The sequence below is a fragment of the Halomonas qinghailakensis genome (genome assembly GCF_025820815.1).
Taxonomy (GTDB): domain Bacteria; phylum Pseudomonadota; class Gammaproteobacteria; order Pseudomonadales; family Halomonadaceae; genus Vreelandella; species Vreelandella qaidamensis.
The window spans coordinates 1,492,563-1,549,975 of the sequence record NZ_CP096973.1 but is presented as its reverse complement, the minus strand read 5'-3'; the positions used below and the strand labels follow the sequence as shown (position 1 = coordinate 1,549,975).

The window sequence follows — 57,413 nt, the reverse complement described above, 5'->3', positions numbered from 1 at the left end:
TTACCAACCCGAGGCAAACTCCGAATACCGGCGAGTGCAAGCGTGGGAGACACACGGCGGGTGCTAACGTCCGTCGTGAAAAGGGAAACAACCCAGACCGTCAGCTAAGGTCCCGAAATCCTGGTTAAGTGGGAAACGATGTGGGAAGGCTCAGACAGCTAGGAGGTTGGCTTAGAAGCAGCCATCCTTTAAAGAAAGCGTAATAGCTCACTAGTCGAGTCGGCCTGCGCGGAAGATGTAACGGGGCTAAACCAGGTACCGAAGCTACGGGTTCATCCTCTGGATGAGCGGTAGAGGAGCGTCGTGTAAGCCAATGAAGGTGAATTGAGAAGTTCGCTGGAGGTATCACGAGTGCGAATGCTGACATGAGTAACGATAAAGGGAGTGAAAAACTCCCTCGCCGGAAGACCAAGGGTTTCTGTTCGACGCTAATCGGAGCAGAGTGAGTCGGCCCCTAAGGCGAGGCCGAAAGGCGTAGTCGATGGGAAACGGGTCAATATTCCCGTACCGGACATGATTGCGATGGGGGGACGGAGAAGGCTAGGTGAGCCAGGCGTTGGTTGTCCTGGTGAAAGTGAGTAGGCTGGTGTCCTAGGTAAATCCGGGATGCTCTAAGGCCGAGACACGAAACGAACTGACCACGGTCAGGAAGTCATTGATGCCACGCTTCCAGGAAAAGCCTCTAAGCTTCAGATCATGTGCGACCGTACCCCAAACCGACACAGGTGGTCAGGGTGAGAATCCCAAGGCGCTTGAGAGAACTCGGGTGAAGGAACTAGGCAAAATGGTGCCGTAACTTCGGGAGAAGGCACGCCGGCGTAGGGTGACGAGACTTGCTCTCCAAGCCCGAACCGGTCGAAGATACCAGGTGGCTGCAACTGTTTAGTAAAAACACAGCACTCTGCTAACGCGCAAGCGGACGTATAGGGTGTGACGCCTGCCCGGTGCCGGAAGGTTAAATGATGGTGTTAGCCGTAAGGCGAAGCTCTTGATTGAAGCCCCGGTAAACGGCGGCCGTAACTATAACGGTCCTAAGGTAGCGAAATTCCTTGTCGGGTAAGTTCCGACCTGCACGAATGGCGTAATGATGGCCACGCTGTCTCCACCCGAGACTCAGTGAAATTGAAATCGCCGTGAAGATGCGGTGTACCCGCGGCTAGACGGAAAGACCCCGTGAACCTTTACTATAGCTTCACACTGGACGCTGATGTTGCCTGTGTAGGATAGCTGGGAGGCTTTGAACCTCGGACGCCAGTTCGAGCGGAGCCAACCTTGAAATACCAGCCTGGCATCATTGGCGTTCTCACTCAGGTCCGTTATCCGGATCGAGGACAGTGTGTGGTGGGTAGTTTGACTGGGGCGGTCTCCTCCCAAAGAGTAACGGAGGAGCACGAAGGTACCCTCAGCACGGTCGGACATCGTGCAGTGAGTGCAAGAGCATAAGGGTGCTTGACTGCGAGACAGACACGTCGAGCAGGTGCGAAAGCAGGTTCTAGTGATCCGGTGGTTCTGTATGAAGGGCCATCGCTCAACGGATAAAAGGTACTCCGGGGATAACAGGCTGATACCGCCCAAGAGTTCACATCGACGGCGGTGTTTGGCACCTCGATGTCGGCTCATCACATCCTGGGGCTGAAGTCGGTCCCAAGGGTATGGCTGTTCGCCATTTAAAGTGGTACGCGAGCTGGGTTTAGAACGTCGTGAGACAGTTCGGTCCCTATCTGCCGTGGGCGTTGGATGTTTGAGAAGGGCTGCTCCTAGTACGAGAGGACCGGAGTGGACGCACCTCTGGTGTTCCGGTTGTCACGCCAGTGGCATTGCCGGGTAGCTATGTGCGGACGGGATAACCGCTGAAAGCATCTAAGCGGGAAGCCCCCTTCAAGATGAGACATCCCTGAGGCCTAGAGCCTCCTGAAGGGCCCAGCGAGACCAGCTGGTTGATAGGCACGGTGTGGAAGCGCTGCAAGGCGTTGAGCTAACGTGTACTAATGGCCCGTGAGGCTTGACCCTATAACACCCAAGGGGTCTGGTCGCAGTGATAACGAAACGAGTGTGACAACACTCAGAAAACCGGATACGCGGATTAAGCCCACCGTGATACACGACAGGCTTAAGACAAAAGAGACGACACAAAAAACACTGTCAGCATGATATGCATTACCTGTTACGCCTGACGACCATAGCGAGCGTGAACCACCTGATCCCATGCCGAACTCAGCAGTGAAACCGCTTAGCGCCGATGGTAGTGTGGGGTCTCCCCATGCGAGAGTAGGTCATCGTCAGGCACTTATTAAACAAAAAACCCAGCCAATCGGCTGGGTTTTTTGCGTTCAGAAAGAAAAAACACCCCTAGCCCTCTCTAACAACGTGGCCCCCTCCCGACGCGTGCACCGTACGTCATTGCCGAGTCACTGCACCGTCATTCCCGAGTGAGGTTATCGGGAATCCACCTTGACCTTGGCTTGCAGCAGCCCAAAACCCCAACTCAACATGGGTTCCCGCTAAGGGCCTGCGGGAATGACAAGAGCGGCTCGGAGGGCTGGGGCGAGTTATCGTCAGGCGCTTGTACGAAAATCCCCGTAAGGCTTGCGCCTTTGGGGAATTTTTTGCCTGAGATTTACCATTCGATGGGTTCGCCAGCCCAATCCCAAAAACTGCCAGTATCCTCTGGTGTGCGTTTGGAAATAACGGACAGAAGCTGCTGGGCAACGAAGTCTGGCGTAAATAACTTCTCGCTGGGTACCCGAGCTTGGAAAGGCTTCGAGAGCGATGTGTCCGTGGTGCCTGGGTGCAGACATAACACAATAGATTGCTTATTTGATCGTGTCAGCTCGATTGAGATGGTCTTCATTAACATGTTATGCGCTGCTTTACTGGCACGGTAACTGTACCAGCCGCCGTGACCGTTATCGCCAATGGATCCAACGCGTGCCGACAAGCTGGCAATGATAGATGGGTGTTTGCCTTGTAGTGATGATTTAAGTGCAGCAATTAGTAGGGCGGGAGTGGCTGCATTAACATGCATAACGTGAGCAAATGATGACTCATCTAGCTGCTCTAAACGCTTTTCAGGTTGCACATTACGCGTATCATCATGCAGTGTGCCAATAGCATTGAAGAGCAAGTGTACGGGGCGTTTGTTTAACTGTTCGCAAAGCGCTTTGCGTCCTGTTTCTGTAGTGATATCGGCATGAACTGTTTCTATGGAGTGTGGAATCGGCGAATCCTGAAAAGAAAGAGGCGAACGGCTTACCGCTACGACCTTTCCCACATGTGTATCAGTAAGTAATGTCCGAATAACAGCGTTGCCTATACCGCCATTAGCACCGATAACAACCGCAGTGAAGTTTTCTGGAAGGTGGGCTAGCATCAGTTCGGCTCCAAATGTGAATACTAATGTCCACATTGAAGCTTTTTGTATAAGTTTTGTCTATGAATGTTTGTAAATACTAAGAATAGATCTAACTATTAAGCGGATGCGTTGATGCGGCCTGGTTGGGCATTATTGCGCCCGTTTGGCTTATAAAGGGTTTTTTCAGCGATTTGTCGAATGTAGTTCAGCATCTCTTGGTTGTGCTTCATTCTTAGCGATAGCATTTGACCCGTAAGCGCATTCATTCGTGAGACACGTTCGCTTTTTTCGAGCAGGCTTTCCCATGTGCTTAAACAGCCTGCATCGTTAGCCGCTTGTCTGGCACCCTGGGTACCATCTGCATAGCCAAGCTTCGTTTGCACGCTGCGGCGCAGTGTTTCGATGCGCTCTAGCTCAACTAGCAGCGCCTGTTTTTTCAGAGCAATAGTATTGAGAGCATCACCGTCAATGCTGCCTTTAGTAAGCTCTGCTTGTTCATCAGAGAGCAATAGTACTAAGTCATCAAGACGTTGTAGCTGGTCTGAAAGCAGTCGTGTAAGGCCCATAATAGTCCGCTTATAACTCTTTTAAATTGGCAATTAAGCCATCAGCGATCCGGTCCGCACGAATGTCGAGTTTTCCTTCACGAATAGCTTCGCGAATTTCTTCGACCTTCGCTGTATCAATATCCTGCGAGCTATCAATATGCGCTTGGCTAAGATGCGTTGCTGAACGTGTAGCACTGTCCGCTTCAGTTGGCTTGCTGCCACTTATCTTTGGGGCTTCCTCACGTTGCTGCGCCTGATTAGAACGTAGCAACGGATTAATATTATCAATTTTCACGTTGTTTGCCTCATCGTCAACGTTGGTGCGGCATGCGCTATATAACTTATTATCGGCCCGAGTAGTAAGGACTTTAGTGTTTGAATCAAAAATCTATCACCAATGTACCTTGGCCAATGACGCGCGCAGTGACTAATTCCCGCGTATCAAAGCGCACGCGTATACGTTCGCCTTGTGCACCATCAGACAAGGCCTCTCCTTCGCGTGACACTCGAAAACCTGCGCCTTCTGCTATGACAGTGACACGCTGCCCTCGTTTCACCACTTGAGGCGCTTGAAGGTAATGGGACTGGAAAGTACTGCCGCTACGAATAGGACGCTGCGCGACCATGCCAACAATGTCGTTTTGGTCAGTAAGTGCTTGGGAAGCAAGATCTCCAAGATTGCCTTCTCGCAATGTCAGCATATCACCCGTAATAAGTGTGCCTCTATCAATATCCTGCCCAGCCACGGCGTAGCTACCGATAATATCAATCTGTGCCTGTATATACCGCACTTGACGCCGATTTTCGCCGCAGCGTACGCCAACTGACACGCGCCCGAGAGGGGGGTGATTGGCATTTGGAAAGAAGGGTTCGGGCGAAACACAAGTAGGTAAATGAGGAGAAGGAGGCGTGATGTCGATCATCACCTCTTGCCCAAGTGCTTGGGATTCTTGGTAAAGAAATTGTTGAACGGTATCCATTAGCAGGTCATTGCTGGCATGTGCCTGCAATGAAAGGCAAAGACTGAACAGCAATAATAAAAGTAGTTGCTTAAGTATCGCCAAGCAGTATTGCAGCGGATGGGGCATGGGTGAGTCGCTCAATCGAAAGGAGGCGGATGATAAGCATCAGCCGTGAAGTGTAGTGCAAAAGTAGTCTGTGCATCATATGAAATGCTGGTGTAAACGGCAGCTGTTCCATGCTTTAGGCTGACGAGTCGAAGCCTATTATTCATCATCAATAATATCCACTGTATGTTGCCTCTCAGCGAACGAGGACCGGCATGATTGATCAACTTGAATCTGCCTTTAATTATCACCAGCAGGCGCTGGGGCTGCGTCAAGCTCGTCACGATGTGCTGGCAGCCAATATTGCTAACGCTGATACGCCTAACTATAAAGCGCGCGATCTTGATTTTGCCAGTGAGCTAAAGAAGGCCGTAGCGGGTAGCCAGCCACAGCAGCAACAAAATGGCGCGCTAACGCTCGCACGAACCTCAGATCGTCATCTGCAAGGGGAAGGGCCTGCTTGGCGTGGCGCAGGCAGTGCAGAGTTGCTTTATCGTGTCCCTGATCAACCTAGCCTTGATGGTAATACGGTTGATATGGATCGTGAGCGGACACAGTTTGCAGACAATGCCGTTCGTTACCAAGCTGCGCTAACTATTATGAACCGCCGAATTCAGGGCCTGAAAAACGCGATGCAGCCGGAATAATTTAGCGGTAGGAGAAAAGTAATTTATGTCGATGTTTTCAGCCTTTGATATTGCTAGTTCGGCGATGAGCGCTCAAGCGCAGCGTATGAATGTTACTGCTAGCAATATGGCCAATGCCGACAGCGTTGCGGGACCTGATGGCGAGACCTATCGGGCCAAACACGTGATGTTTGAAACCCAGGCACATAATAATCGATATGGCGTCGGGGGCGTACGTGTCAATGAAGTGGTTGAAGATGACTCTCCGCTACGCTTGGAATATATGCCTAACCACCCTGCTGCCGACGAAGAAGGGTACGTCGCCAAGCCCAATGTTGAACCCGTGCATGAAATGGTCAATATGATCTCGGCATCACGCTCCTATCAAGCCAACGTAGAAGTGTTCAACACAACGAAGCAGATGATGGTGCAGACGCTATCGCTGGGAGAGGGATAGTCATGAGTACAATCGACCCGACAACACTTTCGACAATTAATGGCGGCGGCGGTGCCCAGTTAAAGCAAAGTGCATCAGATGAGCTGCGTAGTAGTTTTCTGACGCTACTGATTACCCAGTTGCAGAACCAAGATCCGCTGAATCCAATGGAAAATGCGGAAATGACTTCCCAGATCGCACAAATTAATACGGTGAGTGGGATTGAGCAGTTAAATACCACGTTGGAAAGCATTACTAGCCAAATGGATGCTAACCAAGCTCTGCAAGCAAGTGGCTTGATTGGCCAAGGCGTGATGGTGCCTGGTGACAAGGTCATGCTAGAGCAAGATAGTGAAGGAAAGCCCTATACGACGCCGTTTGGTATCGAGCTTGCTAAGCCAGCAGACCAGCTTACCGCGGTGATTGTTGGTCAAGGTGGTGAGGTGATCAGACGCTATAACTTGGGTGCGGTAGAGGCCGGCGTGCAGTCTTTCCAGTGGGACGGTAAAAACGAGCAGGGTGAAGCCGCTGCCAGTGGTCGTTATACAGTTCAGCTTGAGGCTCAAGATGCCGAAGGTGAAACGCTAGATTCAACGGCATTGAACTATGCGGTTGTTAATAGCGTGACGCCTAACGATGGTAACGGAAATGTTCGGCTGGATTTAGGCGCTATTTACGGACAGGTTCAGCTTGATCAGGTCAAACAGATTCTTTGAGCAACCTTCAAGTAGAACGACGTTTTTACAGTAAGAACGTCTCAATGAAAAAGACGTTTTGATGAGGAAAGTATTATGTCATTTACAACAGCTGTCGCTGGTCTTAACGCACAATCAGAGAAGCTAAACTCGGCGGGTAACAATATTGCCAACTCGCAAACGGTGGGCTACAAACGTTCTGACGTTTTGTTTGCCGATGTGTTTGCGGCCTCACGCGGCATTGGTGTTCAAGTATCAGATGTGCGCCAGAACTTTACCCAGGGCAGCATCGAAAGTACCGGCCGTAATTTGGACTTAGCGATTTCCGGTGAAGGTTTCTATCGTCTTGAGCGTTCTACTGGCGAAGTCGGTTATTCACGTAACGGTGAGTTCGGCATCACCGCTGCTGGCGATATCGTTAACGCCCAGGGCGATCGTTTGATGGGCTACGGTATGGATCGAGGCGTTACCGAAGATACTGACGATCAGCAGGCGTTCCCGTTCTCAAACGTATTGGTAGGTGGAGCCCCACAAGCATTAAATGTGCCCGTTGATGACATTCCGGCTAAAGCCACCACCGAAGTTGATGCACTACTAAACTTGGATGCTAGGGCAGTCAGTGGCCAAGATTTAAATACGCTTGAATTGGCAAATGGGGATGAATTGGATTACCACTTTTCCAATAACTTTACTGCCTATGACTCCTTGGGTAATACCGTTAATGTCTCTACCTATTTTGAAAGGGTAGGAAACAGTAACCAGTGGGATGTCACTGCCGTTACTAATGGGGTGGCTAGAGGCACCTTCACATTGGACTTTACGCAAAGCGGCAGATTGCAAACCGATGCGGATGGTGTTGTGACAGGCGTTAATGGCGGTAATGCTAGTGCCGTTATTGCTGGCATTCCCGGCGGTGTCGATGCAGAGCCCCTTAATCTTGAACTTAAATTCGATGGTACCACTCAGTTTGCCGCTGACTCGTTGCAAAAAGAGTTGAGCCAAGATGGGTATACCTCTGGTGCACTGGCTGGCATTACTGTTACTGACACTGGCGTTATTCAGCGTAATTTCACCAACGGTGAAACCCGTGCAGCCGGTCAGATTGCGCTAGCTAGCTTCCGCAATGAAGAAGGACTTCAACCACTGGGTAACAACCTGTGGGCGGCGACAAATACCTCCGGTCTAGAAAACCTAGGGGCACCCGGTACTGGTCGTCTGGGTCAGATCCAAGCAGAAGCGGTAGAAGCATCTAACGTTGACTTGGCTAGTGAGCTGGTAGATACCATTGTCGCTCAGCGCTCATACCAGGCTAACTCCAACACTATCAGCACCCAGGACGAGCTCCTGCAGACCATTATTAACCTGTAGTCATTCGTGATAATGGCGTAATGCTGCGCTAAGGAGTCAGTTGTGGATCGTATGCTATATACCGCCATGAGCGGTGCTAAACACACGATGGATCAGCAGGCAGTGATAAGTAACAATCTGTCGAACGTATCCACTGCGGGTTTTCGCGCTCAGCTACAAGCGGCACGCTCGGTGCCAGTGGAAGGCGCAGGGCTGCTTGATACGCGGGTATCGGCAGTGACCACTACCCCAGGCACTGACTTCTCGCAGGGCCCTATTGAACGCACAGGACGAATGCTTGATATCGCTATGCAGGATGATGCCTGGATGGCGGTACTCGCAGACGATGGCACCGAAGCATACACGCGGCGCGGCGACCTACAGCTGGACAGTGACGGCGTACTGCTCAGTGTTGGGCGCCCTGTGATGGGCGAAGGTGGGCCTATTGCATTACCACAAGGCGCAGAAGTATTCATTGGCGCGGATGGCACCATTAGCGCTATTCCACAGGGAGAGGGACCAGAGGCATTAGTAGATGTCGGCCGGATCAAGCTGGTAACACCTGAAGCGCAGGCATTAACGCGAGGTGAAGATGGCCTATTTCGTGGGCCACTGAATGAAGAAGGTTTTGCTGCGGTGCTGCCAGGTGATGAAGGCGCCCGAATTGTCAGTGGCGCACTAGAGGGCAGTAACGTCAGTGCCGTTGATGCCATGGTGTCTATGATTGACGCTTCACGGCGTTATGACATGCAAATGAAAATGCTTAGCACAGCGGACGAAAACGCTCAGCGAGCTAACAGTATTCTATCTATTCAGGGCTGATGGCAGTCTGTCAGTTGAGGGAACACGATAATGATTAAATCCTTGTGGACCGCTAAGACGGGGCTAGAGGCTCAGCAAACAAAGTTAGATGTACTCTCGAATAACCTAGCAAACGTAAGCACGAACGGCTTTAAACGCTCACGTCCGGTGTTTGAAGATCTGCTCTATCAAAATATGCGCCAGCCTGGCGCGCAAAATAATATTCAGGATCGTTTGCCTTCTGGTATGCAAATAGGCACCGGTGTGCGTGCGGTGGCTACGGAGCGCCTGCATACCCAAGGCGGCCTTGAGGAAACCGGGAATTCTCGCGATCTGGCGATTAATGGCGACGGCTTTTTTCAAGTGCTGCTACCTGATGGCACCGTGGGCTACACGCGGGATGGTAGTTTTCAGCTGAATGAAAACGGCCAAATGGTCACTGCTAATGGTTACCCACTTGAGCCTGCCATTTTTGTTCCCGCAAACGCGCTGTCGGTCTCCATTGGTGAAGACGGCACTGTTAGTGTGCGCCAACCAGGTATTGCGCAAGATGCCGATATTGGTCAGATCAACGTGGCGTCGTTTATCAATCCAGCAGGCCTAGAGAGTGTTGGCGGTAACTTGTACTTAGAAACCGGTGCATCGGGCGCGCCTAACCAAAATGCCCCCGGCAATAACGGTGCTGGCAGGTTATTCCAAGGTTATGTTGAAACCTCCAACGTGAACGTAGTTGAGGAGATGGTCAATATGATCCAAACCCAACGCGCCTACGAAATTAATAGTAAAGCGGTATCAACCAGCGACGAGATGTTAGCGCGTTTGAGCCAGCTCTAATGTTATTGATGAGCTATTGATGAATAGGGCTTACTAACAGGTCCCAATATGTTGGATTTACACGCTGCTTTACGTCTTTTTACGTTAGTTAGTCTTACTCTTTTTATCTTAGTAGCGGCCGGTTGTGCACAAATTCCGCGTGCCTCGGTAGTGGGTGAGCAAGAGCAGATTAGTATTGTCGATCGGCCGCCGCCGATTGCTAATGGCTCCATTTATCAAGCACGCCGGGGTTACCAGCCGCTATTTGAAGATCGCCGCCCGCGATCTATTGGCGATATTTTGACTATCGTACTTGATGAAGAGGTAAGCGCTAGCAAAAATGCTCAGTCCAACGCTAATCGTGCAGGCAATGCCAGCTTAGAGCTTGCGCAGTTGCCTGATGTGCTGGATACGTTGGCCGAGTATGGTTTCGATGTGTCGGGGGCAAGTGACTTTGCTGGTGGCGGCGGTTCCCAGGCCAATAATACCTTTACGGGCACCATCACCGTATCGGTATTAGAAGTGATGAATAACGGTAACTTACGGGTACGCGGTGAAAAACAGATAGCGATTAACCAGGGAACAGAATTCATTCGTTTCTCTGGGGTGGTTAATCCACGCACAATTACCGCGCAAAACACCGTGCCTTCGACCCAAGTGGCAGATGCAAGAATTGAGTATGTCGGCGATGGCTATATAAACGAAGCGCAGCACATGGGCTGGTTGCAACGCTTTTTCTTAAATGTATCGCCGTTTTAAGTGAGTTATTCGGCCCGCGAAAAGAGACCTAGCATGGTAAACCGTTATCGTGATGTTAAACGCTGGCTACGCTATGTGGCTGTAGTGACAACGAGTTGTTTACTGGCCATGCCAGCAGCGGCGGAACGAGTACGAGAATTATCAAGCTTTGCCGGGGTGCGCGACAACCAGCTGGTTGGATACGGTTTGGTCGTGGGGCTAGATAGCACTGGTGACCAAACTACCCAGGCACCGTTTACTAGCCAAAGTTTAACGAACATGCTCTCGCAGTTAGGCGTTACGGTGCCGGCTGGCACGAACTTGCAGCTTCGCAACGTTGCTGCTGTCATGGTCACTGCTGACTTACCGCCGTTTTCACGCCCAGGCCAGCGCTTGGATATCGTTGTATCTTCGATTGCCAATGCCCGTAGCTTACGTGGTGGAACGCTGTTGATGACCCCTCTAAAAGGTGCTGATGGCGATACCTATGCCATTGCCCAAGGCAATATGCTGGTGGGCGGTGCGGGTGCTCAAGCAGGCGGCAGTAGTGTGCAGATCAATCAGCAAGCATCCGGCCGTATTCCTAACGGCGCGTTGGTTGAGCGGGAAGTGCCTTTAAATCTCGGCGGTAACGGTGGACGGTTAGAATTACAGCTTAACGAGTCAGATTTTGGCACGGTCCAGCGTATGGTCACGGCGATTAATAATGAATTTGGTCAATCGGTAGCCTATGCGCGCAATGGACGGGTGATCGCACTTGATGGTCCTATGGATGACAATGCCCGCGTTAACTTTATGGCGCGGGTAGAAAATGTCCAGGTAACGCCGATGGATGCCCCCGCGCGCGTGGTGCTCAATGCCCGTACCGGCTCCGTAGTGATGAATAGCGCGGTGACCCTACGCCAAGCAGCGGTCGCCCACGGTAATCTATCTATTATGATTGACACCCAGTTCGGGGTTAGCCAGCCAGCTCCTTTTGGTGAAGGCGAAACAGTAGTGGTACCTGATACAGATATTGAAATTGAGCAGCAGGAAGCCTTTCTACAAATTGTAGAAGGCGCCCAGTTGAACGAAGTGGTTAATGCGCTCAATGCCTTAGGAGCCACCCCCCAAGATTTAATGTCGATTCTTGAAGCGTTGAAGGCCTCCGGATCGCTTCGCGCAGAGCTTGAGGTTATTTAATGAGCATTGGCGATATGACCAGCCAATTTGCGCTGGATATGAATGGCTTCCAGCGCTTGCAGCATAACGCTCGGATGAACCCTGATGCCGGTGTTCATGGTGCTGCGCAGCAGTTTGAAGCGCTCTTTGTGCAGATGATGATGAAAAGCATGCGCGATGCCACTCCCTCTTCTGGTTTGTTGAGTAGTTCAACCACCGATACCTATCAGCAGATGCTGGATCAACAGTGGTCGCAAGTCATCTCATCGAAAGGCATGGGGTTGGCGGATATGCTAGTAGAGCAGCTGCAGCGCCAGGGCGTCGTCAATAATAAGGTAGAGGGTGGCGATCAAGAACTACAGGCGTTAATTGCTGGGATACCCCGTGGTACTCCTAAAGTGTTGGATGATCCGCTGCAGCCGACTAATCATGGTTATGCCCCCGAGCCGGGTAATGGACGCTTCTTAGCTGAGCTAGACGCGATAAGCCAACGGTCAGCCGCTGAGGTGAGCAATACCAGGACGTCCTCTACAGCGCTCTCCTCTGCTACGTCTACGTCCGCCGCGACACCTGCTAGTTTCAGCCATGCGCCTGATCACGTTCAGCGCTTCTTAACGACATTAGCGGCTCCAGCTCAGGCGGCAAGTCATGCCACCGGCGTTCCGGCTGAGCTTATTTTGGCACAAGCAGCGCTGGAAACAGGCTGGGGACGCCATGAAATTGCCACCCAACACGGTGGTAATAGCCACAATTTGTTTGGTATTAAAGCGGGCAGCCACTGGCAAGGCAAGACGACCGATATCGTGACTCATGAATACATTAACGGCCGTCGAACTCAAATTGTGGACTCTTTCCGCGTGTATGATTCGTTTGAACATGCGTTTACCGACTATGCCAATTTGATTGGCAATAATCCTCGTTACGCGGGCGTAGTCCAGGCCGCTGATGCGCATCAAGCCGCTCACGAGTTACAACGAGGCGGTTATGCGACGGACCCCCAATACGCTGACAAACTGGTCGCCGTTATGAATACCATGGGGCCGATTGCACCAGGACGCGATTTTCTTGCAGATTCCCGCTAACGCACGATTCAAGTTTTTCTGCGCACTGCCGATAGACTTATTATCGGCCTAAGGAATTGACCATGAGCATGTTTTCAATCGGCTTAAGCGGCCTCAATGCGGCGCAGAATGCCCTCAGTACTACCAGCAACAATATCAGTAACGTTTATACGCCTGGGTATAACCGTGAGCTGGCTCAGCTTGGCCAAGGGCCGGTTGGGGGCGGCGTTAAAGTTGACAGTATCGAACGCCAATTCAATACCTATGTCTCGAACCAGCTTAACAACGCCAAAACGCAATCAAGTGCGTTGAACACTTACAATAACCAAGTGACCCAAATTGATAACTTGCTCGCGGATCGTGAAGCGGGTTTGTCGCCATTGATGCAGTCGTTTTTCTCATCGCTAGAAGATTTAGCCGGCGCACCATCGGACCCAGCGGCCCGCCAAGGGGTCGTAGGTAATGCCAATACACTTAGCGCTCAGTTCCGTTCCTTTGATGGTTACCTGCAAGACATGCAGAGCAACGTTAATAGTCAGATTAGGGACGAAATTACCCAGGTCAATAACACCGTAGAGCAAATTGCTGGACTAAATCGTGAGATTGCTCTGGCTCGTGCTCGCAGTGGAGAAGCCCCAAATAGCCTTTTAAACCAGCGCGATCATTTTATTTCTGAACTTAATGAGCGCATGGATATACGTTTAAATATCCAAGATGGAAAAAGCTACAATCTCAGCCTACCAAACGGTCAGCCGCTGGTGACAGGTACCAATGCGTTTAGGCTGGAAGCCATACCTTCTGAGGCTGATCCACAGCGAACGGTGGTGGGCTATCGCGATGGCCAAGGAAAAGTGACTCAGCTGGAAGAGTCAACGATTAAAGGCGGTGCGTTGGGTGGTTTAATGACGTTTCGCTCAGAAACTCTGGATAAAACGCAGAATCAAATTGGCCAACTGGCAGTGTCACTTTCTGTGGCGTTTAATGAGCAGCACAAGCAGGGTGTCGACCTGAATGGTGAGCAAGGGGGAGACTTCTTCACTGTACGATCACCTCAGACGATCAGCCATGATGATAACAGCGGTGTTGCCATCGTTGAGTCTGCTGAGTTTGATATCGACACGCTAGATCAGCTTCGCGCAACAGATTATACCGTTCGTTTTGAAGGCAATACGCCAACGGTAACGCGCAACGATAACGGCGAGACGGTAGACGATGTTGACTGGAATGCGGGAACCGGCGCGCTGACGTTTGGTGGAGTCGCTCTCACGTTTAGCAACACACCTGCCAATGGCGACCGGTTTGAAGTGCAACCAGTACGCCGTGGTGCTAGCGATATGAATGTGGCGGTCAATGACCTAGACCGTATCGCAGCGGGTAAGCCATCAAACCCTGAAGACAATCCTGAGGATTGGGTAACGGCGGGCGCTGGTGATAACCGCAATGCCTTGGCGTTACAGGACCTACAGCAAAAACCCATTGTGGGAGGTAGCGCATCGGTGAGTGGCGCGTATGGCGTGATTGTCAGCGATGTGGGTAACCGTACTAATATTACGCAGGTGAACTTAGATGCACGCCAAGGGTTAACCGATCAATTGAAAGCCGTTCAGCAATCTGAGTCGGGCGTTAACCTTGATGAAGAAGCAGCTAACCTGATTCGCTACCAACAGTATTACCAAGCGAATGCGCGTGTGATTGATACCGCAGGCGCGATGATGGACACCATTTTGAACCTGCGGAATTAATAAGGAGCTTAGGCGATGCGTATCAGCACGGTCACCATGTTTGAGCAGAGCACGGCTTCTATTAACCGTCAGCAAAGTGATTTCTTAAAAGTTAGTCAACAGATTGCCAGCGGTCGTCGCGTGGTTAATCCTTCTGATGACCCCCAAGCTGCGTCGCGTGCCGTGGGCGTTGATCAATCCAAAGCGATGACCCAACAGTTTGCCGATGCTCGGGTGACGGCACGCAATTCGCTATCGCAGACAGAGAGCATTCTGAACAGCGTCAGTGATGCGGTTACTAGTGCAAAAACACTATTAATCCAAGCCTCGAGCGATACGCTTAGTGATGTGGACCGTGAGTCCATTGCCAGTGAGCTAAAAGGTATCTACGAAACCATGTTGGGGCAGGCGAATGCCACCGATGGTAATGGTCGCTACCTGTTCGGTGGTTACAAAGATAATGCGCCGCCATTTGTAAAATCCGCGGAAGGCGGCGTGGAGTATAACGGTGACAGTAGTGTGCGCCAGCAGCGTGTTGATGCCTCCCGCTTGATGCCAGTTGCTGAAAATGGTGTCACCGTTTTTCAGGGCGTACCCAGTGGCGCCGGCTATATCGCTGAAGCCAATGCAGAGAACCAAGGAAGCGTTACTTTCAGCGGCCCCCAGCTGACGGACGTTAACGCTTCCGGCTATGGCGATAGCTACCGTGTCGTGTTCAAAGAAGATACGTCGCTGGACAGCGGCATCAGCTATCACGTACAGCGCTTTAGTGGAGGTGCGTGGCAAGAGGATGCGGCGAGCGCAGTGGCCAGTGGCGAATATGTCGGCGACGGTCAGCAGCTTAGCTTTGGTGGTATTAATGTCACGCTAACCGGCAACGCTGAGCCTGATGATGAAATTCTGATCGCCCAAGCGGGCAGTGAACAGCGCGGTGCTGACCTGTTTCGCACCATGGAAGCGGCTATTAGCGTACTAGAAACGCCAGCTCAAAGTGCGACGGATAAAGCCGCCTTGCGTAATACACTAAACACGTCAATGCGCGACCTTGATAACGCCCTTGATAACGTACTGACCGTTCGTGCATCGGCGGGTGCCCGGCTGAATGAACTAGATGTGGTTGATGCGGTAGGCGGCAACCGAATGCTTAACTATGAGCAAACGCTGTCTGACTTAGTCGATTTGGATTATGCCGACGCGATTTCTGAATATAGCCTGCGGCAAGTAGGACTACAGGCCGCTCAGAAAGCGTTCGTCGATATTCGCGGCATGTCGCTATTCGATTATATGTAGTGGTTTATGACTTAGCCCAAGGGAGCCATCGTTTCGATCAAGCTCTGCATAAAGGCGAGCCCTTGGCTAAAAAGGTGCTGTAAAAAACGGCCAATATCGGTCATTAGCACCATCAACAGAATTAGTCCCACGGTTAATGAGGCAGGGAAGCCGATATTGAATACCGTCAACTGTGGTGCTGAACGGTTGAGGATGCCGAGCGCTAAGTTAATGATTAACAGTGAGCCGACCAGCGGTAGCGCGAGTAACATACCGGAAGCAAAAATAGTTCCCGCATAGCGTGCCAGCAGCTCAAACGCATTCGGGTTTAAGGCACCAATGCCGATAGGTAGTGTTTCAAAGCTCATTATTAATGTTTCTAACACCATCAGGTGGCCATTCAAGGCAAGAAACATCAACAGCGTAATCATATAAAGAATACGTGACAGCACCATAATGTTGGTGCCACTCGACATATCGAAAAAGCTGGCAAACGCCAACCCCATCTGTAAGCCGATAAACTCGCCGGCAGCTTGAACCACGGCGAAAATAATATGCATGACTAAGCCAATAGCAACGCCTATCAACAGCTGCTCAATCATGATGCCCAGGCTCGCCCACGACATGATGGGAACGTCAGGCATGGCAGGCAATATCGGGGCAATTACAATGGCAATAATAGCCGCTAGTGCCACCTTAGCCTGATTCGGAACGCTGGAGTGGCCCCATAAGGGCGAGGCTGCCATAAAGGCAGTAATGCGAGTAAACGGCCAAAGAAACGCCACTAACCACGCCTGTAACTGGGCGAATGTCACCTCCACCATGGCGTTACATCACCATGCTGGGGATATTAGTGAAGAGGCGATGCGTGAAGTCGGTGATCAAACCAATTAGCCAGGGCCCAGCAAGTACCAGAACGGCGAAGACGGCTAATATTTTAGGAATAAAGGTCAGCGTCATTTCATTTATTTGGGTGGCCGCCTGGAACAAGCTGATGATTAGGCCAGTGAAAAGGGCGGCCAGCAGCATGGGGCCTGCAAGCAAAAGCGTTACCCGCATACCTTGGTAAGCAATGCTCATCACCATTTCCGGGGTCATAGATACTCCTGGCCGCTGAACGCGACGCTCAAATCATGTAAAAGCTTTCTGCAAGTGAGCCTATAATTAACTGCCAGCCATCTACCAACACAAACAGCATGAGCTTAAAAGGTAGTGAAATTGTGATTGGTGGCACCATCATCATACCGAGTGCCATTAGCGTACTCGCCACGACTAAATCAATAATCAGAAAAGGAATAAAAATCGTAAAACCAATCTGAAACGCAGTCTTAAGCTCACTGGTAACGAAGGCGGGTAGTAAGACCCGCATAGGTAACTCTTCGGGGCCTTGCATCGGGCCAACATCGGCAAGGCGAACAAATAGCGCTAAGTCAGGCTCGCGGGTTTGGGCGAGCATGAATTCTCGAAACGGTTGCTGAGCCCGCAGTAAGAACTCTTCAAAATTGATTGTTTCATTCGTGAGCGGCAGCCAAGCGGCGTCATACACTTGGTTTAAAACAGGCGACATAATAAAAAACGTCAAAAACAACGCGATACCCAATAAAACTTGGTTCGGTGGCGTTGCCTGGGTGCCCATGGCGGTCCGCAGCAAGCTAAGTACAATAATGATGCGCGTAAAACTGGTCATCATTAGTAGCATGGCTGGCAAAAAGGCCAAAGAGCTTAAGAATAGGAGCGTTTGTAACGACAGCGACCACTGTTGGCCGCCATTATCCAACGGTTGAGACACCAGCCCAGGCAGCTGTTGAGCGTGAGCAGGTAGAATAAATAAGCAGCAGGCGATAGCGGCAAGTATTAGCCACCAACGCCGCCCAACAGGCCAAGCGACATGCATCTTGTATCTCATGATGTGTGGTTTGAATCGGAGGCGGTAGAAGGCGGGCTATCCTGTTTGCCCCGGTGGCTGGCAAGTGCCTGGGCTAAACGCTGAGAAAAACGCGAAGGCGCCTCGGGGGGGGGCGAGTTAGGGCGGTCAGTCGGCGCAGGTCTTTCATGCAGTTTGGTTATCCGCCCACTGCTCACGCCGACCACCAGCCAGGTATCCTCTATTTCAACCACGACAATACGTTCGCGATTGCCTACCGCAGTGTTACCCACAATTTTTAAGTGGGCTCCGTGTTGATGACGCGCGGTTTGCCAGCGTTTCAGTACCGCTGTGCACAGCAAAATAATGGCAATGACCAGCGCGAGTGACGCTGCTGTTTTGCCGAGTGCTGCCATGCCTATTAAGGCATCACCACTGCCGCTTATGGCATCAAGTGAAGAGCTTGATGAAGAAGAGGGTACGGCGCTCATCGGTTGAGTTTATGAATGCGCTCAGAGGGAGTGATAATCTCGGTGATTCGGATGCCATATTTATCATCCACCACGACGACTTCCCCTTGGGCGATTAAATAGCCGTTGATCAAAATATCCATAGGCTCGCCAGCGAGACCTTCCAACTCAATCACCGAACCCTGGGCAAGTTCAAGGAGTTGCTTGATGGTCAGCTTTGTACGACCTAACTCCACCGTCAACTTGACCGGGATGTCCATGATCATTTCCAAGTCGCGAGACTCAGAATGGCCACTCTCAGCAGTTAATGGGCGAAATACTTCATCACTTGCCGGTTTAGCGACAGGCGCTTCTTGCTCTGGCTCGTTGCTTGAGGAATCGATCTCTTCCGCAGCTTCTTGCTCGGCCATCGCCGCTGCCCAAGGATCCTCCTCACCTGTGGCATCGGCACTTGTGGGTTCTTCTTGCTCAGACATGGCGTCCGCCCAATCGTCATCAGAGACTTTTTGATCAGGGTTGCTTGGATCAGTCATGCTTTGGGTTCCTTGGCTTTCTGTCGCGTTGAACCTTTAATAAAGTCCTTGGACGATAGGTTGTTCATAGCGGCATGGTCGATCATACGTAGCACGCGTAATGCGCGTTGCTGCTGTTGGCTCCCGTACTCGCACTCCATCACCGGAACACCGTCGACACGAGCGGTGATTGTGTTGGGGATATCCATGGGCAATACATCGCCCTTTTTTAGCCCCATTACATGGGCAATGCGGCTGGGTATTTGTGCAAACTCAGCGACTAGCTCAACTTCTGATTGACGAAGCTCGCTCGCCATACGCCGTGACCATGTGCCGTCATGATCATGGTTACTGTCGTTAATGGGGTTGGCGAGTAGATCCCTAAGTGGCTCAATCATGGCGTAGGGCATGCAAATCTGAAAGTTGCTCGATAGGTTGCCCACTTCGATATTAAATTTGGTATTCACCACAATCTCGTTGGGCGAGTTGGTGATGTTGGCAAACTTAGACTGAACTTCGGAGCGTAAAAAGAACGCTTCCAGGGGATAAACTACCTTCCAGGCTTCTTGGTAGGCATCAATAGCCAAGTTGAGCAGACGCTGGATAATACGCTGTTCGGTGTTGGTAAACTCGCGACCATCTGACTTTGTCACAAAACGACCGTCGCCACCAAACAGGTTATCTACCACCATAAATACCAAGTTTGGTGGAAAAACAACGAGTGCTGATCCGCGTAACGGCTTCATTGATACAAGGTTTAAGTTAGTGGGTACCGGAACGTTACGCGAAAAATCGCTAAAGCTTTGGTACCGCATCGACTCAACGGTGATGTCCGCACTACGACGAATCAAATTAAACAAGCCATTACGGAAGTAGCGAGCGAAACGTTCATTGATAAAATCTAATGCATGTAAGCGTTCACGGATGACCCTATGCTGTGTTGCTGGGTCGTAGGGACGAACGCGGTTTTCATCCTGCGCAGATGATGACGAAGTGGCAGGCTCATCATCTCCACTAACGCCCTTTAGCAAGGCATCAATTTCTTCCTGGGACAGTAGATCGTCCTGCGACATGAACGGCTCCAGTTCCCGGGGTTATTGCACAATAAATTCGGTAAACAGCACTTCCCGTAAATCTAAGGGAGGCTGATTTTCGGTAAGAGGAACGTTCAAGCGGCTGATAATAGCTTGAGCTAGCTCTTCTTTACCCTCAGTAGACGTTAATTCATCGGCTTGCTTGCCTGATAATAAGATAAGCAAGCGGCTACGTACCTGAGGCATGTGCTCTTCAATAATCGTCTTGCTTTGTTCGTTGCCAACCCGAAGCGTAATGCCGGTATAAAGTAAGCGGGAGCCATAACGGTCATCGGCTAGATTGACAGTAAACGGGTCAATGCGTGTGAAAACAGGCGGTACATGTTCAACGCTTTGCTGTGTTTCATCGTTTTCAGCACTTCCGCTACGTTGATCAAGCACTAAATAGATTGCTGCCGCGGCACCCGCCGACGATAGCAGTACTAGTACAATCATTATCCAAAGCAGTTTTTTAGACCCGCTGCTTGCTTCTGCCATTTGCTGTTCCCATCAATGTCACCCGTAACGCTCGCTAAGCATTATGCCTAACGCTGTTACAAATGATGAAATGAACAGGCTCATTGGATGAGCCTATCTTTTGGTTTAGTTACGTGATGCCGTAATAGTCAGTGTTGTCATACTGAATGCCAACACTTTATTTCGGGCATAGCGATTCTCAGACATAGCGCTTTTTAGGCATAGAGATCGACACGACCATCCTGCAACGGGAGAGTGCTTGTCTCTTTAAGTGGCACGCTTTCGCCGCCTGACTCAGTGAGGCGATCACCAGCGGTTTGGTTAGGCATTTGCTGAGCAAAGGCCTGCTCGTTGGGAGTTTGCTGCTCACCTACCGAGGTTTCACCTAGTGAAATACCCTGCTCAGCAAGTGCTTCACGCAATTGAGGAATAGCTTGCTCAATCGCCTGACGAACGGGGGCATGTGACGATAAAAAGTGCGCTTGGGTGCCCTGTTCAGTCACCTTAAGAGTGATCGACAAAGGCCCTAACTCGGTAGGGTGCAGCTGCATTTTAACCTGATGCTCTCCACCGCGCTGAGCAAATTGAATCAGCTGTTGCCCTAGCTGAGAAGGCCATGCGGGACTGGCAAGCGGCGTATTTAAAGTTGCTGTCGCTGGGCTATTAGGCATTGGTTGAGGTTGAGAAGTTAGCGATGTAGGCAACGACTGCTCGCTGCCTTTGCTAGTGCTGTTGATTGCATTCGCTGATTCTGCATCAGCAGGCAAACCGACCATCGCGTCAGCGCTCATGGCAGGTGCTGATGCGAGTGCAGTATTGAGTGGAGAAAGCGCGTGCATGCCTGGTGGCATGGTAGTAAACGGCTGGGTTGGAATAGTTTCCAGCGATGCCATTAAGGTCGGGGCATTGGCTGGGGAGCTGACTGTTTCCGCAGACCGCGCGTTAGCAGTTGGTGTGGTTGGGCGTAGAGAGGTATTGCTAACCGTTTGCTGTGTTGCAGCTGCCAAGGCACTGGCCAGCGATGAGGAGCCTAAATGAGCCGCTGCCTGTGTTGTGGCCTGTGTTGTGGCCTGTGTTAGCGCTTGTGCCGCTTGCGGTGCGTTTGCCACGGCGCTTTCGCCAGAGAGTGCTATCTGCACCTCACGTGGGATAGCGCTGGTGGGAGTGTCTTGCAGCGCGGTGGCCGTACTAGCGTTGGTCATCGTAACGGTGGGCCTAGGAACGGTAGGCATAGTAGCGCTAGTCGTGCCGCCATTAGCAGTCAACGGCAGCGCGGCTGGTGAAGCGTTGGCACTGGGCGCAGCTGCTGGCAGTGCCTGAGGCGAGGCAAAATTCGTCGTGGAAGACGCCACCGGTGGCGAACCAGTATTAGCTGCTGCCTGTGTTGTGGCCTGTGTTAGCGCTTGTGCTGCTTGCGGTGCGTTTGCCACGGCGCTTTCGCCAGTGAGTGCTATCTGCACCTCACGTGGGATAGCGCTGGTAGGAGTGTCCTGCAACGCGGTGGCCGTACTAGCGTTGGTCATCGTAACGGTGGGCATAGTAACGATAGGCATAGTAGCGCTAGTCGTGCCGTCATTAGCACTCAACGGCGGCGCGGCTGGTGCGGCGTTGGCACTGGGCGCAGCTGCTGACAGTGCCTGAGGCGAGGCAAGATTCGTTGTGGAAGACGCCACCTGTGGCGAACCAGTATTAGCTGCTGCCTGTGTTGTGGCCTGTGTTAGCGCTTGTGCCGCTTGCGGTGCGTTTGCCACGGCGCTTTCGCCAGTGAGTGCTATCTGCACCTCACGTGGGATAGCGCTAGTGGGAGTGTCTTGCAGCGTGGTGGCCGTACTAGCGTTGGTCATCGTAACGGTGGGCATAGTAACGGTGGGCATAGTAACGGTAGGCATAGTAGCGCTAGTCGTGCCGCCATTAGCAGTCAACGGCGGCGCGGCTGGTGCGGCGTTGGCACTGGGCGCAGCTGCTGACAGGGCCTGAGGCGAGGCAAGATTCGTTGTGGAAGACGCCACCGGTGGCGAACCAGTATTAGCTGCTGCCTGTGTTGTGGCCTGTGTTAGCGCTTGTGCCGCTTGCGGTGCGTTTGCCACGGCGCTTTCGCCGGTGAGTGCTATCTGCACCTCACGTGGGATAGCGCTGGTAGGAGTGTCCTGCAACGCGGTGGCCGTACTAGCGTTGGTCATCGTAACGGTGGGCCTAGGAACGGTAGGCATAGTAGCGCTAGTCGTACCGCCACTAGCAGTCAACGGCGGCGCGGCTGGTGCGGCGTTGGCACTGGGCGCAGCTGCTGACAGTGCCTCAGGCGTGGCAAGATTCGTCGTGGAAGACGCCACCGGTGGCGAGCTAGTATTAGCCGCTGCCTGTGCTGCTGGGTGTGGCGCTACAGAGGAAGCGCCACTATTTGCCGCCGTAAAAGATGTTTGCACAGACGGCAGCTGGTTAGGGCTCAGTGTTTGAGTCTGATTCTGACCTTGTGTCCGTGCCAGTGGAGTAGGCTCCGTGGCTAACGCGCGATCAGCTAACGCCGTGTGCATTGGTAGTGCTGTGTGTTCAAGAAAAGAAGCTGCGAAAGGTGAAGCGTTAGCAGGCTTCACGCTATCTGAATGGCTATCTGAAGGGTTATCCGACGACGCTTGAGTAGTCGCCGTTTCTAGGCTTGAGGCTGCTTTTGGCGCTGCACTGTTAGTGCTGGCACTGGAAACCGCTTCGTTGCGCACCGGTGACGGCGCAGAATACGAAGCGATAAGGGCTAAGCGCGCAGCGACCTCTTCAATAGTTATCGGTGTCGAGGTCTCAGCGCTGTCGTTGGCCAGTAACGCGGAGTCGTGTTCAGAGGTCAGCGCTTGCTCTGGCGCTGCTGGTGCTCTGTCTAGCGATTGGCTAGATGCCTGGGTATCGATACTAGTGGCGCGGTTATCAGCAGGCTGTTTGTGTGCGTTTACATTCGCCACGACATTTGCTGCTACGTTTGCCAACGCTTCCCCATCCAGCTCACTATCGAGAGATGCTATCTGGTCAACGATATCGCTCAATGGAACGGTTGACGTGTTTTCTGCCTGAGCGTTAGTGGGCGTGCGTGCCTGATGTTGGCTTGTTGCAGCCTGGGTCAACGCCTGAAGGAACATGCCATGTGTCGCACGCGGGGAGCTAGAGGCGGCAGGGTGGCTTGATGACGCGCTCGCCCCCTGACCCTGCATGGTTAGCAATAGCTCAATAGTCATAGATACAGCTCCTCGGCGCGGCGCTAATGCGACTGATCATTCGGCTGGCGGGCTAAACGGTTAGTTACAAAGTCATCGTTAGTTTTCTGCTCGTAACGCTCTTGACGGCGATGCTCTTCTGATACGCGTCTCGAGGTCAGCGTGTCGTAGGAGGAGAGCTTACGCTGTTCCTGCTGCCAATGCTGTTGGCTTTGCTGCACACGTTTTTGCTGGGCCACAAGTGCTTGCCGTGCTCGGCTGAGAGCGGCATCTAATGACCCTAGGAATTGCTGGTAGTTGTACATGGTGGCGGGGTCGATGCCGTCGCTCATCGCCTTTTGTAAACGCTCGGCATATTCAGCGCGATAGCGGTTAAGTGATTGAAGCTGTGCTTCTGTTTGCTGCTGTGTTTGGCGTTCTTCAGCCAGTAATTTCCCGGCTTTATCCCGGGCATCACGGGCTAAGCCTGTCAGCATGTCGAGCTGTGAATGACTCATCGCTAACCTCCCACTACCGCGTGCAGTGCTTGGCGTGATGCTTCAAGCGTTGCACACTCATCAATGTTTTGCTGAAGAAATCGCTCCAATGATGGAAAGCGGTTTACCGCTTCGTCCAGTCTTGGATCGTGTCCTGGGCTATAAGCCCCTACGCTGATCAAGTCACGATTGCGCTGATAGCGTGAAAAAAGCTGTTTAAAAGTGCGCGCCTCTTGTAGCTGTTCAGGCGAGCTAATAGCGGTCATCGCACGACTGATCGAGGCCTCAATATCAATTGCCGGGTAGTGCCCTGCCTCGGCTAGTGTTCGAGAAAGTACGATGTGGCCATCCAAAATCGCCCTGGCTGAATCGGCAATGGGGTCTTGCTGGTCATCGCCTTCGGTTAGCACGGTATAAAACGCGGTGATGGAACCGCCACCACGCTCAGCATTTCCGGCACGCTCAACAAGGCCGGGTAACTTAGCGAATACCGAAGGTGGGTACCCCTTGGTAGCCGGTGGCTCCCCAATGGCGAGGGCAATTTCACGCTGGGCCATGGCGTAGCGTGTCAGCGAATCCATAATCAGCAGCACGTTTCGCCCTGCATCGCGGAACCCTTCAGCAAGCCGCGTCGCGTAAGCGGCCCCTTGTAAGCGTTGCAGTGGTGAGGTGTCAGCAGGTGCCGCCACTACCACCGCACGCCGGCGGCCTTCAGGCCCCAGAATGTTGTCGATGAAGTCTTGTACCTCACGGCCACGCTCGCCGATGAGTCCGACCACAATGACATCCGCTTGGGTGTAGCGAGCCATCATGCCCAGTAAAACTGATTTACCCACCCCAGAGCCGGCAAATAGCCCCATGCGCTGACCTCGGCCGACGCTTAGTAGTGCATTAATCGCCCGAATGCCTACATCGATTTGCTCCTCAATAGGCGCGCGGGAAAGCGGGTTAAGCAGCGTTGCTTTAAGGGTTGCTCGCGGCGTATCTTCAACGCTTTCACGGTCGTCCAACGGGTTGCCGTTGCCATCGAGCACTCGCCCTAGCAAGTCATCGCCAATTGGAAAACGGCGAGCGCTGTGACCACTGCCATCGCTAAGCGGAGAGACTCTGGCACCTGGCATAAGGCCAGAAATTTCTTCTAATGGCATCAGAAACAGCTTGTCGCCAGAAAACCCGACAACTTCTGCTTCTGCATGTTTGTCGCTATCGTTCAACCGCCCATCCGCGCCAGGTAATTCGATGCGACAAGCACTTCCTACTGCCACGCGTAACCCCACTACCTCAATGACCATGCCCGTAGCACGTATCACACGGCCACTGGTACGGTAGTGAGGCAACTGACTAACGCGCTGCGTTGTTCGGTGCAGGGCTTTGCGCCAGCGGTATAGATGAGGGCACGTCGCGTCGCTCATGGCATTACCTGTGACTAAGAGGATGGAGGTTCATGGCTATGATGGCGCTTGCGTAACTGTGCAACGATCGACTGCCAGCGGCTTTCAAACGTAGCATCTAGCTCCCCTTGGGCACTGGTGATCCGGCACCCGCCCCGCGCAAGTTGGTCATCGGGCTGTAAGGTCCAGCTGGCCGCCAGTAGCTCGCTGCCAAGATGCTCTTTGACTAGCGTGTGATCTTGCGGGTTAAGCCAAAGGCGTTGCTGACCCACAAGCGGAGGCTCGGTGTGGAGCAGCTCACGGACAATCTCTAATACTTGCTCAGGGCGTTCTCGCAGTGCATCTGCGGCTAACTGTTTGCCAGTAGCCAGTGCGAGTTCAGCAAGATCGTGTGCCACTGTCTCATCAATACGCTCTAGTGCATCAGAAAATTGCTTGGCAAGTGAACGCAGCGGAGCCACGGTTTTACGCACCTGTTGCTCAAGCTCTTTCTCTGCTTGGGCGCGCCCTTCGCTAAGACCCTGTTCAAGCCCTTCTTGATGGCCGCGTGCTAAGCCAGCCTGATAGCCGGTTTCCTCTGCTTCCTGACGAATGCGTTCGTAGAACGCTTGACGCTCTTTTTCCTCACGCTGACGAGCCTGTTCAGCGGCTTTCTTCGCTGCTTCTACTTTGCGCTGCTGAGCGGAAGGTGTTGGCGCATCACTCGGTTGGGAGTTTTTCGGTTGCTGCGCCAATTCATCCATCTGCCAACGCCGCCAGCTGCCGTGCCGGTCAAACTCCGGCGTTTTGGCGTTAGACATACTCATCGTCTCCGCCCGCTAAGACGATCTCGCCGGAATCAGCCAGTCGACGGACTACCTGCAAAATAGCTTTCTGTTCGGTTTCTACCTGTGACACGCGAATAGGGCCGCGGGCTTCCATATCTTCGCGAACCAGGTCTGCTGCCCGCTGTGACATGTTGCGCAGGAACTTGTCGACCAACGCGTCCTGGGCTCCCTTGAGGGCCACCACCAGGGAATTGGTTTCGACTTCTTGAAGCACCATCTGAATAGCACGGTTGTCCAGGTCGAGTAGGTTCTCGAAGAGGAACATTTCGTCGATAATTTTTTGAGCCAAGTCTTCGCTGTGAGAGCGAACGGTTTCGATGGCTACTTCTTCCTGAGACGAGTTCATCAAGTTGAGAATTTCGGCCGCCGTTCTTACGCCACCCATCTTGCTGCGTTTGAGGTTTTGACCATCTAGCATGCTGGTTAGTACTTCCGTCAGTTCTTGCAGCGCGGCGGGCTGAACGCCGCTGAACGTCGCAATCCGTAGTACCACATCGTTACGCAGTTTCTCTTCAAACAGCTCAAGAATATCAGCGGCTTGGTGCCGATCCAGATGAACCAAAATAGTGGCGATGATCTGCGGATGTTCATCACGAATCAGCTCAGACACCATGTTGGCTTCCATAAGGTTCAGCGCATCAATGCCTGAGTTGCCACCGGTGGTCTCGAGAATATCCTCAATAAGGCTCGTTGCACGTTCGCTACCTAGTGCTTTTGTAAGCACAGAGCGAATATGCTCACTGGAGTTGAGGTTAAGCGCCACAAACTCTTCTGTTTCGTTATGGAAGGCTTCTAGTACGGCTTTCATATCCTCGTGTGAGACTTGATGTAAGCGAGCCATTTCCATACTGATGTCTTGTACTTCGCTGGCGCTAAGGTACTTGAACACCTCAGCGGCGCTATCCTCATCCAACGCAAGCAAGAGAATGGCGCTTTTACGTGCGCCGGTCATCTCGGCAATCGGGCTACTCATGGGTGTTCATCCAGCTGCGGATAATCATTGCGACCATGCGGGGGTCTTCCTGGGCCATTTCGCGTAGGTCGTTGAGGTTGTGTTCGTACAACGAGGTTTTACGACGACGCTTAGGTTTATTGCTATAGGTGTCTTCAGCCTCTGCAGACTGTCCACTCTCTTGCTCATCTTCTTCACCCCCGACACTAGCGCTAAAGGTACTGCCAGGCATTGCGGCAGCCATCACCGGCGGCTGGGTGTAACGCTTGATCAGAGGCCGTAAAATCAGCAGGTAAAGCAACAAGGCCGCAAGGGCAACTAGCAAATAGCGACCCAAGGTAGCAGCAATGGCGAGTGTTTCTGGCTGCTGCCACCAAACAACGTCAGACGCACTGTCATCAGTAGTAGCGAACGGTGTATTGACGACCTCTACCTGATCACCACGCGCTTGCGAAAAGCCCATTGCCTGTTGGACTAAGCGTTCAAGCTGAGCAACTTCTTCAGGGCTTAGGGCAACTTGTTCTGCTTCGCCTTCTTCATTGATAACACGGCGAAAGTTTACGACGACCGCTGCCGATAGACGCTCTACCTGGCCTAGCCGATGCTGAATGTGTTCAATACTGCGGTCAACTTCATAGTTAACGACATCTTCTTGGCGCAGGTTCTGGAGGGCGTTTTCAGGGACATCCTCTTCCTCTTCATCAGCGTCGGGCTGATTGATCAGCGCGGGTGCTACGCCAGGAGGGGTGTTGGTTAAGGCTCCTGGGATACCGGTTGCCAGCGGGTCTTCACCATCGAAAGATAGGCTAAGCTGGCGGCTACGAACCGCAGATTCATTGGGCGCCTGGTTGGGTGCATAGCGCTCAGAGGTTTGTTCACGGCGCGAAAAGTCGATCTGTGCGGCCACCTGCGCGCGGACGTTATCACTACCCAGTATGGGTGAAAGGATGTTTTCGATACGCCGTTGATAGGAGCGTTCAACTTCCGCTATATACTCAAGTTGAGAGCCGTCTAGGTCATTACCTTGTGATGTGTTAGCGGAAAGCAGTCGTCCATTTTGATCGACAATGGTGACGTCTTCCGCCGCTAGTTCAGGAACACTGCTGGAGACCATATGAACGATGGCGCTGACTTGCCCTTCACCTAGTACGCGTCCAGGTAGCAGTGTCAGAACAACGGATGCTTTGGCAGGCTCTCGGTCACGAATAAAAACGGAAGGCTTGGCCATTGAAAGGTGTACGCGGACCTTATCAACGGGACCCAGTGATTCAATGGAGCGGGACAGCTCACCTTCAAGACCGCGCTGGAAGTTAACTTGCTCAGCAAATTGACTGATACCGAACGCTTGATTCTCCATCAGCTCAAAGCCCAAGTTACCGCCACGGGGGAGCCCTTGCTCAGCAAGTTGTAATCTTAGCGTATGCACTTGTTCGCTAGGGATTAGCAGCGCCTGACCACCTTCGCTAAATTGGTAGGGCACGCCGCGACTATCCAGCTCCGCAATAATACGGCCGCCATCGGCTTCATTCAGGTTGCTGTACAGAACCCGATACTCTGGGCTGTTAGCCCACATGAAAAGCGCAGCAATGATCGCAATAGAAGCCGCCGCAGCGACCAATAGCACAACCAATGGGTTACCGCGCAGTTGCTTTAACGTGCGCTCAACCGTTGAGGGACTTTTAGTGTCATTTTCTGGCGTTCCACTGCGGGGTGTCTGTTGTGTCGTGCTGTTCTGACGGCCTGCCGTAGCATCAGTTTCGCTCATGCGTGCCTCCATAAAGGCAGGCAAAACTGATGACGGCTCAGGCGCATCACCAAAGAAAGCATAGGCTGATATCCGTCAATCGCGGTTATCCGCTAAAAAATGAAGCGGAATTGTGATGAACGCCATTATCCTGGGGCAAGTCGAGCATAAATGAACGAACAGGTCGGCTTTTAATGCGTATTTGTACGTATGAGTGTTCTACTACCAATGGTAGGCTTTTGGTATTACTCCACCTTCCTTTGGATGAGGCGTGTTTATGAGTTCACCTGCCATACAGTCAGCGCTACAGCAAATGCAAGGCTTAGCTACCCAAGCAGCCCAACCTATTAAGGGAGAGCATGTTGCCACAGCGGTGGGGCAAGGCGGTTTTGGTAGTGAGCTACAAGCATCTATTCAGCGCATCAACCGTTTGCAGCAGGCTGCGAATACCAAGGCGATGGCGTTTCAGGCAGGTGAGCCGAATATTGAGCTGAGTGATGTGATGGTCGATATGCAAAAAGCGAGCGTCGCTTTTCAGATGGGGTTGCAAGTGCGTAATCGCCTGGTAACCGCCTACCGCGACGTAATGAATATGCAGGTATAAATAACACTTATTCGCTGGCGTTAATACGGAATTGATAAAAACGCTTACGAAAGAAACAAAGAAGTAAACGAAGTGGGGGAGTAAGAGAGGGTGCCAAGCCAGCGGTAGCGACGTCTCCTCTCCCATCACTCGATTAGGCTTCTAGAGAAATAAGTCGGCCTTGTAATTCCTCCAGTCGCTCTGCAACGAGCAGTACTTCTTCTGCTGGTATTTGGCGAATAACATCCCCCGTTTCACGGTCGATGACTTTCGTGATAATCCGCTCAGACTGCTCGCTTAGGGCAAATTCCAGCCCACGTGGCCGTAGTGTTTCATTGATGCGCTGTATAGGGGCTAAGAGCGCTTCTTTAGTCAGCAGGCTAGGTTCATTTGGTTGGCTGCTCGGCGTACCTGGTAAGGTGCTTGTCAACGTGCTAAGCGGTGGCTGCAGAGACTGAACTTTTAGGGTGTGCGCGGGTTGGACGGGCATTGGTTGGTAAGGTATTGATGCCGTAGAGGCAAGGTCGTCAATGAAGAGTGGGCCCATAATAGTTAATCCTTTAAAAAAAGCCGCGCAAGAGGCAGCAAAGAAAAGGTGACGAGGCCATTCATCATGCCGCTATGAGCCTCTTTCATTTTTATCGGCAAACGTATAATCAATGTCATTGTTTATAAAGCGCAGGGCTGCTTATCGGTGCAGGCTATCACACTAGCGGTCGCTTCCCGCCGTTGTTGCTCCTTTACTATAGATGAAATGGGAGGGGGAGTTAGTTTTTTCATGAGCGTACGGTAGCCAGAGGCCTTCTGGTATGCTTTGCCGCGTTGTGATGGGTATATAGACGTAGCGTAATAACTTGGCGTAATAACGTGCTGTAATAACAACGTGGTAGGGAAGCGAAACGAGAATGTCAGTCCGACCAGATGAATACGAAAGTGTTACCAGTCCTGCAGCAGTCAGCTCTCTTTTAACTACCTTGATTGAAGGGGGGGGCGTATCGCTTTGTTTAGCTACCGAGGACGCTCGCCCAGAGCCTATCGTGTTGATGGAGCAACACGCTGGGAAGACATTGGTGATGGACTTATCTTCAGTTGATCATCTGTTAAGCCGCTTACAGCAAGGTGAGTCGTTTTTTCTACGTGGCCAATCCCAGGGTAAGGTGGTGCGCACGCCGCTTTTATCGCTGACAGAGACTCGTCATGCGGGTGGACGCTTTTTATGCTGCAGCGATTACCCCGCCACTCTAGACGTGCTGCAACGCCGCGAATCGTTTCGCGCCGAGCTGCGGTTTGGTATGGCCGTACCAGCCTCGTTGAGCGGTGAAAGTGGCGAACATATTGTGGGGGAACTGCGAGACCTTTCCCAGGATGGCTGCCAAATAGAGCTACCGCTAACCGCCAGCGGTGTGCTTTCTGAAGCTGATAGGCCCCTTGCACTTGCTTTTACGTTTCCAGATGGCACCTATTTTGAAGTACAAGGGGTGCCGCGCCATCAAAAAACCGATCCTGAGCGACACTTATTGCGGGTAGGTTTCCATTTCGCCAATTGCTCGTCCGAGCAAGAGCGGCAAATTTGGTATTTTGTTTGTGAAATTGAGCGCGAAGCTGCCCGTTACAGCAAAGAAGCGCAAGAGGATCGTCAGCCATCGCCGCTGTTTGAACAACCAAGCAAGCGCGCGCCAGGAAACGAGCACGTGGGGCGGCGAGATATCCGTCGCTATGCCACGCCTATGGCACGGCGGTTGGTGAAAATAGCGGCTTATTTAGATGCTCAGTTGCTGCTTTTACAGCAAGGGAGTGACATTGACTCTCGCCAGCTGTCACGCAACGCAGATCGTCTTTTGCAGCTGCATGAAGAGGATCGCGAGGCATTGCTGTTTGCGACACGATGTCTATCGCCAGAGCCGCTATTAGTTCGCCATGGAATCGCGGTAGCGGTGCATTTGCTTGATTTGGTTGGTGCAAATATGCCTCGTGACGTACGTAAGGCGATCGTCGCGAGTGGTTTGGTGCATGACCTTGGTAAGGCACTTATTCCGCAAATACTGTTTAAGGCCCCGCATTTTGAAGCTACTCATCGCCAAGCTATGAGTGAGCATGTGTCGTTGTTACTAGGCCGCTTACAGCATTGCCAGTGGCTTTCCGCTGCCGTTGCCCAAGCGGTCATAGGTGGCATTAATGAACGCCTGGACGGCAGTGGCTATCCTGATGGCTTAACCGGTAGTGACATTAACGAACTTGCCAAAGCGAGCGCAGTGGTAGATGTGGTAGAGGCAATGCGGCGCGATCGGGCAGATCGTCCTGCCAAAACAGCGCAACAAATCTATCGGCATTTACTGAGCCATCCGCATCAATTTGACCCCCGTTGGACCAAGCGCTATATCGAGCACTTCAAACCACTGCCGGTGGGGTCGCTTGCGCACTTTTCCAGTGAGCAGATGGCGTGGATTATCCGCCTTGATGCGCAGGGTGCTCCTGCTGAAGTGACGCTGACAAGTCAGGCAGAGTCGCCCATGCGCGAGACATTGGGCAACACTCTGCGAGGCGATGTACTTGAACGATTAGGTAAGCCAAAACGTGAAGTGGCGGTGTCCACATAGTCGGCTAGCCTGCTCAGAAAAGACGTAAAATTTTCTGAGTGAAATATAGGTTAAATATTAAAGTCTATTAGCGAGACGCCGATATATGTTGTAACTGAGCTAATAAGCTTGTTTCTGAATGATAATAGAACAGCGCGTGTCGGCGGTTGTGGTCGCTGTTATTCGCATCAATGCTGTTATTCGCATCAATATAGGAGAGACCCGCTTATGACATACTCTCGCGGCGGCACTGTTTATGGCCGAGGTGCCAACGCCTACGCTCGCGTTGGCGTGGAAAGCGGCGTTATGTCAGCTGATCCTCATCAGCTCATCGTTATGTTGTTTGATGGTGCCCAGGCAGCCATCCGCGCGGCGCGTATTCATATGCAAGCGGGCAATACGGCTGAAAAAGGAAAGTCGATTTCCAAGGCGCTGGATATCATCAATAACGGCCTGGCAGCTGCATTAGATCAAGAAAAAGGGGGGGATATCGCAGAGCGTCTAGCGTCGCTCTATGACTATATTGCCCGCTTACTATTAGCGGCTAACCTTCGAAACGATGAAGACAGTCTCAATCAGGCAGAGCGCTTGCTTGAAGATATCGCCTCTGCATGGCGTGAAATCGGTCAACAGCAAAGTGCGTGAGGCAAAGCATGTCGGCTTCTGAAACTGCTCGTGAAAATGCCCAGCAAACGCTCATCGATGCGTACGCCAAGCTACTCACGTGTGTTAGACAAATGCACGAACTCGCCAATGCGGAGCAGTGGGCAGAGCTGATTGAGCAACGCACCCACTATGTGATGTCCGTTGAGGCGTTGCGCTCGCGTGATGCCGAAACGGTGCTTGATGAGGCGGCAAGGAAGCGCAAGGCAGAGCTGTTAGAGGGTATTCTTGAGCATGATGTGGAAATTCGCCGTCGTTTGGTGGCCAGGCGGGATGAGCTGGGAAAATTAATCAGCGTCTCTCAGCGCCAACGTAATTTACATCGTGCTTATGCGCCTCAACAAGGCGAAGTGGCGGGCTTCGACGTGCCTAGCGATCAGGAGAAGGGGTTAACGTGAGTGGCATTACGCCGCTTATTGATACGCTCATGCATCAAGTGCTTGGGCGTCAGGGCGAGCTATCCCAGCGACCGCTTAATGCTCCCGTGCAACCGGTTCCGTCAGGTGACGGCCCGCGTGCACTGCAAGGAGACTCAAGCCTTGATGGGCGACCTTTATCATCGCCCTTAGGCGATCTTAGGCGGCTACCACCATCGCTTGATGGCCAGCAGCGGCAGCCTCTTTCGGGAGATGCCTCCAATGCGCCTCCAGGTTCTACCCAAACCCATTTTAGCCCAGCTGCCCGGACCATTGCGGATGTCTTGTTACGTTTTCCCGCGCCTCCCGCCGTGATACGCCCACAAACGCCATTGATGGGGCAGCAAGAAGCGCCTTCTGCACCAGCGTTGGCAAATCGCTTAGAAGGCAGCATTCGTGATAGCGGTCTTTTTTACGAAGCTCATCTAAAACGTTGGTTTCAAGGCGACGCTTCTCGTCAGCAACTGCTGCGAGAGCCGCAAATGCAGCCAGGGCCACGCCCTATGATGTTGCCAGCCAGTGTTGCAACGTTTGCAATGCCACCTTTCGCGTCTAATGCCGCGCTGAATGCCAGCAATGCAAACGTTGCCATACTGCCGAATTCGCTGTTGCTACCTGTGGCCAGTCATCAAAATGGCGTAACGGGATCTGGCACCCCAATGCTTGCGAATACCACTCTGCCGGTAGGGGCTGCGCGTGACCTAGCGTCGGCCAGCGTTGATATGACCAGTGCACGAGCACTGGACGAGAGTGCGGTTCTGCGCGGTGGCCGCGATATTGTCCATGAAAGCTTACAGGGGCTAGTGCGCCAGCAGCTTGAGCTACTGGTGATGCCTACCATTCGTTGGGAGGGCGACGTTTGGGCGGGGATTTTTATGGCGTTAGTGGTTAACCTGCCCTCACGCGAAGGTGAACAAGAAAATGCTCAAAAGGATGCTGATGCGGAAGAGGGCTGGCGTTCGGATATGCAGCTTGATGTGCCTAATTTAGGCGCCTTCAGCGCGTCGCTAAGGCTTTATCAGTCAACACTGAGTATTGACTTAACTACGGATGATGCTTCAACCCATGCCCGCCTAGAACAAGGAATTGGGCGTTTAGAAAGCCGTCTGGCGGCGTTAGATTTTCGTAGTGTTCAGGTAAACGCCCGTCATATCACCGTGGAGAGTCATCATGGCGACGTCGGCTGATCACCGTCGCCAAGCTGTCGCGCTTGCCTACCAGAATAAGGAGCAAGCACCGCGTGTCGTGGCAAAAGGTTACGGAGAATTGGCGGAAAGAATCATGGCTGAGGCTCAACGCCAAGGAATTTATGTACACGATGCCCCTGAACTTGTGGCACTGCTGATGCAGTTAGATCTCGATGCCGAGATCCCTACCAGTTTATATCAGGTGGTGGCAGAACTGCTGGTATGGGTATTTGAGTTATCCGAAGAGGGGTTAACTCCTCGACAGGGGCGTCGGTAGCCAATACCAACGTTGTATGCAACCATGTGCTGAGAAATGTAAACAACTTTTAAGGCGTCAGTATAAAGTCATAATGAAACGCCCATGTCGTTCGATGGAACACTATGAGTCAAACAAGCTTTCTCGATGAAATTCAGGAAATTAATTTAGCGTATTTACTTCTTGCGCAGCGATTATTGGTCGAAGACCGTGAGGCGGCAATGTTTCGCCTAAAAGTAGATAGCGAGCTTGCAGATTTGCTCGTGTCTCTTAACGCTCGACAGCTGACAAAGTTGGCACGTAACAATCAGCTAATATGTCGTCTGAGCCAAACCAGTGCCCATCAGCTGCGAAAAATCACCGAAAACCCTCGGGATCAAGGGCTTTCAGGCTTACATGCGTCATTGTTGTCAGCTGGTGAGGCGTTTGAAACACTGCCTGTAGGAGAGTCAGAGTGAGCCAGAAAAGCTTGGTTGATGAAATGCACCAAGTACAGCTGGCCATAGAGCTGATTGAATTAGGTGCACGGTTACAAGTATTGGAGACAGAAACAGAGCTAAGTCGCACGCGCCTGATCAAGCTGTACAAGGAAGTACGCGGTATGTCGCCACCCAAAGGGATGCTGCCCTTCTCTGCTGACTGGTTCGTGACATGGTTGCCTAACGTACATTCGTCGCTGTTTTATAACATTTATCACAGCGTACAAAACAACACCCGTTGTGAACGTATTGATGCCTTTGTCAAAGCCTATCGCTTGTATGAAGAGCAGATAAATTTAGAAGGCGTTGAGCCGGTGTTGGGCCTAACCCGCGCATGGACGCTAGTACGATTTTTTGAAAGCGATTTACTGCAGCTTAATACGTGTACCCGCTGTGGTGGGCACTTTGTTGCCCATGCTCATAGTCCAACCCACGAGTATGTCTGTGGCATTTGTCAGCCGCCTTCGCGGGCTGGGAAGACGCGTAAAGCGCGGTGTTGAACTACAAAAATTATCTTGCCCGGTGCGGTCAGGTATATAGCCAATAAAATGCGTCTTTAACGTATAGATAGCACCAAAAGGGGTTGGTACTTTTTCATTAACACCGCCAGCGCCTGAGTAAGCTATGGCTAAGAAACGCGTGGAACCAACGCTCTGTGTTCTCTTTTTGAAACACAGGAATAGCGCTCCACTGATACAAAAACTGATATCGCAAGGATACTGCTTGTGCTGATTCCTCTGGGTTATTTGGTCGTACTGCTATCTGTCTTCGGCGGTTATGTGTTGGCAGGCGGTAGCTTAGGCCCTCTCTATCAGCCAACAGAGCTGCTTATGATTGGGGGCGCTGGCATAGGCGCATTTATTGCCGCGAACAATGGCAAAGCCATTAAGGCAACATTCAAAATCTTTCCCAGACTCAAACGCGCCAAAAAGTATAACAAAGCGTTGTATATGGAGCTGATGGCACTGCAGTACAAGCTGCTCTCTAAAATTCGCCGCGAAGGAATGTTGGGGATAGAGCGCGATATTGATAACCCCCAAGAAAGCCCGCTTTTTCAAGAGCACCCGACCGTACTTGCTGATCCGCATATTATGGACTTTTTAACTGACTATCTGCGTTTGATGGTGAGTGGCGGTATGGAGCCGATGGAAATTGACGAGCTGATGCTCCATGAAATTGAAGCCTTCGAGCAAGAGGCACATATCCCTATCGATGCCATTGCCAAAGTGGGCGATGCAATGCCTGCCTTTGGCATCGTTGCTGCCGTCATGGGGGTTATTAAAGCACTGACTTACGCTGATGCTAGTCCTGCCCAAATGGGGGAGATGATTGCCCTCGCGTTGGTCGGTACCTTCCTTGGTATTTTAATGGGATATGGTTTTATTAGCCCCGTGGCTAGCTACGCCGAGCGGCAAGCTAAAGAAGCAGAGAAGATGCTGCAGTGCATACGTGTCACCTTACTGGCTAGCTTACACGGCTATGCGCCGCAACTAGCGGTTGAATTTGGTCGCAAAGCGCTACATACCGCTGAACGGCCAAGTTTTGCAGAGTTAGAAGAGTACGTTCGTGATGCCAAAAAGAGCGGTAATGCATGAGTAAGGGGGGCGATAAACGTCCGATTATTATTCGGCGCAAAAAAGTGGTGCATGCTCACCATGGCGGTGCGTGGAAAATTGCCCTTGCTGATTTTATGACCGCTTTAATGGCACTGTTTCTAGTGATGTGGATTTTAAGTGTTTCCGACGATGAAACACGTCGTGGAGTTGCTGAGTACTTCAGCACGCCGCTCATAACGGCAATGACCAGTGGCGATCGGTCGGGCAGCACTCAAGTGATTCCGGGGGGCGGCCCAGACCCCACCCACAGCGATGGCGAACGCGCCCGCGTGGATGTGCTGCAGTATAGTCGCCCCAGCGCTCAGGAACGGCGCTTCTTTAACGATGTGCAGGCGCGCATTGAGCGTGCCATTGAGCTAGACCCAGAGCTGCGCCAGTTACGTAATCAAATGCGCTTTGATTTAACCCGCGAAGGGTTGCGTATCCAGCTATTAGATACAGAGCAGCGGCCAATGTTCGAACTTGGTAGCGATCAAGTCGCACCTTACATGCGTAATTTATTACGCACCATGGCACCGTTATTGAACGAGTTACCCAACGATCTAAGTATCAGCGGCCATACCGACAGCGTGCCTTATGCTGGTGGCTACCGCGGCTATAGCAACTGGGAACTTTCCAACGATCGGGCTAATGCTTCTCGGCGTGAATTAGTTACCGGCGGGCTTGACCCAGATCAACTGCTACGCGTATCGGGCTTTGCTGATCGTGCTAAGTTGCCTGACACTTCGCCGACTGATCCTATCAATCGGCGTATTGAGCTTGTTGTCTTGCTGCCAGAAATTGCCGAGACGATACGCAACCCAGGCATTATGAATCTTGAGAACCCATTGCCCGATGACGATGCGCCTCTAGAGGCGTTGCCACTAAGCACGCCACAGAGCGGTGAAGACGAATGAGCAGGGCTTATCACAACACTAAGACGTTTATGTGGAGCGGTGCATGGATATAGCGGACTTTTTTGACACCTTTTTTGAAGAGGCTGACGAACTGTTGGCCGATATGGAACAGCACCTGTTGGAGCTGGATGTCGATGATCCGGATAGCGAGCAACTCAATGCTATTTTCCGCGCTGCTCATTCTATTAAGGGCGGCGCGGGAACCTTTGGCTTTAGTGTGCTGCAAAAAACCACGCATATCTTTGAAAACCTGCTAGATCATGCTCGCAAAGGTGAATTGACGTTGCGAGCTGACCTCGTTGATACCTTTTTAGAGGCAAAAGACATCATGCACGAGCAACTCGATGCCTATCGCAACGAGGAAGAACCCAACCAAGAAGCCTATGAGCGTATTTGTCATACTCTGCAGCAAATTGCGCTAGAAGAAATTGGCCAGACGTTGGATGCACCTCCCGCACCGTCACCTGTGGTTGAAAAACAAGCGCCATCTGACGCTGCCACGACGGCGCCTTCCTCTGATAGTGAGCGCCACCTTAATGTTGCGCTTTTAAATGTCAGCGAAAAAGACCGGCTTTTACTGGTTGAAGAGCTTGGACAGCTGGGCGATGTACAGTCCCACTCGGGTGATGATAAGCGCTACGATGTCATGCTGGCCGGAGAGGTCAGTGCTGATGATATCGAAGCAGTGATGTGCTTCATTATTGAGCCTGGACAAATCGAGATTAGTGTGGTGGATGCTGTTAATGACGAAAGCGCTAGTCTCAAGGCAGAGGCACCAGCGCCGTCGGCAGACACATCCAATGGCGTCGCGGAGACCCCAGCGGCGCCTGTTAAGCCTGCCAATAGCACCCCAGCCACCGCCAAGCCGGCTAAACCCGCTGCTAAAAAAGCCGTTGCAGAATCCTCCTCTATTCGCGTATCAGTCGATAAAGTTGACCAGATTATTAACTTAGTCGGTGAGCTCATTATTACACAGTCGATGCTCGACCAAACCGTTAGCGATCTTGACGACTCGTCTGTGGGTAACAGCTCGCTACAAAATGGTATGAGCCTGCTACAGCGTAACGCACGGGATCTTCAAGAAGCGGTGATGTCAATCCGCATGATCCCCATGGAGTTTGTCTTCAGCCGTTTTCCCCGGGTTGTGCGTGACACTGCCAGTAAACTGAATAAAGAAATTGAGCTGATTACTGAAGGTAAATCTACCGAGCTGGATAAAAGCTTGGTTGAGCGCATTACTGACCCCCTCACGCACTTGGTGCGTAACAGCTTGGATCATGGCATTGAGATGCCCGACGAGCGTGAGGCGTTAGGCAAGCCACGGGTTGGCAAACTGGTGCTCTCGGCGCGTCACCAGGGTGGCAATATTCTGATAGAAGTCCGTGATGACGGCGCTGGTATGGACCGTGACAGGCTATTGGCGAAAGCGCGTGAAAACGGTCTGAATGTGCCTGACACCGTCTCTGACGAAGAAGTTTTCCAGCTGATTTTTGCGCCTGGTTTTTCTACCGCAAAAGAAGTCACCGATGTCTCTGGCCGTGGCGTTGGCATGGATGTCGTGAAGCGTAATATCCAGGGCATGGGTGGCCGGGTTGAAATTCAGTCTAAGAAAGGTGAGGGCACTAATACACGTATTGTGTTGCCGCTGACGCTAGCCATTCTTGACGGCATGTCCATCAAAGTGGGGGGTGAGACCTTTATTTTGCCACTTTCCACCGTGCTTGAGTCGTTACAGCCTGCCGAGGGCGATATGTATGCCATGGCAGGAGACGATGTGGTGCTCAAGGTGCGCGATGAGTATCTACCGGTAATCGCTATTCATGAAGTGTTTGACGTCAAAAATGCGATCACTGATCCAACTAAAAGCATTGCCGTGATTGTTCAGGGCGAGGGGCGTCGTTACGCCATGCTGGTTGATGAGCTTGTCGGTCAGCAGCAAGTCGTCGTAAAAAACTTGGAAGACAACTATCGCAAAGTGCCAGGCGTTTCGGCGGCTACTATTTTAGGCGATGGAAGCGTGGCACTCATTTTAGACATCACAGGCTTACACCGGTTAAGCCGTGCTAAGAAAGAAGCGGGAAAAAAGGTGAATCATCCACATCTCTCTTATTACCAGGAGGCTGAGCCGTCATGAGTCAAGCAAACAATGGAGCGGTTTTAGCCGCCGCAGAGGCGGATAATCGCGAATTTTTGGTGTTCTCTTTAGGAGAAGAAGAGTACGCCATTGATATTTTAAAGGTTCAGGAAATACGTGGTTACGAAAATGTCACTCGGATTGCCAATGCGCCTGACTTTATTAAAGGAGTGACCAATCTGCGCGGTGTTATTGTGCCGATTGTTGATTTGCGTATTAAATTTAATTTGGAAAACGTTGAGTACGGTGGTCAAACGGTTGTTATTGTTGTCAATGTGGCTGACCGTGTCGTCGGTATCGTTGTCGATGGTGTTTCTGATGTGATGACGTTAACACCCGATCAGATCAAACCCGCGCCTGAGTTTGGCGTTACGCTCTCTTCTGACTTCCTGAGCGGACTAGGTAGCCTTGAAGACCGCATGTTAGTGCTAGTGGATATTGATAAATTGCTGACCAGCGAAGAGATGGCATTAGTCGACAGCACCAGTAACCGCTAACCGTTTGTCTACCCGGCACAGGGAGTGTGCCTTTTCAGCCAAAACAACAGCCATCTCTGGTGTCATGGACAACACCGGCCAACACAGCTGTATTTGGAGTAACGCGTGTGACATCGCTAATGCGTCAAATAATGAGCAATATGACCGTGCGCCTGAGCTGGGGGCTAGTATTGGCCACCTTCTCACTATTGGTGGTCGTCGCCTGTGGAATCGGGCTATATGCACTTAATCAAGGCGTTGCCATTGTACAGGCATCCAACGATCTGCAGGCGCAGCAAGTGGTATTTAGCGAGTTCGCCACCCGTGTTCGCTGGGTGTTAATTGGCGTTGTCATCATGACGGGGTTGACGGTTGCCGTGGTGATTTGGGGGGTGACGGTTAATGTTTTGCGTCCGCTGGATCGCTTAGTCGGTTATTTTGAAAAGATGGCCAAAGGCGACTTAAGTCAACACATTGTATCGCCAGGTAACAATGAAATTGGCCGGCTGTACAGCGCAATGGCACACATGCAGTCCTCATTGTCTGAGACTGTTGGAGTGGTGCGCCAAAGCGGAGCGTCAATTTTTGAGCGCTCCCAGCATATTGCCAGTGGCAATAACGATCTCTCTTCACGCACCGAACAGCAAGCTTCTTCCCTGGAAGAAACAGCGTCTAGCATGGAGCAGCTTGCCTCGACCGTAGGCCATAATGCTGATAATGCGTTGCAAGCCAGTCAGCTCGCAAATGAAGTAACGCTCACCGCAAGACGCAGTGGCGAAGAAGTGGCCAACATCATTGAAACCATGCAAGACATCAGCGCTAGCTCCCATCAGGTCGCTGACATTATTACGGTGATTGATAACATCGCTTTTCAAACTAATATTTTGGCACTTAACGCCTCAGTAGAAGCAGCCCGTGCCGGTGAGCATGGTAAAGGATTTGCCGTCGTCGCCCAGGAAGTCCGCAGTCTTGCTAGCCGAAGCGCCAATGCGGCTAAAGAGATTCGCACGCTGATTGATGCGTCGTTAGGTAAAGTAGATGCAGGTACGCAGCGGGTGAACCATGCGGGCCAAACCATGCAGGATCTTGTCGCTGCAGTGCAGCGAGTCAATGACATTATGGATGAAATCGCAGCTGCTTCTGAAGAACAAAGTAACGGTATCGGCCAAGTTAACCAAGCAGTTGCTCAGATGGACCAAGTGGTGCAGCAAAATGCTCAGCTGGTTCAGCAGGCGGCACGCAGTGCCAATGAATTAGAAAGTGAGGCAGCGCGTCTGAGAGAGGCGGTAGAGCGCTTCCAGATTGCGTCCAGCACATCACAAGACTCTAATCCACCACGAGACTCTCATCCCCCTCGTGCTCTTCAACAAACAGCGGTTGTCCCAGCCATGACAACAAAGAAAATACCCGCTCGCCATGCAGCAGCAGATGAGTGGGAAGCGTTTTAAGCCTTGCGGTTTGAGCATCACCATTTCCTTGGCTTTACTACTAACAATAAGGCATGCGAATGCGTAATAACCAGCCAGTCACTCAACGCGAAGTTGAGCTTCGCAGTGACGACTTCCTTGTTTCTCGGACGGATCTTAAGGGGCGTATTACGTATGCGAACCCCGCCTTTATCCAGATCAGTGGTTTTGATTATGAAGAGCTGATGGGGGCGCCGCATAATCTGATTCGTCACCCGGATATGCCACCAGCAGCGTTCGAGAACTTATGGCAAACCGTAGAGAGCGGTGAAACATGGCGAGGGCTGGTTAAAAACCGCTGCAAAAATGGTGATCACTACTGGGTGAATGCCAGTGTGACGCCGATCATCGAAGAGGATGACGTGGTTGGCTACGCCTCCGTCAGAGTGCAGGCTTCGCGGGAGGCTATTGCACAGGCAGAACAGGTCTACGCTGACATACGTGAGGGCCGTAACAAGCTGTATTACTTAGAGAAGGGCCAACTGCGCAAAAAAGGCCTAGTACAGCGCTTAAAACGGATACGGTTTGATACCCTGCGAGCTAAGTTAACGGGCATGATTGTCGTGGCTGGTGCGCTACTGTTGCTGAGCGGTGGCCTGGGATTATATAGCCTCAATCTGGCCGGAGAGCGTCTCGCTGTGCTTAATAATGATGGCCTGCAAGACGTTATCCGCCTGCAGCAAATTGACCAAACCATCGCTCAAACCCGCCAAGCCATGATTGAGCCAGAGCGAATGGAGCTGATCAAACAGCGCTTTGAAATGGGCGAAATGGTTGCCGATAACGCAGCAGCGGTTGAGCAAGCCTGGCAGCAGTATTACTCCCGTGATGTTAACACTGACGCGCTGGCGACGTCGTTCAACGAGCGGCTGCAGTCGTTTTTAGACAATGGCATGCTGCAGGCGGCCAATGTATTGCAAGCGGAAGAAACGTATCTAGCGTTTACTGGCTTAGACGCTGTGATTAACGTGATGAATAACGAAGGGCGTGAACTCTCTTCCCTGGTGAACCAGCTCATCGCCCAAAAGCAGGCCGCCGCTGAAGCGATGGCCGCCGATGCCGAGCAAGGTCAAGCCCGAATGCTCAATGCTCAAGCCACTGTTCTGGGCGTTGGTTTGTTAGCACTTATCTTCCTCGGGGTGATGATGCTACGTTCCATTGTCCGGCCGCTAAAAAGTGCGTCTCGCTTCACGTTGCAGATAGCAGGAGGGAACTTAGCGGCGAAAGTTCCACCGCATCAACGTGATGAGGTGGGGCTACTCATGGAATCGCTGAATACGATGCGCAAAAGCTTGAGCAGTCTCATCAGCGAGGTTAAAGACGGTATCAATGTGGTCACTCCTGCGGCTAAAGAGATTGCCAGCGGCAATGAGGCTCTATCGTCGCGCACCGAACAGCAGGCCGCATCATTACAGCAAACTGCCTCCAGCATGGAAGAAATGACCACCACGGTGCGTCAAAATAGCGATAACGCTCAAGAAGCACGTCGTCTTGCCGATAACAATACTACGCAAGTGACGCAGACTGGGGAGCTCATGGCGCAGTTAGTTGAGAATATGCAACGGATTACGCAAAGCTCACAACAAATGACGGATATCATTAACGTCATTGACTCGATTGCTTTCCAAACCAATATTCTGGCACTTAATGCCTCAGTAGAAGCTGCCAGAGCGGGCGAGCATGGCCGTGGCTTCGCAGTAGTGGCTGATGAAGTGCGTAAGTTGGCGGGCCGCAGTGCTAATGCGTCGCAAGAGATTCGAGGGCTGATTGATGGCTCTAACAAAGAAGTCAATGCCGGTGCTGGACTAGTTAAAAAAGCCGAAAAAGCCATTGGTGAAGTTGCCGAAGCGGCGCGCAGCGTTACACAGATTATGCACGATATTTCGTCAGCATCTGAGGAGCAGAGTCATGGTATTGCGGAAGTAAACCAAGCCGTTACCGAAATGGATCAAGCAACACAACAAAACGCCTTACGTGTTCAGGAAACGGCACGCGCCGCCGTGGCATTAGAACAACAGGCCGGTTTACTGGCTCTCTCTGTCGAAGCCTTCCGCTTAAATAACCGGTGTGAGCAGGGCGAGTTGAAATCAATATCTGCTGCTGTTCGCAGTATTAATGCGGTTCAACCTATTGAACGCCCGAACAAAGCATCTTCGTTGTCAACCACGCGGCAGCTGGCCTCAGCAGAGGAGTGGGAAGAATTTTGACAGACCATCGCGAGCGAGGAGTTGACGCCGGTCAGTGGACATCGGGAGGTATTGAGCGCGACCTAGTGCTAACGGATGCCGACTTTGCGCGGATAAGAGAGCTTATTTATCTGCGCGCTGGCATCGTGCTGGCTGAGCATAAGCGTGAAATGGTCTATAGCCGTTTAGCAAAGCGGTTGCGCCATTACGGCATCACTCGGTTTACCGACTATTTGACGCGCTTAGAGCGTCAGCCTGACGCTAAAGAGTGGGAAGCATTTACTAACGCGCTAACCACTAACCTCACCGCTTTTTTTCGTGAGGCGCACCACTTCCCCCTATTAGCTGAGCATATTAAGCAGCAGCAAACACCTGTCACCATATGGTGTTCGGCAGCATCTACCGGGGAGGAGCCGTACTCAATTGCGATGACGCTCTTAGAGACGCTAGGGCCAAAAGCTGCACAGGCGAAGGTGATTGCCACCGATATTGATACCGACGCGCTTAGCAAAGCGCGCGCGGGCATTTATCCGCTTGAGCAAGTGCGCAAGTTAGACGAAGTGCGGGTAAAACGATTTTTTCAGAAAGGCACCGGCGGCCATGCGGGCTTGGCGCGCATCCGGCCGGAAGTGTCGTCGTTGGTAGAGTTTCTACCGCTTAACCTGCTGGCGCCGCAGTGGCCGGTAAAAGGTCCCTTTGATGCCGTTTTTTGCCGCAACATCATGATCTATTTCGATAAAGATACCCAGGCAAAGATCTTAAAACGGTTTGCTCCGTTGATGAAGCCGGACGCGTTACTGTTTGCCGGCCATTCGGAAAACTTTTCGTATATCAGTGATGCATTCAAGCTGCGTGGGCAGACGGTTTACACCCTCGCTAAAAGATAAATCGGTTACGTGCGTTTACTCCTTTTTGGCAATCGCCTTATCGGAGTGGGTTGGCACACAGGTGGCTACCGTATAAAGGAGGCGTGCTTTGAACGCAGCCAAAATCAAAGTGTTGTGCGTCGATGACTCGGCGCTGATTCGAGACTTGTTGACTGAGATAATCAACTCACAGCCAGACATGGAAGTCGTCGCTGTGGCGCCTGACCCCATTGCAGCTAGAGATTTAATCAAGCAGCACAATCCTGATGTACTGACACTTGACGTGGAAATGCCGCGGATGGATGGGCTTGATTTCCTTGAGCGACTAATGCGACTCCGCCCTATGCCAGTGCTCATGGTGTCATCGCTAACCCAAAGTGGCTCAGAAATTACGCTGCGTGCCTTAGAGCTAGGAGCGTTGGATTTTGTCGCCAAGCCAAGCTTGGGTATTCGTAATGGCATGATGGAATATGCGGCTGAAATTACCGATAAACTGCGTGCGGCTGCCCGCTCGCGTCCACGCCAAGCCCGTCACAAAAATGCGCCACCGCCCACGCAGCTGAAAGCTCCTATGGTCTCCAGTGAGAAGCTCATTATTATCGGTGCTTCTACCGGCGGTACCGAGGCGATTCGTTCGGTTCTTGAGCCGCTTCCTGCGAATGCGCCTGCCATTTTGATTACTCAGCACATGCCCGGAGGCTTTACGCGCTCCTTTGCTGAGCGGCTGGATAGGCTGTGCCGGATTAGCGTAAAAGAAGCCACCGATGGCGAGCGGGTCTTACCAGGCCATGCCTATATTGCACCGGGTGACCAACATCTTGAGCTTGTACGTAGCGGTGCTAACTACGTGGCGCGCCTTAATGATGGCCCACCGGTGAATCGTCATCGCCCCTCTGTGGATGTGTTATTCCGTTCTGCCGCAAAACATGCAGGGAAAAATGCCATTGGGGTGATTTTGACCGGGATGGGGAAAGACGGCGCCACAGGACTGTTAGAAATGCGTCAAGCGGGAGCTGCCACCATTGCCCAAAACGAAGAAAGCTGTGTGGTATTTGGCATGCCAAGAGAAGCCATCGCAGTAGGGGGGGCGGTAGATGTGGTTGCTTTAGAGGATATTCCATCACGCTTGATGGCCTTAATTGCCGCTTCAGGGCGTGCTCAGCGGGTATAACCACCCCATTACGATTATTATAAGGGGCACAAAAAATGACACGCTCACTGCGTCAGATCAATATTCATTCTGCGGTTATCGTCGCGCTTGCTTGCTTTGCCATCCTAATCCTGGTGTTAGCCAGTATTAGCTTCCTGTCAGATCGCAATGCTCAGGCTAATTTGTCAACCTATAGCCTCATCAGTAATGGTCAGCTCAACGAGATTAATCGCGCAGACTCGTTGCTCAACCAGGCGATGCTGGCCATGGAAACAGCATCTAACTTTTTAATGGTCGGTCAAACACGTCAATCCAATGCCCAGGTCGATATTGCTCTGGATCGAATTGAGCGCGCCGAAGAGCGTTTTGAGAGCTTTGTTGCAACTCCTCGGACTGACCAGGGTGAAGCCCTAGGCAATACCTTAGAGACAGACTTCCGTGAGGTTATTGGCTTAGTTAAACAGCAGCATGCAACGTTCGAAACAATGGACATTAATACTTTCAACCGGCTTAGAGGAGAGCTGGTTGAACCACTCAGCAAGTTGTCCAATAGTGTTACCGCCTTCGTGCAGTATGGGTTTCAACGTGTAGAAAGCATTCGTAGCGAAGCCGAGATCCAAGGCAATAGGTTTATGCTAATCAACGTGTTTGCCGTCACCATCGCGCTTTTGGTGACGCTGATAATTTACGTTGCTTTACGCCGCACGGTCATCGCACCACTAAACGACGCGGTAAGACGTCTAGACAAAATTTCCCAGGCCGATTTAACGGAGCCTGTCCCCGCCTCAGGCAATAATGAAGTCGGTCGGTTGTTTGCAGCAATGGGCACGATGCAGCAAAACCTGACGGCGATTGTGACCCGGGTGCGTGAAGGTAGCAGTGAAATTCATCACGGTACTCAGGAGATCGCGAGAGGCAACGCAGACTTGTCTGCGCGCACAGAACAGCAGGCCGCGTCGATTGAAGAAACGGCTGCCAGCATGGAGCAGATGACGGCAACGGTTAAGCAGAATGCCGATAATGCCCGCCAGGCAAGCACCTTGGCAGCAGATGCTTCCACCACTGCTGAGCAAGGCGGGCAAGTGGTAGAGCAAGTAGTGAACACCATGCACGGTATTTCTACCAGTTCCCAGAAGGTCGCCGATATTACCAGTGTCATTGACTCTATTGCTTTTCAAACCAATATCTTAGCACTTAATGCCTCTGTAGAAGCGGCGCGTGCCGGAGAGCAAGGGCGTGGTTTTGCCGTCGTAGCCGGCGAGGTACGCAACCTTGCTAGCCGCAGTGCGGATGCTGCTAAAGAGATTAAAACGCTGATTGAGGCCTCTGTTTCCCAAATCAAGCAAGGCTCTACGCTGGTAGAACAAGCGGGTACCACGATGGTTGATGTGGTGACTGCCGTTCGTCGAGTGACCGATATTATGGATGAAATTTCCGCTGCATCTCAGGAACAAAGCGACGGCATCACGCAGGTAAGCCAAGCCGTGGGGCAGATGGATGAAACAACTCAGCAGAATGCCTCATTAGTGCAAGAAGCCACTGCCGCAGCGATGTCGCTTGAGGAGCAGGCAAACAAGCTAGAAGAGGCGGTGGCTGTCTTTGCTTTGTTGACTGACCATGGTGAACCACAGCGCCAAGCGCTGCCACCCAGCCCTCAACAATCACGTGAGCCGACAGCTAAGCACGTGGCTACGCCGCGCCGCACGCCTGAACCTGCCGATCACGACGCTTGGGAAGCGTTTTAATGGGACAACACCGATAGTAGCTTAAATCGATAGTTTAATTAGTTAATTAGCAGGCGGTTTTTGGTTTGGTTTTAAAGCTGTTTTATGAATGTTGTGGATGTTGTTTATAAACGTTGCTTTGACGACTGGCTTAAAACAGCCTGTTTTAAGAATGATTGTGACGACATACTTTGAACGAGAGGATGACCGATGGCCGACAAGAATATGAGTTTTTTAGTAGTTGACGACTTTCCCACCATGCGTCGGATTGTTCGTAGCTTGCTAAAAGAGCTAGGTTTTACCAATGTCGATGAAGCGGAAGATGGCCAAGATGCCTTAAATAAGCTGCGCGCTGGAAACTTCGAGTTCGTCGTATCTGATTGGAATATGCCCAATCTAGACGGCTTAGAAATGCTTAAAGAAATTCGTCAAGATGAGGCGTTAAAAGGCTTGCCAGTATTAATGGTGACCGCAGAAGCCAAGAAAGAGAACATCATCGCGGCTGCCCAAGCGGGTGCTAACGGCTACGTCGTAAAACCATTTACTGCTGCCACACTCGAAGAGAAGCTAAACAAAATTTTCGAGAAAATGGGTAAATGACGCGGCAGCGCCTGAGTACTCGGTTAACGAGGAGATAACACGATGAGTCAGCATGAGCAGGCTAGCGATACCCAGCTGTCCGAAGATGCTGCGGAAGATTTGATCTTTCGCATCGGTAAGCTTACTCGCATGTTGCGCGATAATATGCGCGAGTTGGGCCTAGATAAAGAGATCGAAAAAGCAGCGGAAGCTATTCCTGACGCGCGTGATCGATTGCATTATGTGGCGACCATGACCGAGCAGGCGGCTGATCGTGCGTTAAATGCTATTGACCGAGCGCAGCCCTTGCAAGACCAGCTTTCAGATCGTGCTGAAGCGTTGGATAAGCGCTGGTCTGAGTGGTTTGAAGCGCCAAAAGAGCTTGATGATGCCAAGGCGTTGGTAAAAGAGACACGAACGTATCTGAGTGACGTACCCACTATCGCTGCCGCCACGAACAAAGAGCTGCTCGATATTATGATGGCGCAGGATTTCCAGGATCTTACCGGCCAAGTTATCAAGAAGATGATGGATGTCATTCGCGAGATTGAGCATCAGCTTGTGCAGGTATTAATCGATAATGTGCCTGGTGCTCAGGCAAGAGAGTCGATGCAGCGCAAAGCAGAAGATCAGTGGAAAAATGATAATGCGCGTCGCAATGAAGAGCTGTTGAACGGTCCTCAGGTGAAGGAAAATTCTCCTGATATTGTTACCGGTCAGGACCAAGTAGACGACTTATTGGACGAATTGGGCTTTTAATGGGTGGTTATTAAGACATTGTAACGCCCTACCTATGGCAGTATAGGCTTCCATTCAGCCGTCCTTCGGGGCGGCTGAATTTATGATAAGCCACGCAAGATACCGCCGGATGGCCGCATGGCAGATGACGATAGCGATCAGGAAAAAACAGAAGAGGCCACGCCCCGACGCTTAGACAAAGCGCGTGAGGAAGGTCAAGTCCCCCGGTCTCGGGAACTGGCGACCTTTTTGCTGCTATTAGGCGGCGTCATTGGACTATGGAGCATGGGACAAATGCTCTATGACCAGTTAGGCATGGTGATGGAGCAGGCTTTCTTATTCGAGCGTCGTCACGCCATGGAGAGCATGCCGATGCTGGTTAATGCGTTGGATCTAGGCCAGCGCACACTGATTGCAATGCTGCCGCTGTTCTTACTGTTGACAGTGATTGCGCTGGTCGCCCCCGCCCTATTGGGAGGATGGTTAGTTTCCGCAAAGTCGATGCAGCCTAAACTGTCAAAGTTAAATCCAGTTAAAGGGTTAAAGCGTATTTTTTCGACGCAGGCATTGATTGAGTTAGCCAAGGCGATTGCCAAATCAATTCTGGTCGGCGGCATTGCGTCAGCATTTCTGTATGCCAACCTCGGCAAATTTATGGGGCTAATGAATCAGCCCATTCAACAAGCGTTGGCCACGGCATTGAATATGTCGGCCCTTGCTGCGGGTCTGATCGTTTTGTCGTTAATTGTGGTTATTCTGATTGACGTGCCATTTCAGCTTTGGAGCAATGCGAAAAAGCTGCGTATGAGCAAGGAAGAGGTTAAGCGAGAGCACAAAGAGTCGGAAGGCGATCCCCACGTTAAAGGCCGTATTCGCCAGCAGCAGCAAGCCATGGCGAGGGGACGAATGATGAGCAAAGTGCCTGACGCCGACGTTATCATCACCAACCCTACCCACTATGCGGTGGCCCTGAAGTATCAGGAAGGTAGTATGGGTGCGCCGCGGATGGTGGCCAAAGGGGCCGATGCAGTGGCCGCGCGTATCCGTGAAATAGGGCGAGAGGCTGGTGTGCCGCTATTGGAAGCAGCGCCCTTAGCGCGTGCCCTGTATCATCACGTGGACTTAGACGCTGAAGTGCCTGCAGAGCTATATACTGCGGTTGCTGAAGTGATGGCTTGGGCCTACCGCCTGAAACAGGTTGCACAACAAGGAGGCGAGGTGCCCCCAACCCCAGACAACTTACCGGTTCCCCCCGACATGGAACGTTCCAAGCGGGACACCGGTGGCAGTGAGGCGCAATCATGAAAGGCTTAACCCAATTGATCAATCAGCGCGATTGGATGGGCGATGTGCGCATGAAGTTGCTCGCAGGGCCGCTGCTGATTTTGATGATTTTGGGCATGATGATTCTGCCCTTGCCGCCCTTTGCGCTCGATTTGCTGTTCACGTTTAATATCGCGCTGGCCATTATGGTGTTACTGGTCAGCATGTTTGCGCAAAAACCGCTCGATTTTGCGGCATTTCCTGCTGTTCTCTTGTTCACAACACTTTTACGTCTATCGCTTAATGTAGCGTCGACTCGTGTCGTACTTATGGAAGGCCACGAAGGGGGCGATGCGGCCGGTAAGGTGATTGAGGCGTTTGGTACCTTCCTGGTCGGCGGGAATTTCGCCGTTGGCCTGGTGGTCTTTTTGATCCTTGTGATCATCAACTTCATGGTTATTACCAAGGGCGCTGGGCGTATTGCCGAAGTGGGGGCGCGCTTTATGCTGGATGCGATGCCCGGTAAGCAGATGGCCATTGATGCGGACCTCAACGCCGGTTTAATCGGCGAAGAAGATGCTAAAAAGCGCCGCGCTGAGGTCGCTCAAGAGGCCGATTTCTACGGCTCTATGGACGGTGCCAGTAAGTTTGTGCGTGGTGATGCCATGGCCGGTTTGGTCATTATGGTGGTCAATATTATCGGCGGGTTATTGATCGGCATGATGCAGCACGATATGGGCTTTGCGGATGCAGCGCGTACCTATACGTTATTAACTATTGGTGATGGCCTGGTGGCCCAGATACCTGCGCTAGTTATCTCTACCGCCGCGGGTGTCACTGTCTCGCGCGTCAATACTGATCAAGATGTTGGCCAGCAAATGATCAGCCAGTTGTTCGTAAACCCACAGGTCATGATCTTGTCTGCTATGGTGATGGGGCTGTTAGGTTTGGTACCCGGTATGCCGAACCTAGTATTTCTTATTTTCACAGCGCTGCTGGGGGGATTAGCGTGGTTCCTCATTCGCCAAAAAGAGCAGGCACTAGTAAAAGAAGAAATAACGGCCACACCGCTTCCCCAACAGGAAACCCCAGAAGCCAGCTGGGAGGATGTGCAACTGGTTGACACGCTAGGCCTTGAAGTAGGGCACCGTCTTATTCCCTTGGTGGATTCCCGCCAGAAAGGAGAGCTACTCGGGCGTATAAAAAGTGTGCGTAAGAAATTTGCTCAAGAAGTTGGTTTCTTGCCGCCAGTAGTGCATATACGCGATAACTTGGAGCTACCGCCTAATACCTATGTCCTTTCTATGAAGGGGGCCGAAATCGGGCGAGCAGAAGCGCAGCCAGGCAAGTGGTTAGCAATCGATCCAGGCCAAGTCTCTGGGGAACTGCAGGGCACGCCTACTCAAGATCCAGCCTTTGGTTTGCCTGCTGTTTGGATTGATGCCAATCAGCGTGAACATGCCCAGGTGTACGGCTACACCGTCGTAGATGCTAGCACGGTGATTGCCACTCACTTAAACCACCTGCTCCATCGTCATTCGCCTGAAATGCTGGGGCGTCAAGAAGTACAAAAACTGCTCGACAAGCTGGGGGAAGATCAAAAATCGCTCGTCGAAGAGGTCGTACCCAAAGCTATTTCGCTCACCGTGCTGCAACGCATTTTGCAAAACTTGCTGGATGAAGATGTCTCGATTCGTGATATGCGTTCCGTGCTAGATACCCTGGCAGAGCATGCAGGACAGCAGAAAGACGCCAATGAGCTGACCGCCTTAGTGCGCATTGCCTTGGGTCGAGCAATTACCCAACAGTGGTTTGCTGGCCAGGAAATGCTCAACGTGATGGGACTAGATGCTCAGTTAGAGCAAGTGCTGATGCAGGCAATGAACGGTAATGGTGCGATGGAGCCAGGACTTGCTGATACGCTAATGACCCAGGCGCAGCAAGCACTAGAGCGTCATGAAGGTAGCGGTGAAGCGCCGGTGCTGGTGGTGCAGCACTCGCTGCGTGCTGTTTTATCGCGTTTCTTACGTCGTCGTATGCGTCATTTGGTAGTAATGTCCCAGGCGGAAGTGCCAGATGACCGCACGTTGCGAGTCACCACGGTAGTCGGAGGGCGGACATGAGAGTGATACATAGCATTGGTTTTAAGCCATCAAATAGAGGCACAGATAAAGCATGAGCGTAAGACGGTTTGTTGGAGCAAACAGTCGTGATGTGATGCGCCAAGTGCGTGAAGCATTGGGCGAGGACGCTTTAATTGTGGCCAATCGTCGTACCGAGGGCGGTGTTGAAATTTTGGCGATGGCAGATGAAGCCGTCGATCATTTCGAGCCTTCTCCCTCAGCGCTCCCACCGTCTACTTCTGTTTCTCAGGTGGCATTCCCACCACGCGATTCTGATCCGCTTCAAGTGATGAGTGAGCGCTTACTGCGTGAGATGCAGGAGATGCGTGAGCTGCTTTCTCAGCGGCAGTCAGCTGCCGAGCTGCCTGCTACAGAGGGTTACATCGCCCCTCAAGCTCGATTACGCCAGCAGCTGTTGAGCATTGGTTTTAGCGAAGAGCTAAGTGACGAAGTGCTCGCTGAACTGCCAGCGGCACTGGCTCAGCCAGAGGCTGATAGCACGCTTGTTATGGCATGGCTTCGTGACCAGCTAATGGCGCGACTGCCTGTATTAAAAGAGGAAAACGGCTTTTTTGATCAGGCGGGTATTGTGGCGCTGGTGGGGCCAACGGGGGTGGGTAAAACGACTACCACGGCTAAGTTAGCAGCACGTTTTGTGATGCGCCATGGGACGCGTCCCGTGGCGCTTGTCACCACCGACAGCTTCCGCATTGGTGCCCACGAGCAGCTGCGAATCTATGCCCGGTTGCTTGATACCCCCATGTACGCCTTAGATACCGAACAACCGATAGATGAGCTAGTAGGTCGTTTGCAAGGTAAGCAATGGGTGATTATCGACACCGTTGGTATGAGCCAGCGGGACCAGCGTGTGATTGAGCAAATTGCTCAGTTGCAAGGCGGGAAAGCGTCCGTGCGATTAGTGCTGTTGCTGAATGCCGCCAGCCAGCCTGAAACGCTGGAAGAGGTCGTATTGCGCTATCGCCAAGCGGCGCGGGCAGCAGGCGCTGAGTTAGATGATTGTATTATTACCAAGCAGGACGAAGCCGGGCGTTTAGCGCCCGTGCTTGATATTGTCATGCGCCATGGCATGCGCGTGCTATTCGGTTCTTACGGACAGCAGGTTCCTGAGGATATGGCGGTTGCTGACCCTGCTGCATTAATTGACCAAGCGCTTACTGCTCATCCAAACCAAGGGAAAGAGTCACACAGCTTCCCTGCTGCAGGGAATTCAATGGGTGCTCAGTCGGTAACTTTGCCACGCTGGTCCCGCGACGTGCTTGGCCAAGGCCGACGCCTTAGCTCTGTACTGACGCGGCTACGTGACAGGGTGGTCGGCTTCTCAGCGTTAGAGTCTGTCTGGGATATCGCCTCTTTGCCTGGCGTGCTGCAAGATAAACGTCTCGATGCGCTATTAGTAAGCGTGCCTTGTGCGGGAAAGGGGCTAGGCATGGCATGGTTTCCCCGCCGAAACGAACGCGGCTGTGACTGGACGATGCCTGATGTCGGAATAGATGCAGACGGTGGTTGGCTTGCGTTAACCAGCTTGCAGCATCGTCAACCAGCGGGTTGGCACACACGGCTGTTACACCAGGGTGAAGCGATGGGAGCGGCAGTACATTTGCTACCTGTATTCCCTGACCCTACCACGTTAGCGTGGCTAGAAGACCAACACCTGACTTGGATCACACTAGTAACGGCTGCCCAGCGGGTATACTGTCAGGGCGAACGTTATACCCAGCGCCAGCTATTCACAGATAGCCCGCTTTCACATCACACTGATCTGCGCTTTCGTGGCCAAACGATGCAGCTATGGAGTACTTATATCAAGGTGGAAGATGCCGCTGGCACTCCGCTATTGGCATGGGTTGGTGATGTTCGTGATCCGGAAAATGGCAAACGTATCGCGCGTCGTTACTGGCTAACGCCTGCCCGATTAGGCGCAGACGTACTTTCGCTGCTGGTTATCCAGCTTCAAAGCGAAGGGTTATCGAGCCTAACCAAACGTGCTTGGCAGCAGTTGAAAGAGGCGGATAACGGTGAGGTAAGTACCGAAGTGCGCTTGTTGATGGCCAGTGGTATCGCTGCAACAGTGGGGCACCTAGATGCTGCTAGCGATGAGGCGTCGGTAGCGCTGCGTTCCGATCTATTAAGACTACTGGGCACCGCGCGCAAACGGCGCGATACAGCGATGTTAGATGCGCTTGTCCACGCGTTTATGGCGCGTGATGCTATTCGCCAACTTAGCAGCGTTAGCCGAGAGGGGCTGGTATGAGCGCCGACGATCAGGCGGCGGGCCTTCGCAAGTGGGCAGATTTACAGCGCCAGCAGCGCCAAGTGCCATCAGTAGAGGGCGAACCTGCTGGGGGCGAGCCTGTGGAAGAGAAGTTGGCGGTTGAGCCACGGGAGAATACGACAGATCATATAATGTCGCCGTTAATCGCTGCGCCAACGCCAACGCCAACGCCAACGCCAACGCCAACGCCAACACCAACGCCAACGCCAACGCCAGTTCCGCAAAAACCGCTTATTGTGGTTGGTCTGCTTAACGGTGGAGAGCAGCAGGTGGCAAAAGTAAAAGGTCGCTTGGCGCAGTGGTCGGTATTAGGCCGTCGCTGGGCTGGTGATCCGGATGATTGGGACATTCGCATCGTTAATGCTGAAGCCGACGACCTTAGCCAACTGAAAGCTCGCTACTCGCGCTGGGCCTTGTGGATTAATAGCGATGCTGATGCCTTCGCACAGATGTATCGTGTTCTTCGACACGTGCATGAAAACGGTGGTCCAAGGCAGTTGTTAGCATTGCATGAGCCTCATTTGTCGCGCAGAGGCCTGCTCGATAACTTACGAGAAGCAGCCCGTTACTATCTGGATATAGAGCTTTTACTGCTTGCGCGATAACGCTAGCCTGACGCAATGTGGCCGCGTCTTAACTGCGGTATCCAGTGCTTTTATAAGGAATAACAATGCACCTGCCTACCAGTTTCAAGAAGCACCGCCGCAACACACATGTGACGCAAGAAGTTTTCACCTAATGATTTGTTTCAAAAATGCTAGCCCAAAAAATGTTAGCTTTAAAATCGGCTGGTTAGCCGTTGGCCCAACGCCCGCTCGACTGCTCAAAAGCATAGCGATGGTGGCACTAAGCGTTGTCAGCGGAAGTGTCTATGCCGCGACTGGAAGTTGGAGTACAGAGGTACCCAGCGTGTTTGTCACGATGAGTGACCGCGCAATCAGTAGCCAGCCTATTGAACCACCAACGGAGGCACAGGTAGAAGGTGCTGTGATAGGGCGTATTCATTGGCGCTTTCAAATGCCAGCCAATACGCCAGTGAATGCGTGGCTATGTCATCCTGAACAGTGCGTTCCCTTAACGGCAATGCGGGGGATGACTTCAGCATTAGCCGGTAAACAGGTGGATGGGCCGCTGCACTTTCGTTTCTCATTAGCACCGGGCCAGCGACCAGTGCGAGTGCAGAAATTGCAAGTGATCGTGAACTACCAGTGAACAGTGTTTAGCCGTGAGGCATCAGGATGTATACAGCACAAGGCAGGATTAAACAGAGCGAGCTGTTAACTCAATACATGCCACTGGTAAGGCGTCAGGCCTTAACGCTGCAGGTAAGATTACCCGCGAGTATTGAGTTAGATGATCTTATTCAGGCGGGCATGGTGGGTTTATTAGAAGCGTTGGGGCGTTTTGATGCTTCCCAGGGGGCAACATTTGCCACGTTTGCAAGCCAGCGTATTCGCGGCGCTATGATGGATGAGTTGCGCACGCGTGACTGGTTGCCTCGTAGCGTCCGTCGCTCTGCTAGGGCCGTCGATAATACAGTGAGACGCCTTGAACAGCAGTTAGGACGCCCGCCAGAAGAGAGCGAAATTGCGCGGGATTTAGCAATGCCTCTGAATGAGTATCAACAATTACTCAATGATACTAATAGTGGTCAATTACTGCCCTTTGAAGAGCTAGTGGCCGAAGGGAGTGAGCCAGCAAAAGAAGATGCAAACAATTTGCCCTTCGATCAGCTGTTAGACCACCAGCAGCGCCAGTCGTTAATTGATGCTATTGAGGCGTTGCCCGAGCGCGAAAAGCTGTTAATGGCGTTGTATTACCAAGAAGAGCTGAACCTTAAAGAAGTGGGAGCAGTACTGGGCGTGACTGAGTCTCGCGTCTCCCAGCTCCACAGCCAAGCAATTAGCAGGCTTCGTGCTCGTTTGTATGATGCCGCCTAAGACCTATTTAAATCGCTAATAACCGGCGAGGAGCCGTTGATGAATCCATCTACGTTGATCGGCATTTTTGCCAGCATGGTATTGCTAGTAAGCGTGCTGTTTTTTACCGCAGAGTCACCCGAGAGTTTTCTTAATTTACCGGGGTTAGCCATTGTAGTGACGGGTACCTTGGCAGCGACCTTTATCAGTTATCCACTGAAGGAAGTGCTCCGTGTAGTGCGCTTAGTAGGCCTAGTCTTTCGGCGTGAAAATACCTATGTGCGCGATGACATTAACGAGCTGGTTTCCATGGCGCGGCTATGGTTTAAAGGAGATGTCAGGGCGGTTGAAAAGGAGCTAGAGCATACTCGAAACCCCTTTTTGCGCACCGGCATTCAATTAGTAATTGCGAATACAAAAGAAGACGAAATTTTCGATATGTTGCGCTGGCGCATCGCACGATTAAAAGCGCGAGAGCATGCTGAGGCGCAGATATTTCGTACCATGGCCACCTACGCGCCCGCCTTCGGTATGATTGGCACATTGGTGGGGTTGGTCAATATGCTGGAAGTAATGGATGCGGGAGATCTTGATGTTATTGGCCCGCGTATGGCAGTAGCCCTGCTGACAACGTTCTATGGTATTTTGCTGGCTAACCTAGTGTTCAAGCCTATTGCCGTCAAGCTAGAGCGGCGAACGGAAGAGCGACTCATCACCATGAACATGGTGTTGGAAGGCATTTCCCTGATTACCAAACGACGCCTACCCTCATTTATTGAAGAAACGCTTAACTCCTTTATCGTCAATTATCATGACGAAATTCGCGATGCCACGGTAAAGCCGCGACCAACGGCTAGCCCTGCGGCAAAAGGATAGCGCGATGCTTGATCGGGATTCACGGCATGCATTAGAGCTACCCCCTGTTTCCGGTGAAGGAGATGAAAGCTGGCTTACCAGCTACCTAGACGTGTTGACGCTGTTAATCACGCTGTTTGTGTTGCTGCTTGCCTTAACGCCACCGGGCGGTGGCGAAGCCTCTGATAATGACCGGATGCGCTCAGCCACTGCTATTACCTCGCTTCCATTGGCCAGCTTGGCAACGGGTATCCATCCTCGCTACAGCGGACTAAAGCCACAGATGGCAGATGTTAATATCCCAGGGGTAAGTGTCTCTCAGGGACAAGAAGGTGTTACGCTGCGCATTGA

56 protein-coding genes and 2 rRNA genes (2 of these 58 cut by a window edge) are annotated in these 57,413 nt (G+C 52.0%); 40 read left to right on the top strand and 18 right to left on the bottom strand.

The window, feature by feature from the left end; genetic code table 11:
• Together M0220_RS07330 and rrf are read left to right on the top strand one after the other, a co-directional pair.
• Positions 1 to 2,010, top strand: a 23S ribosomal RNA gene (locus M0220_RS07330); it begins 882 nt to the left of the window's first position.
• A gap of 159 nt (positions 2,011 to 2,169) precedes the next feature.
• Positions 2,170 to 2,285 (top strand): 5S ribosomal RNA (gene rrf, locus M0220_RS07325).
• 332 nt (positions 2,286 to 2,617) lie between these two features.
• Here the strand turns inward: rrf and M0220_RS07320 are convergent.
• From M0220_RS07320 to flgA, 4 genes are all read right to left on the bottom strand, one after another.
• On the bottom strand, positions 2,618 to 3,370 hold the full coding sequence (locus M0220_RS07320) for an SDR family NAD(P)-dependent oxidoreductase (protein WP_030074308.1): 753 nt from the start codon (positions 3,368 to 3,370) through the stop codon (positions 2,618 to 2,620).
• 98 nt (positions 3,371 to 3,468) lie between these two features.
• Positions 3,469 to 3,918, bottom strand: coding sequence for a flagella synthesis protein FlgN (locus tag M0220_RS07315; RefSeq protein WP_030074307.1), 450 nt, complete (start codon positions 3,916 to 3,918; stop codon positions 3,469 to 3,471).
• Positions 3,919 to 3,928: 10 nt separating this feature from the next.
• Positions 3,929 to 4,195: a flagellar biosynthesis anti-sigma factor FlgM gene (gene flgM, locus M0220_RS07310; RefSeq protein ID WP_030074306.1), complete on the bottom strand. Its 267-nt coding sequence runs from the start codon at positions 4,193 to 4,195 to the stop codon at positions 3,929 to 3,931.
• An 85-nt stretch (positions 4,196 to 4,280) separates the two neighbouring features.
• Entirely contained in the window at positions 4,281 to 4,988 is a 708-nt protein-coding gene (flgA, locus tag M0220_RS07305) for a flagellar basal body P-ring formation chaperone FlgA (protein ID WP_030074305.1), read from the bottom strand.
• A gap of 194 nt (positions 4,989 to 5,182) precedes the next feature.
• Here flgA and flgB point away from each other — a divergent pair, with 194 nt between their 5' ends.
• From flgB to flgL, 11 genes are all read left to right on the top strand, one after another.
• Complete coding sequence (gene flgB, locus M0220_RS07300) at positions 5,183 to 5,614, top strand: flagellar basal body rod protein FlgB (protein ID WP_030074304.1); 432 nt, start codon at positions 5,183 to 5,185, stop codon at positions 5,612 to 5,614.
• A 25-nt stretch (positions 5,615 to 5,639) separates the two neighbouring features.
• Positions 5,640 to 6,050 carry a flagellar basal body rod protein FlgC gene (flgC, locus tag M0220_RS07295; protein ID WP_030074303.1) on the top strand — a complete coding sequence of 137 codons (411 nt, stop codon included), beginning with the start codon at positions 5,640 to 5,642 and terminating at the stop codon, positions 6,048 to 6,050.
• Positions 6,051 to 6,052: 2 nt separating this feature from the next.
• On the top strand, positions 6,053 to 6,745 hold the full coding sequence (gene flgD / locus M0220_RS07290) for a flagellar hook assembly protein FlgD (protein ID WP_264019038.1): 693 nt from the start codon (positions 6,053 to 6,055) through the stop codon (positions 6,743 to 6,745).
• A 75-nt stretch (positions 6,746 to 6,820) separates the two neighbouring features.
• Positions 6,821 to 8,092, top strand: coding sequence for a flagellar hook protein FlgE (gene flgE, locus M0220_RS07285; RefSeq protein WP_264019037.1), 1,272 nt, complete (start codon positions 6,821 to 6,823; stop codon positions 8,090 to 8,092).
• A gap of 42 nt (positions 8,093 to 8,134) precedes the next feature.
• A complete protein-coding gene (locus M0220_RS07280; protein WP_264019036.1) occupies positions 8,135 to 8,893 on the top strand; it encodes a flagellar basal body rod protein FlgF in 759 nt (252 codons plus the stop codon).
• 30 nt (positions 8,894 to 8,923) lie between these two features.
• A complete protein-coding gene (gene flgG, locus M0220_RS07275; RefSeq protein ID WP_030074299.1) occupies positions 8,924 to 9,706 on the top strand; it encodes a flagellar basal-body rod protein FlgG in 783 nt (260 codons plus the stop codon).
• Between the two features lie 48 nt (positions 9,707 to 9,754).
• Entirely contained in the window at positions 9,755 to 10,444 is a 690-nt protein-coding gene (locus tag M0220_RS07270) for a flagellar basal body L-ring protein FlgH (RefSeq protein WP_030074298.1), read from the top strand.
• A gap of 33 nt (positions 10,445 to 10,477) precedes the next feature.
• Positions 10,478 to 11,605, top strand: a complete 1,128-nt coding sequence (locus M0220_RS07265) for a flagellar basal body P-ring protein FlgI (protein ID WP_030074297.1) — start codon at positions 10,478 to 10,480, stop codon at positions 11,603 to 11,605.
• Positions 11,605 to 12,666, top strand: a complete 1,062-nt coding sequence (flgJ, locus tag M0220_RS07260; RefSeq protein ID WP_264019035.1) for a flagellar assembly peptidoglycan hydrolase FlgJ — start codon at positions 11,605 to 11,607, stop codon at positions 12,664 to 12,666. Before M0220_RS07265 ends, flgJ begins: the two co-directional genes overlap by 1 nt.
• A gap of 62 nt (positions 12,667 to 12,728) precedes the next feature.
• A complete protein-coding gene (gene flgK / locus M0220_RS07255; protein WP_030074295.1) occupies positions 12,729 to 14,387 on the top strand; it encodes a flagellar hook-associated protein FlgK in 1,659 nt (552 codons plus the stop codon).
• 15 nt (positions 14,388 to 14,402) lie between these two features.
• Positions 14,403 to 15,656 (top strand): flagellar hook-associated protein FlgL, encoded by a 1,254-nt coding sequence (gene flgL / locus M0220_RS07250; protein WP_264019034.1) that lies wholly within the window; start codon positions 14,403 to 14,405, stop codon positions 15,654 to 15,656.
• A gap of 11 nt (positions 15,657 to 15,667) precedes the next feature.
• Here flgL and fliR read toward each other — a convergent pair whose 3' ends face one another.
• The 13 genes from fliR to fliF all read right to left on the bottom strand — a co-directional run bounded on the left by fliR (position 15,668) and on the right by fliF (position 28,639).
• Complete coding sequence (gene fliR, locus M0220_RS07245) at positions 15,668 to 16,459, bottom strand: flagellar biosynthetic protein FliR (protein WP_030074293.1); 792 nt, start codon at positions 16,457 to 16,459, stop codon at positions 15,668 to 15,670.
• 4 nt (positions 16,460 to 16,463) lie between these two features.
• A complete protein-coding gene (gene fliQ / locus M0220_RS07240) occupies positions 16,464 to 16,733 on the bottom strand; it encodes a flagellar biosynthesis protein FliQ (RefSeq protein ID WP_027958744.1) in 270 nt (89 codons plus the stop codon).
• Between the two features lie 28 nt (positions 16,734 to 16,761).
• Positions 16,762 to 17,529, bottom strand: coding sequence for a flagellar type III secretion system pore protein FliP (gene fliP / locus M0220_RS07235; protein WP_030074292.1), 768 nt, complete (start codon positions 17,527 to 17,529; stop codon positions 16,762 to 16,764).
• Positions 17,530 to 17,537: 8 nt separating this feature from the next.
• Positions 17,538 to 17,990, bottom strand: a complete 453-nt coding sequence (gene fliO, locus M0220_RS07230) for a flagellar biosynthetic protein FliO (protein ID WP_264019033.1) — start codon at positions 17,988 to 17,990, stop codon at positions 17,538 to 17,540.
• The gene (fliN, locus tag M0220_RS07225; RefSeq protein WP_264019032.1) at positions 17,987 to 18,502 is read right to left on the bottom strand and encodes a flagellar motor switch protein FliN; all 516 of its coding nucleotides are present in this window, start codon (positions 18,500 to 18,502) and stop codon (positions 17,987 to 17,989) included. The genes fliO and fliN overlap by 4 nt, the downstream gene beginning before the upstream one ends.
• Positions 18,499 to 19,554, bottom strand: a complete 1,056-nt coding sequence (gene fliM / locus M0220_RS07220) for a flagellar motor switch protein FliM (RefSeq protein WP_030074289.1) — start codon at positions 19,552 to 19,554, stop codon at positions 18,499 to 18,501. The genes fliN and fliM overlap by 4 nt, the downstream gene beginning before the upstream one ends.
• A gap of 21 nt (positions 19,555 to 19,575) precedes the next feature.
• A complete protein-coding gene (gene fliL, locus M0220_RS07215) occupies positions 19,576 to 20,052 on the bottom strand; it encodes a flagellar basal body-associated protein FliL (RefSeq protein ID WP_030074288.1) in 477 nt (158 codons plus the stop codon).
• Positions 20,053 to 20,246: 194 nt separating this feature from the next.
• Positions 20,247 to 23,249, bottom strand: a complete 3,003-nt coding sequence (locus M0220_RS07210; protein WP_264019031.1) for a flagellar hook-length control protein FliK — start codon at positions 23,247 to 23,249, stop codon at positions 20,247 to 20,249.
• A 23-nt stretch (positions 23,250 to 23,272) separates the two neighbouring features.
• Positions 23,273 to 23,725: a flagellar export protein FliJ gene (gene fliJ / locus M0220_RS07205; protein ID WP_030074285.1), complete on the bottom strand. Its 453-nt coding sequence runs from the start codon at positions 23,723 to 23,725 to the stop codon at positions 23,273 to 23,275.
• A gap of 2 nt (positions 23,726 to 23,727) precedes the next feature.
• Entirely contained in the window at positions 23,728 to 25,116 is a 1,389-nt protein-coding gene (fliI, locus tag M0220_RS07200; RefSeq protein ID WP_030074284.1) for a flagellar protein export ATPase FliI, read from the bottom strand.
• Positions 25,117 to 25,130: 14 nt separating this feature from the next.
• Entirely contained in the window at positions 25,131 to 25,895 is a 765-nt protein-coding gene (locus M0220_RS07195) for a flagellar assembly protein FliH (protein WP_030074283.1), read from the bottom strand.
• Positions 25,888 to 26,895, bottom strand: a complete 1,008-nt coding sequence (fliG, locus tag M0220_RS07190; RefSeq protein ID WP_030074282.1) for a flagellar motor switch protein FliG — start codon at positions 26,893 to 26,895, stop codon at positions 25,888 to 25,890. Before fliG ends, M0220_RS07195 begins: the two co-directional genes overlap by 8 nt.
• Entirely contained in the window at positions 26,888 to 28,639 is a 1,752-nt protein-coding gene (fliF, locus tag M0220_RS07185; RefSeq protein WP_030074281.1) for a flagellar basal-body MS-ring/collar protein FliF, read from the bottom strand. The genes fliG and fliF overlap by 8 nt, the downstream gene beginning before the upstream one ends.
• 256 nt (positions 28,640 to 28,895) lie before the next feature.
• Here fliF and fliE point away from each other — a divergent pair, with 256 nt between their 5' ends.
• Complete coding sequence (fliE, locus tag M0220_RS07180; protein WP_030074280.1) at positions 28,896 to 29,222, top strand: flagellar hook-basal body complex protein FliE; 327 nt, start codon at positions 28,896 to 28,898, stop codon at positions 29,220 to 29,222.
• Between the two features lie 133 nt (positions 29,223 to 29,355).
• Here the strand turns inward: fliE and M0220_RS07175 are convergent, their stop codons facing one another.
• Positions 29,356 to 29,748, bottom strand: a complete 393-nt coding sequence (locus M0220_RS07175) for a flagellar protein FlaG (protein ID WP_264019029.1) — start codon at positions 29,746 to 29,748, stop codon at positions 29,356 to 29,358.
• A 358-nt stretch (positions 29,749 to 30,106) separates the two neighbouring features.
• On the opposite strand from M0220_RS07175, the gene M0220_RS07170 reads away from it, so the two are divergent.
• The 26 genes from M0220_RS07170 to M0220_RS07045 form a co-directional block, all read left to right on the top strand.
• Entirely contained in the window at positions 30,107 to 31,798 is a 1,692-nt protein-coding gene (locus M0220_RS07170) for an HD domain-containing phosphohydrolase (RefSeq protein ID WP_264019028.1), read from the top strand.
• A 207-nt stretch (positions 31,799 to 32,005) separates the two neighbouring features.
• The gene (gene fliS, locus M0220_RS07165; RefSeq protein WP_030074277.1) at positions 32,006 to 32,422 is read left to right on the top strand and encodes a flagellar export chaperone FliS; all 417 of its coding nucleotides are present in this window, start codon (positions 32,006 to 32,008) and stop codon (positions 32,420 to 32,422) included.
• An 8-nt stretch (positions 32,423 to 32,430) separates the two neighbouring features.
• Positions 32,431 to 32,838, top strand: coding sequence for a flagellar protein FliT (gene fliT / locus M0220_RS07160; RefSeq protein ID WP_030074276.1), 408 nt, complete (start codon positions 32,431 to 32,433; stop codon positions 32,836 to 32,838).
• Positions 32,835 to 34,043 (top strand): flagellar hook-length control protein FliK, encoded by a 1,209-nt coding sequence (gene fliK, locus M0220_RS07155; RefSeq protein ID WP_030074275.1) that lies wholly within the window; start codon positions 32,835 to 32,837, stop codon positions 34,041 to 34,043. Before fliT ends, fliK begins: the two co-directional genes overlap by 4 nt.
• The gene (locus M0220_RS07150) at positions 34,027 to 34,320 is read left to right on the top strand and encodes an EscU/YscU/HrcU family type III secretion system export apparatus switch protein (RefSeq protein WP_030074274.1); all 294 of its coding nucleotides are present in this window, start codon (positions 34,027 to 34,029) and stop codon (positions 34,318 to 34,320) included. Before fliK ends, M0220_RS07150 begins: the two co-directional genes overlap by 17 nt.
• Positions 34,321 to 34,424: 104 nt before the next feature.
• Positions 34,425 to 34,757: a flagellar transcriptional regulator FlhD gene (flhD, locus tag M0220_RS07145; RefSeq protein WP_264019027.1), complete on the top strand. Its 333-nt coding sequence runs from the start codon at positions 34,425 to 34,427 to the stop codon at positions 34,755 to 34,757.
• Positions 34,754 to 35,278 (top strand): flagellar transcriptional regulator FlhC, encoded by a 525-nt coding sequence (flhC, locus tag M0220_RS07140; RefSeq protein ID WP_030074272.1) that lies wholly within the window; start codon positions 34,754 to 34,756, stop codon positions 35,276 to 35,278. Before flhD ends, flhC begins: the two co-directional genes overlap by 4 nt.
• Positions 35,279 to 35,503: 225 nt before the next feature.
• Positions 35,504 to 36,373 carry a flagellar motor stator protein MotA gene (motA, locus tag M0220_RS07135; protein WP_030074271.1) on the top strand — a complete coding sequence of 290 codons (870 nt, stop codon included), beginning with the start codon at positions 35,504 to 35,506 and terminating at the stop codon, positions 36,371 to 36,373.
• Positions 36,370 to 37,290, top strand: a complete 921-nt coding sequence (motB, locus tag M0220_RS07130) for a flagellar motor protein MotB (protein ID WP_030074270.1) — start codon at positions 36,370 to 36,372, stop codon at positions 37,288 to 37,290. The genes motA and motB overlap by 4 nt, the downstream gene beginning before the upstream one ends.
• A 43-nt stretch (positions 37,291 to 37,333) precedes the next feature.
• Positions 37,334 to 39,424, top strand: a complete 2,091-nt coding sequence (cheA, locus tag M0220_RS07125) for a chemotaxis protein CheA (RefSeq protein WP_264019025.1) — start codon at positions 37,334 to 37,336, stop codon at positions 39,422 to 39,424.
• The gene (gene cheW, locus M0220_RS07120; RefSeq protein WP_030074268.1) at positions 39,421 to 39,921 is read left to right on the top strand and encodes a chemotaxis protein CheW; all 501 of its coding nucleotides are present in this window, start codon (positions 39,421 to 39,423) and stop codon (positions 39,919 to 39,921) included. The genes cheA and cheW overlap by 4 nt, the downstream gene beginning before the upstream one ends.
• Positions 39,922 to 40,052: 131 nt before the next feature.
• Positions 40,053 to 41,348 (top strand): methyl-accepting chemotaxis protein, encoded by a 1,296-nt coding sequence (locus M0220_RS07115; RefSeq protein WP_264019024.1) that lies wholly within the window; start codon positions 40,053 to 40,055, stop codon positions 41,346 to 41,348.
• A 59-nt stretch (positions 41,349 to 41,407) separates the two neighbouring features.
• Entirely contained in the window at positions 41,408 to 43,573 is a 2,166-nt protein-coding gene (locus M0220_RS07110) for a methyl-accepting chemotaxis protein (protein ID WP_264019023.1), read from the top strand.
• Positions 43,570 to 44,439: a CheR family methyltransferase gene (locus M0220_RS07105; RefSeq protein WP_030074265.1), complete on the top strand. Its 870-nt coding sequence runs from the start codon at positions 43,570 to 43,572 to the stop codon at positions 44,437 to 44,439. The genes M0220_RS07110 and M0220_RS07105 overlap by 4 nt, the downstream gene beginning before the upstream one ends.
• An 88-nt stretch (positions 44,440 to 44,527) precedes the next feature.
• Positions 44,528 to 45,589, top strand: a complete 1,062-nt coding sequence (locus M0220_RS07100) for a protein-glutamate methylesterase/protein-glutamine glutaminase (RefSeq protein ID WP_030074264.1) — start codon at positions 44,528 to 44,530, stop codon at positions 45,587 to 45,589.
• Between the two features lie 35 nt (positions 45,590 to 45,624).
• Positions 45,625 to 47,313, top strand: coding sequence for a methyl-accepting chemotaxis protein (locus M0220_RS07095; RefSeq protein ID WP_264019022.1), 1,689 nt, complete (start codon positions 45,625 to 45,627; stop codon positions 47,311 to 47,313).
• Positions 47,314 to 47,502: 189 nt separating this feature from the next.
• Positions 47,503 to 47,892: a chemotaxis response regulator CheY gene (gene cheY / locus M0220_RS07090; RefSeq protein ID WP_030074262.1), complete on the top strand. Its 390-nt coding sequence runs from the start codon at positions 47,503 to 47,505 to the stop codon at positions 47,890 to 47,892.
• 42 nt (positions 47,893 to 47,934) lie between these two features.
• Entirely contained in the window at positions 47,935 to 48,630 is a 696-nt protein-coding gene (gene cheZ / locus M0220_RS07085) for a protein phosphatase CheZ (RefSeq protein WP_030074261.1), read from the top strand.
• A gap of 117 nt (positions 48,631 to 48,747) precedes the next feature.
• Positions 48,748 to 49,914, top strand: coding sequence for a flagellar biosynthesis protein FlhB (gene flhB / locus M0220_RS07080; RefSeq protein ID WP_264019021.1), 1,167 nt, complete (start codon positions 48,748 to 48,750; stop codon positions 49,912 to 49,914).
• On the top strand, positions 49,911 to 51,995 hold the full coding sequence (gene flhA / locus M0220_RS07075) for a flagellar biosynthesis protein FlhA (RefSeq protein ID WP_264019020.1): 2,085 nt from the start codon (positions 49,911 to 49,913) through the stop codon (positions 51,993 to 51,995). The genes flhB and flhA overlap by 4 nt, the downstream gene beginning before the upstream one ends.
• A 52-nt stretch (positions 51,996 to 52,047) precedes the next feature.
• Positions 52,048 to 54,267, top strand: coding sequence for a flagellar biosynthesis protein FlhF (gene flhF / locus M0220_RS07070; RefSeq protein ID WP_264019019.1), 2,220 nt, complete (start codon positions 52,048 to 52,050; stop codon positions 54,265 to 54,267).
• A complete protein-coding gene (locus M0220_RS07065; protein WP_264019018.1) occupies positions 54,264 to 54,893 on the top strand; it encodes a hypothetical protein in 630 nt (209 codons plus the stop codon). Before flhF ends, M0220_RS07065 begins: the two co-directional genes overlap by 4 nt.
• 133 nt (positions 54,894 to 55,026) lie before the next feature.
• Positions 55,027 to 55,500 carry a flagellar protein FlhE gene (locus tag M0220_RS07060; protein WP_198023738.1) on the top strand — a complete coding sequence of 158 codons (474 nt, stop codon included), beginning with the start codon at positions 55,027 to 55,029 and terminating at the stop codon, positions 55,498 to 55,500.
• 26 nt (positions 55,501 to 55,526) lie between these two features.
• Positions 55,527 to 56,228: an RNA polymerase sigma factor FliA gene (locus M0220_RS07055; protein WP_030074255.1), complete on the top strand. Its 702-nt coding sequence runs from the start codon at positions 55,527 to 55,529 to the stop codon at positions 56,226 to 56,228.
• 39 nt (positions 56,229 to 56,267) lie between these two features.
• On the top strand, positions 56,268 to 57,083 hold the full coding sequence (locus tag M0220_RS07050; RefSeq protein ID WP_030074254.1) for a motility protein A: 816 nt from the start codon (positions 56,268 to 56,270) through the stop codon (positions 57,081 to 57,083).
• A 4-nt stretch (positions 57,084 to 57,087) separates the two neighbouring features.
• Positions 57,088 to 57,413, top strand: partial view of an OmpA/MotB family protein gene (locus M0220_RS07045; RefSeq protein WP_030074253.1) — the 5' end (the start) only. Its footprint extends 346 nt past the window's final position; 326 of the gene's 672 nt are visible here — the first part of the coding sequence; its start codon is at positions 57,088 to 57,090; its stop codon lies off the right edge, out of view.

What these genes read in the sequence shown, in the direction of transcription:
- M0220_RS07320 (WP_030074308.1), bottom strand. Translation starts at nt 3,370, where the DNA reads ATGCTAGCCCACCTTCCAGAAAACTTCACTGCGGTTGTTATCGGTGCT.
- M0220_RS07315 (WP_030074307.1), bottom strand. Translation starts at nt 3,918, where the DNA reads ATGGGCCTTACACGACTGCTTTCAGACCAGCTACAACGTCTTGATGAC.
- flgA (WP_030074305.1), bottom strand. Translation starts at nt 4,988, where the DNA reads ATGCCCCATCCGCTGCAATACTGCTTGGCGATACTTAAGCAACTACTT.
- flgB (WP_030074304.1), top strand. Translation starts at nt 5,183, where the DNA reads ATGATTGATCAACTTGAATCTGCCTTTAATTATCACCAGCAGGCGCTG.
- flgC (WP_030074303.1), top strand. Translation starts at nt 5,640, where the DNA reads ATGTCGATGTTTTCAGCCTTTGATATTGCTAGTTCGGCGATGAGCGCT.
- flgD (WP_264019038.1), top strand. Translation starts at nt 6,053, where the DNA reads ATGAGTACAATCGACCCGACAACACTTTCGACAATTAATGGCGGCGGC.
- flgE (WP_264019037.1), top strand. Translation starts at nt 6,821, where the DNA reads ATGTCATTTACAACAGCTGTCGCTGGTCTTAACGCACAATCAGAGAAG.
- flgG (WP_030074299.1), top strand. Translation starts at nt 8,924, where the DNA reads ATGATTAAATCCTTGTGGACCGCTAAGACGGGGCTAGAGGCTCAGCAA.
- M0220_RS07270 (WP_030074298.1), top strand. Translation starts at nt 9,755, where the DNA reads ATGTTGGATTTACACGCTGCTTTACGTCTTTTTACGTTAGTTAGTCTT.
- M0220_RS07265 (WP_030074297.1), top strand. Translation starts at nt 10,478, where the DNA reads ATGGTAAACCGTTATCGTGATGTTAAACGCTGGCTACGCTATGTGGCT.
- flgJ (WP_264019035.1), top strand. Translation starts at nt 11,605, where the DNA reads ATGAGCATTGGCGATATGACCAGCCAATTTGCGCTGGATATGAATGGC.
- flgK (WP_030074295.1), top strand. Translation starts at nt 12,729, where the DNA reads ATGAGCATGTTTTCAATCGGCTTAAGCGGCCTCAATGCGGCGCAGAAT.
- flgL (WP_264019034.1), top strand. Translation starts at nt 14,403, where the DNA reads ATGCGTATCAGCACGGTCACCATGTTTGAGCAGAGCACGGCTTCTATT.
- fliR (WP_030074293.1), bottom strand. Translation starts at nt 16,459, where the DNA reads ATGGTGGAGGTGACATTCGCCCAGTTACAGGCGTGGTTAGTGGCGTTT.
- fliQ (WP_027958744.1), bottom strand. Translation starts at nt 16,733, where the DNA reads ATGACCCCGGAAATGGTGATGAGCATTGCTTACCAAGGTATGCGGGTA.
- fliP (WP_030074292.1), bottom strand. Translation starts at nt 17,529, where the DNA reads ATGCATGTCGCTTGGCCTGTTGGGCGGCGTTGGTGGCTAATACTTGCC.
- fliO (WP_264019033.1), bottom strand. Translation starts at nt 17,990, where the DNA reads ATGAGCGCCGTACCCTCTTCTTCATCAAGCTCTTCACTTGATGCCATA.
- fliN (WP_264019032.1), bottom strand. Translation starts at nt 18,502, where the DNA reads ATGACTGATCCAAGCAACCCTGATCAAAAAGTCTCTGATGACGATTGG.
- fliM (WP_030074289.1), bottom strand. Translation starts at nt 19,554, where the DNA reads ATGTCGCAGGACGATCTACTGTCCCAGGAAGAAATTGATGCCTTGCTA.
- fliL (WP_030074288.1), bottom strand. Translation starts at nt 20,052, where the DNA reads ATGGCAGAAGCAAGCAGCGGGTCTAAAAAACTGCTTTGGATAATGATT.
- M0220_RS07210 (WP_264019031.1), bottom strand. Translation starts at nt 23,249, where the DNA reads ATGACTATTGAGCTATTGCTAACCATGCAGGGTCAGGGGGCGAGCGCG.
- fliJ (WP_030074285.1), bottom strand. Translation starts at nt 23,725, where the DNA reads ATGAGTCATTCACAGCTCGACATGCTGACAGGCTTAGCCCGTGATGCC.
- fliI (WP_030074284.1), bottom strand. Translation starts at nt 25,116, where the DNA reads ATGAGCGACGCGACGTGCCCTCATCTATACCGCTGGCGCAAAGCCCTG.
- M0220_RS07195 (WP_030074283.1), bottom strand. Translation starts at nt 25,895, where the DNA reads ATGTCTAACGCCAAAACGCCGGAGTTTGACCGGCACGGCAGCTGGCGG.
- fliG (WP_030074282.1), bottom strand. Translation starts at nt 26,895, where the DNA reads ATGAGTAGCCCGATTGCCGAGATGACCGGCGCACGTAAAAGCGCCATT.
- fliF (WP_030074281.1), bottom strand. Translation starts at nt 28,639, where the DNA reads ATGAGCGAAACTGATGCTACGGCAGGCCGTCAGAACAGCACGACACAA.
- fliE (WP_030074280.1), top strand. Translation starts at nt 28,896, where the DNA reads ATGAGTTCACCTGCCATACAGTCAGCGCTACAGCAAATGCAAGGCTTA.
- M0220_RS07175 (WP_264019029.1), bottom strand. Translation starts at nt 29,748, where the DNA reads ATGGGCCCACTCTTCATTGACGACCTTGCCTCTACGGCATCAATACCT.
- M0220_RS07170 (WP_264019028.1), top strand. Translation starts at nt 30,107, where the DNA reads ATGTCAGTCCGACCAGATGAATACGAAAGTGTTACCAGTCCTGCAGCA.
- fliS (WP_030074277.1), top strand. Translation starts at nt 32,006, where the DNA reads ATGACATACTCTCGCGGCGGCACTGTTTATGGCCGAGGTGCCAACGCC.
- fliT (WP_030074276.1), top strand. Translation starts at nt 32,431, where the DNA reads ATGTCGGCTTCTGAAACTGCTCGTGAAAATGCCCAGCAAACGCTCATC.
- M0220_RS07150 (WP_030074274.1), top strand. Translation starts at nt 34,027, where the DNA reads ATGGCGACGTCGGCTGATCACCGTCGCCAAGCTGTCGCGCTTGCCTAC.
- flhD (WP_264019027.1), top strand. Translation starts at nt 34,425, where the DNA reads ATGAGTCAAACAAGCTTTCTCGATGAAATTCAGGAAATTAATTTAGCG.
- motB (WP_030074270.1), top strand. Translation starts at nt 36,370, where the DNA reads ATGAGTAAGGGGGGCGATAAACGTCCGATTATTATTCGGCGCAAAAAA.
- cheA (WP_264019025.1), top strand. Translation starts at nt 37,334, where the DNA reads ATGGATATAGCGGACTTTTTTGACACCTTTTTTGAAGAGGCTGACGAA.
- cheW (WP_030074268.1), top strand. Translation starts at nt 39,421, where the DNA reads ATGAGTCAAGCAAACAATGGAGCGGTTTTAGCCGCCGCAGAGGCGGAT.
- M0220_RS07115 (WP_264019024.1), top strand. Translation starts at nt 40,053, where the DNA reads ATGAGCAATATGACCGTGCGCCTGAGCTGGGGGCTAGTATTGGCCACC.
- M0220_RS07110 (WP_264019023.1), top strand. Translation starts at nt 41,408, where the DNA reads ATGCGTAATAACCAGCCAGTCACTCAACGCGAAGTTGAGCTTCGCAGT.
- M0220_RS07095 (WP_264019022.1), top strand. Translation starts at nt 45,625, where the DNA reads ATGACACGCTCACTGCGTCAGATCAATATTCATTCTGCGGTTATCGTC.
- cheY (WP_030074262.1), top strand. Translation starts at nt 47,503, where the DNA reads ATGGCCGACAAGAATATGAGTTTTTTAGTAGTTGACGACTTTCCCACC.
- cheZ (WP_030074261.1), top strand. Translation starts at nt 47,935, where the DNA reads ATGAGTCAGCATGAGCAGGCTAGCGATACCCAGCTGTCCGAAGATGCT.
- flhB (WP_264019021.1), top strand. Translation starts at nt 48,748, where the DNA reads ATGGCAGATGACGATAGCGATCAGGAAAAAACAGAAGAGGCCACGCCC.
- flhA (WP_264019020.1), top strand. Translation starts at nt 49,911, where the DNA reads ATGAAAGGCTTAACCCAATTGATCAATCAGCGCGATTGGATGGGCGAT.
- flhF (WP_264019019.1), top strand. Translation starts at nt 52,048, where the DNA reads ATGAGCGTAAGACGGTTTGTTGGAGCAAACAGTCGTGATGTGATGCGC.
- M0220_RS07065 (WP_264019018.1), top strand. Translation starts at nt 54,264, where the DNA reads ATGAGCGCCGACGATCAGGCGGCGGGCCTTCGCAAGTGGGCAGATTTA.
- M0220_RS07060 (WP_198023738.1), top strand. Translation starts at nt 55,027, where the DNA reads ATGATTTGTTTCAAAAATGCTAGCCCAAAAAATGTTAGCTTTAAAATC.
- M0220_RS07055 (WP_030074255.1), top strand. Translation starts at nt 55,527, where the DNA reads ATGTATACAGCACAAGGCAGGATTAAACAGAGCGAGCTGTTAACTCAA.
- M0220_RS07050 (WP_030074254.1), top strand. Translation starts at nt 56,268, where the DNA reads ATGAATCCATCTACGTTGATCGGCATTTTTGCCAGCATGGTATTGCTA.